General features: G+C 69.1%; 18 protein-coding genes (2 of these 18 cut by a window edge). 9 read left to right on the forward strand and 9 right to left on the reverse strand.

Annotated elements, in window-relative coordinates; all coding sequences use genetic code 11:
* The 4 genes in view from AB0M24_RS10135 to AB0M24_RS10150 are tightly spaced (at most 44 nt apart) and all read left to right on the forward strand, a layout consistent with a single transcriptional unit that may run on beyond the window.
* On the forward strand, positions 1-14021 hold the 3' portion of the coding sequence (locus AB0M24_RS10135) for an SDR family NAD(P)-dependent oxidoreductase (protein WP_363763704.1). Its footprint begins 6067 nt before the window's first position; the window shows 14021 of its 20088 coding nt (coding positions 6068-20088); its start codon lies off the left edge, out of view; the stop codon is at positions 14019-14021.
* 30 nt (positions 14022-14051) lie between these two features.
* A complete protein-coding gene (locus AB0M24_RS10140) occupies positions 14052-19226 on the forward strand; it encodes a type I polyketide synthase (protein WP_363763707.1) in 5175 nt (1724 codons plus the stop codon).
* On the forward strand, positions 19223-20407 hold the full coding sequence (locus tag AB0M24_RS10145) for a cytochrome P450 (protein ID WP_363763710.1): 1185 nt from the start codon (positions 19223-19225) through the stop codon (positions 20405-20407). The genes AB0M24_RS10140 and AB0M24_RS10145 overlap by 4 nt, the downstream gene beginning before the upstream one ends.
* 44 nt (positions 20408-20451) lie before the next feature.
* Entirely contained in the window at positions 20452-20880 is a 429-nt protein-coding gene (locus tag AB0M24_RS10150; protein WP_363763713.1) for a hypothetical protein, read from the forward strand.
* Here the strand turns inward: AB0M24_RS10150 and AB0M24_RS10155 are convergent.
* Entirely contained in the window at positions 20877-21236 is a 360-nt protein-coding gene (locus tag AB0M24_RS10155) for a DUF5997 family protein (RefSeq protein ID WP_363764308.1), read from the reverse strand. The genes AB0M24_RS10150 and AB0M24_RS10155 overlap by 4 nt on opposite strands.
* A 56-nt stretch (positions 21237-21292) precedes the next feature.
* Here AB0M24_RS10155 and AB0M24_RS10160 point away from each other — a divergent pair, with 56 nt between their 5' ends.
* Positions 21293-21997 carry a LysR family transcriptional regulator substrate-binding protein gene (locus AB0M24_RS10160; protein ID WP_363763715.1) on the forward strand — a complete coding sequence of 235 codons (705 nt, stop codon included), beginning with the start codon at positions 21293-21295 and terminating at the stop codon, positions 21995-21997.
* On the opposite strand, the gene AB0M24_RS10165 is transcribed toward AB0M24_RS10160, so the two are convergent.
* Genes AB0M24_RS10165 through AB0M24_RS10180 form a run of 4 tightly spaced genes read right to left on the reverse strand, consistent with a single transcriptional unit; the run spans position 21994 to position 25821 of the window.
* Positions 21994-22188 (reverse strand): ferredoxin, encoded by a 195-nt coding sequence (locus AB0M24_RS10165; RefSeq protein ID WP_363763718.1) that lies wholly within the window; start codon positions 22186-22188, stop codon positions 21994-21996. The genes AB0M24_RS10160 and AB0M24_RS10165 overlap by 4 nt on opposite strands.
* A gap of 13 nt (positions 22189-22201) precedes the next feature.
* Positions 22202-23383 (reverse strand): cytochrome P450, encoded by a 1182-nt coding sequence (locus AB0M24_RS10170; protein ID WP_363763721.1) that lies wholly within the window; start codon positions 23381-23383, stop codon positions 22202-22204.
* 1 nt (position 23384) lies between these two features.
* Positions 23385-24440, reverse strand: a complete 1056-nt coding sequence (locus tag AB0M24_RS10175; protein WP_363763724.1) for a DegT/DnrJ/EryC1/StrS family aminotransferase — start codon at positions 24438-24440, stop codon at positions 23385-23387.
* Between the two features lie 7 nt (positions 24441-24447).
* Entirely contained in the window at positions 24448-25821 is a 1374-nt protein-coding gene (locus AB0M24_RS10180; RefSeq protein ID WP_363763727.1) for a glycosyltransferase, read from the reverse strand.
* Between the two features lie 183 nt (positions 25822-26004).
* Between AB0M24_RS10180 and AB0M24_RS10185 the strand changes: the two genes are divergently transcribed.
* Positions 26005-28746: an AAA family ATPase gene (locus AB0M24_RS10185; RefSeq protein WP_363763730.1), complete on the forward strand. Its 2742-nt coding sequence runs from the start codon at positions 26005-26007 to the stop codon at positions 28744-28746.
* On the opposite strand, the gene AB0M24_RS10190 is transcribed toward AB0M24_RS10185, so the two are convergent.
* On the reverse strand, positions 28738-29298 hold the full coding sequence (locus AB0M24_RS10190; protein ID WP_363763733.1) for a TetR/AcrR family transcriptional regulator: 561 nt from the start codon (positions 29296-29298) through the stop codon (positions 28738-28740). The two genes, AB0M24_RS10185 and AB0M24_RS10190, sit on opposite strands and share 9 nt — an antisense overlap.
* A gap of 69 nt (positions 29299-29367) precedes the next feature.
* Here AB0M24_RS10190 and AB0M24_RS10195 point away from each other — a divergent pair, with 69 nt between their 5' ends.
* Positions 29368-30306, forward strand: coding sequence for a 2-dehydropantoate 2-reductase N-terminal domain-containing protein (locus AB0M24_RS10195; RefSeq protein ID WP_363763736.1), 939 nt, complete (start codon positions 29368-29370; stop codon positions 30304-30306).
* Here the strand turns inward: AB0M24_RS10195 and AB0M24_RS10200 are convergent.
* The 3 genes from AB0M24_RS10200 to AB0M24_RS10210 are packed head-to-tail and all read right to left on the reverse strand — an operon-like array spanning position 30272 to position 34163.
* Positions 30272-31873 (reverse strand): bifunctional 3-(3-hydroxy-phenyl)propionate/3-hydroxycinnamic acid hydroxylase, encoded by a 1602-nt coding sequence (locus AB0M24_RS10200; protein ID WP_363763739.1) that lies wholly within the window; start codon positions 31871-31873, stop codon positions 30272-30274. The two genes, AB0M24_RS10195 and AB0M24_RS10200, sit on opposite strands and share 35 nt — an antisense overlap.
* 23 nt (positions 31874-31896) lie before the next feature.
* On the reverse strand, positions 31897-33105 hold the full coding sequence (locus AB0M24_RS10205; RefSeq protein ID WP_363763742.1) for a 3-deoxy-7-phosphoheptulonate synthase: 1209 nt from the start codon (positions 33103-33105) through the stop codon (positions 31897-31899).
* A 35-nt stretch (positions 33106-33140) separates the two neighbouring features.
* On the reverse strand, positions 33141-34163 hold the full coding sequence (locus tag AB0M24_RS10210; RefSeq protein ID WP_363763745.1) for an FkbO/Hyg5 family chorismatase: 1023 nt from the start codon (positions 34161-34163) through the stop codon (positions 33141-33143).
* A gap of 268 nt (positions 34164-34431) precedes the next feature.
* On the opposite strand from AB0M24_RS10210, the gene AB0M24_RS10215 reads away from it, so the two are divergent.
* Both AB0M24_RS10215 and AB0M24_RS10220 read left to right on the forward strand, forming a co-directional pair.
* Positions 34432-42249, forward strand: coding sequence for a type I polyketide synthase (locus AB0M24_RS10215; protein ID WP_363763748.1), 7818 nt, complete (start codon positions 34432-34434; stop codon positions 42247-42249).
* Positions 42250-42286: 37 nt separating this feature from the next.
* On the forward strand, positions 42287-57671 hold the 5' portion of the coding sequence (locus AB0M24_RS10220) for a type I polyketide synthase (RefSeq protein ID WP_363763751.1). 12290 nt of this gene lie beyond the right edge of the window; the window shows 15385 of its 27675 coding nt (coding positions 1-15385); the start codon lies at positions 42287-42289; its stop codon lies off the right edge, out of view.

Here is a 57671-nt window from a genome sequence, read left to right on the forward strand (position 1 = left end):
CGAACACCCCGTGGCCCAGTGTCGACCGCCCCGCCCGTGCAGGCGTCTCGTCGTTCGGGCTCTCGGGCACAAACGCGCACGTCATCCTTGAGGCTCCGGAATTGTCGGACCTGCCTGAGATGATTGGGATGGGGGGTGGCTCCCCCCAGGGGGCCGGCCAACCCGTATCGATCCAGGCGGGCCGTGCAGGTGAGGCGGGCCGTGCGGGCGAGGCGGGCCGTGCGGGCGAGGCTGGTCGTGCGGGCGAGGCTGGTCGTGCGGGCGAGGCTGGTCGTGCAGGCGAGGCTGGTCGTGCGGGCGAAGCTGGCCGTGCGGGCGAAGCTGGCCGTGCGCTGCCGTGGTTGGTGTCGGCGAAGTCCGCGGCGGCCCTCGAAGCCCAGATCGAGCGCGTTCGAGGCGTTGAGGCGGACCCGCGGGACATCGGGTACTCGCTGCTGCATCGGCGCACGTTGTTCGAGCACCGGGCCGTGTTGTTGGGTGCCGATGTACTGGCCAGTGGGGAGGCATCGGGCAAGACGCTCGCCATGCTGTTCTCCGGGCAAGGGGCGCAGCGGCTGGGCATGGGGCGTGAGCTGTACGAGGCGTTCCCGGTGTTCGCCCGCGCGTTGGACGAGGTGTTGGAGCACCTCCAAGTGCGTGACGTCATGTGGGGTGACGACGCCGAGGCGCTGAACCAGACGGGGAACACGCAGCCGGCGTTGTTCGCGTTCCAAACTGCGCTGTACCGGCTGGCGGAGTCGTTCGGCATCGTCCCGCGCCTGCTCGCCGGGCATTCGATCGGCGAGATCGCGGCCGCGCACGTCGCGGGAGTGCTGAGCCTCGAAGACGCGGCGAAGCTCGTCAAGGCACGCGCCGCGCTCATGCAAGACCTGCCCGCAGGCGTGATGATCGCGCTGCAGGCCACGGAAGGAGAGGTCGCCCCGCACCTCACGAGCGGCGTGTCGATCGCGGCGATCAACGCGGCAGACTCGCTGGTCATCGCGGGCACGGAAGACGAAGTGCGCGCCGTGGCGAGCCAGTTCGCGGGCCGCAAGAGCAAGCAGCTCGCAGTCAGCCACGCGTTCCACTCGCCGTTGATGGAGCCGATGCTCGATGACTTCCGGCAGGCGATCGCGGGGATCACCTTCAACGAACCGAGCATCCCGATCGCGACGACGGGCGACGTCACGGATCCCGAGTACTGGGTGAGCCACGTTCGGGACACGGTCCGGTTCACCGACAACGTCGCGCGGCTGCGGGAACAGGGCGCGAGCGCGTTCCTGGAGATCGGACCGGACGGCGTGCTCTCGGCGCTGGTCGATGGAGCGGTTCCCACGCAGCGCAAGGACAGGGGCGAGCACAAGGCGTTCCTGCAGGCGCTCGCGAGGCTGCACGTCAGCGGTGTGCACGTCGAGTGGTCGAGCTTCTACCGGGGCGGGCGTGGCGTCGACCTGCCGTCGTATCCGTTCCAGCACGAGCGGTTCTGGCCCGAGGCGGCAACCGCGGCAATCCCCGCGGACCCGGCCGACGCGGCGTTCTGGACCGCCGTTGAGCAGGACGACGTCGCGTCCCTCGCCGCCACGCTCGACCTCGACAGCGAGACGCTCGCGGGTGTGCTGCCGGCGTTGTCGGCGTGGCGGGGCAAGCGCAAGGCTCAGTCCACTGTGGACTCCTGGCTGCACAGGGAGAACTGGCAGCCGGTCGCCGGACTCACCGCGCAGCCGGGCAAGTGGCTCGTCGTCGTGCCGACCGAGGTGGCCGACAGCGCGTGGATCCGGACGCTGGTCGACGCGCTCGGGGACGTCACGGAGCTCGGCGTCGCGTGGGCCGACCGCGAGCACCTCGCGGGGCAGCTCGTGGAGTTCGCGCAAGCGCCGTTCACCGGTGTGGTGTCGTTGCTGGCGTTGGACGATCTCGGCGAGATCGCGCCGATCACCAGCACCACCGCGTTGATCCAGGCGCTCGGCGACGCCGGTGTCATGGCGCCGCTGTGGGTGGTGACGCGCGGCGCGGTGTCGACCGGGCGTGCGGACGCGGTCAGCAACCCCTGGCAGGCAGGCGTGTGGGGACTCGGACGGGTCGCCGCGCTGGAGCACCCGAACCGCTGGGGCGGCCTCGTCGACCTCACCACCGAGCTGGACGAGCGTGCGGCGCAACGGTTCGTCGCGGTGCTGACGAGCGACGAGGATCAGGTCGCGGTCAGGGCGTCCGGGGTGTTCGGGCGGCGGATTCTCGTTGCGCCACGGGCATCTCAGGAGTGGCAACCGACCGGAACTGTCGTGATCACCGGTGGCACGGGCGCGCTGGGCAAGCATGTGGCGCGTGACCTGGTCGCACGTGGCGCGGAGAAGGTCGTGCTGCTGAGCCGTCGCGGCATGGACGCACCCGGCGCGGCGGACATCGTCGCGGAACTCGGCGTTGAGGTCGTGCGATGCGACGTCGCGAACCGCGACGAGCTGGCCGCGGTGCTGACGAGCGACGTCAAGGCCGTTGTGCACGCTGCTGGTGTGCTGGACGACGGAGTGCTCGACGGGCTCACGCCGGAGCGGTTCACCGACGTGTTCCAGGCGAAGGTCACGTCGGCGTTCCTGCTCGACGAGCTGACGCGCGACCTCGACCTCGACGCGTTCATCCTGTTCTCGTCGGTCGCGGGCGCGATCGGCAACCCCGGCCAGGCCAACTACGCCGCCGCCAACGCCGTTCTCGACGCCATCGCCGTGCAGCGTCGTGAGCAGGGCTTGGCTGCGACGTCGATCGCTTGGGGCGCGTGGACCGGCGACGGCATGGCGGGCGAGGAACGCGTCGCCCAATCGATCAAGTCCGTCGGCGCGTCCACTTTGGACCCGGAACTCGCGGTCGCGGCGATGCGCAGCGTGGTCGCGGAGGCCGCGCCGACCGCCGTGATTGCGGACATCCACCATCCGCAGCTGCTCAGCGCGTTGCTGAGTCTGCGCCCGTCCGCTGTGCTGGCCGAACTGCCCGGCGCTCGCGAAGTGCTCGACGAACTGGCCGCCGCGCGTCGAGACAGCGAGTCCGCCGCCGCGGAACTGCGTCGCAGCCTGCGTGATCTGCCTGCCGCGGAACGGATCGAGCCCGTCTTGGAGCTGGTCCGCACGCGGGCCGCCCAGGTGCTCGGCCACTCCGGCAAGGAAGCGGTGGCGTCCGACAAAGCGTTCCGCGACATCGGGTTCGACTCGCTGACCGCCGTCGAGCTGCGCAACCACCTCACCGAGATCACCGGTCTCGCGCTGCCCGCCGGGCTCGTGTTCGACTACCCGTCACCGCGCGTGCTCGCCGAACACCTGCTGGCGGAGCTGCTCGGCGAAGGCGGCGACCTCGACGACGTCTCGGTCGCGGTCTCCACCGACGACATCGCGATCGTCGGTATGGCCTGCCACTTCCCCGACGGCATCGACTCGCCGGAAGACCTGTGGCAGCGCCTCGTCGCGGGTGAGGACGCGATGTCGGACTTCCCGGCCGACCGCGGCTGGGACCTGGCCTCCTTGCAGAGCTCGACGTTGCGTGGCGGTTTTCTGCGCGGTGTCGCCGACTTCGACCCCGCGTTCTTCGGCATCTCGCCACGAGAAGCCCTCGCGATGGACCCGCAGCAACGTTTGCTGCTCGAGACCTCGTGGGAGGCCGTCGAACGCGCGGGCGTCGACCCGTCGTCGTTGCGCGGATCGCGGACCGGCGTCTTCGTCGGCACGAACGGGCAGGACTACCAGCACGTCGTCATGGCCTCCAACGAAGACCTCGAAGGCCACGCCGGCACCGGGCTCGCGGCTTCGGTGATCTCCGGCCGCATCTCGTACGCACTAGGGCTGGAAGGTCCGGCGGTCACGATCGACACGGCATGCTCGTCCGCGTTGGTGGCGCTGCACCTGGCCGCGCAAGCGTTGCGGGGTGGCGAGTGTTCGCTGGCGTTGGCCGGTGGTGTCACGGTGATGGCGACGCCGACGTCGTTCTCCGGTTTCTCGCGGCAGGGCGGGCTCGCGCCGGACGGCCTGTGCAAGGCGTTCTCCGAGTCCGCTGACGGCACGGGCTGGTCCGAAGGTGTCGGCATCCTCGTGGTGGAGCGGCTTTCCGACGCTGTCGCCGCTGGTCATCCCGTGCTCGCGGTCGTGCGGGGCTCGGCGTTCAACCAGGATGGCGCTTCCAACGGACTGACGGCGCCCAATGGTCCTTCGCAGCAACGCGTCATCCGCCAAGCGCTTGCGTCGGGCGGGTTGTCTCCGTCCGATGTGGACGTTGTCGAGGCGCACGGCACCGGAACCGTGCTGGGCGACCCGATCGAGGCGCAGGCGCTGCTCACCGTGTACGGGCAGGACCGCGTCGACCCGCTGTGGCTGGGTTCGGTGAAGTCGAACCTCGGCCACACGCAGGCGGCGGCGGGTGCGGCGGGCGTGATCAAGATGGTGCTCGCGTTCCAGCACGGCCTGCTCCCGCGGACTCTGCACGTCACCGAGCCCTCCTCGCACATCGACTGGTCGGCGGGCGCGGTGTCGCTGTTGACCGAGAACACCCCGTGGCCCACTGTCGAACGGCCGTGGCGCGCGGGCGTCTCGTCGTTCGGCATCTCGGGCACCAACGCCCACGTGATTCTCGAGGCCGCAACCCCTTCCACGAAATCTGTGGACAGTTCCCCGCCTGTGGACAACGCGCCTGTTGTCGATCTTGCCGAGCCGGAATCGTCAGACCGCCGTGGGACGCTTGGAGTGGGGACCTCGTTCTCCCCCCGGGGCCCCCAGGCGGGATCGATTCCGTTGGTGGTGTCGGCGAAGTCGGCCGGCGCGCTGCAGGCTCAGGTCGAGCGGATCCGGGACGTCGCGGCAGCCGAGGTCGACGTCGCGTACTCGCTGGTCAGGTCGCGGGCGCTGTTCGAGCGCCGGGCCGTGCTGGTCGACGGGGCCGAAGTCGCGAGCGGGGTGGCGGGGGAGCACGTCCTGGCGGTGCTGTTCTCCGGGCAGGGGTCGCAGCGGCTCGGCATGGGCAAGGAGCTGTACGCGCGGTTCCCGGAGTTCGCGGACGCGTTCGACGACGTGCTCGCGCATCTCGATCCCGAGCTGCAGAGCGTCATCTGGGGTGAGGACGAGGAGAACCTCAACCAGACGGGCTACACGCAGCCGGCCTTGTTCGCGTTCCAAACAGCGCTCTACCGGTTGTTGCAGGCGTTCGGGATCAAGCCCGCACACCTCGCGGGTCACTCGATCGGTGAAATCGCGGCGGCGCACGTCGCGGGCGTGCTCAGCCTCGAGGACGCCGCGAAGCTGGTCACCGAACGCGCGAGGCTCATGCAGGCGCTTCCTCAGAACGGCGCCATGGTGGCCGTGCAGGCGACCGAAGAAGAAGTCACCCCGCACCTCACGAGCAAGGTCTCGATCGCGGCCATCAACGGACCGCGCTCCATCGTCATCGCGGGTGACGAAACGGAAGTCGAGGCGATTGCGGGACGGTTCGAGAAGACCAAGCGGCTCAAGGTCAGCCACGCGTTCCACTCGCCGTTGATGGAGCCGATGCTCGACGACTTCCGGGCGGCGATCCGCGAGCTCACCTTCGCCGAGCCGAAGATCCCGATCAGCACGACCGGCGACGTCACCGACCCCGAGTACTGGGTGAGCCACGTTCGCGACGCGGTGCGGTTCACCGACAACGTGGCGAAGATCCCGGCCACCAGGTTCCTCGAGGTCGGGCCGGACGGGGTGCTGTCGGCGCTCGTCGATCACGCCGTTCCCGCGCAGCGCAAGAACAGGACCGAGGAAGCCGCGCTGGCTCAGGCCCTGGCGCAGCTGCACGTCGACGGCATCACCGTCGACTGGGCGCCGTGGCTGACGGGCGGCAAGCTGATCAGCCTGCCGACCTACCCGTTCGACCACGAGCGGTTCTGGCCCAAGGCGACCGTCGGCGGCCGCGCGGGCGATCCCGCGGCGTACGGGCTGCGGTCCGGCGGGCATCCGTTGCTGGGCGCGGCGATCGCGGTCGCGGGCACCGACGAGTTCGTCCTCAGTGGACGCCTCAGCCTCGCCACGCACCCGTGGATCGCGGACCACGTCGTCGGTGGCGCGGTGTTGTTCCCCGGCACCGGGTTCCTCGACTTCGCGATTCGCGCCGGCGACATGGTGGGCTGCGACCGCGTCGACGGGCTCACGATCGTCGTGCCGCTGGTCCTCCCTGAAAGGGACGCCGTCGCGGTGCAGGTTCGTGTCGGGGCGCCGGACGATCACGGGCGCCGGCCGGTCAGCGTGCACTCGCAGGTGCCGGACTCCGACGAGTGGATCCAGCACGCGAGCGGCACGCTCGCCGAGGGGCCGCATCAGGTCGAGTTCGACACTGCCGAATGGCCGCCCGCGGACGCGCAAACGCTTGACCTCGAAGGCTTCTACGAGACGCTCGCGGAAGGCGGCCTGGCTTACGGGCCGATCTTCCAGGGCTTGCGGCAGGCGTGGCGTCACGGTGACGAGGTGCTGGTCGAGGTCGCGTTGCCGGACAGCGTGGACGACGCCGCCACGTTCGGCGTCCACCCGGCGCTGCTCGACTCCGCGCTGCACGCCATCACGTTCGTCGACGGCGCCGGGCAGGGGTTGCCGTTCGAGTGGAACGGCGTGTCGCTGCACGCCATCGGGCCGTCGCGGCTGCGGGTCCGGTTGAAGCACACGGGAGGTGACGCCGTCGAGGTCACCGCCGTCGACGTCGAAGGCGCACCGGTGCTGTCGGTGAAGTCGCTGGTGGTCAGGACGCCGTCCACGGCCGCTCCCGCGAACCCCGTGGCCGAGTCGCTGTTCCGCGTCGACTGGGTGCCGGTGCAGATCGGCGAGGCGACCGAGTTCGACGCTCGGGTCGTGGAACTGACGGGCGGCCCCGACGCGGCTGCTGTGCACGAGACCACGAAGCGCGTGCTGGAGATCCTGCAGACCGCCGAGGAACGCGTGGCGTTCGTGACGCGTGGCGCGGCGGCGATCGGCGACGAACCGATCACCGATCTGGGCGCGGCAGCTGTGTGGGGACTCGTGCGGTCGGCGCAGGCCGAAAACCCCGGCAAGTTCCTGCTCGTCGACCTGGACGACCACGGCGAACTGACGCCCGGCATGCTGGTCACCGAGGAACAGCAGCTGATCGTGCGTGACGGCACTGTCCACGCTGGACGGTTGGCGCGGCTGCAGACCGGGCCGACGCTGGTGCCGCCGGCCGGAACGTGGCGGCTGGACACCACCGCGAAAGGCAGCCTGGACAACCTCGTGCTGGCGCCGTGGCAGCCGGAGCCGTTGCGGGGCAAGCAGGTCAGGATCGCGATCAGGGCGGCGGGCCTCAACTTCCGCGACGTGCTCAACGCGCTCGGCATGTATCCGGGCGAGGCGGGCTCGTTCGGCGCGGAGGCCGCGGGTGTCGTCACCGAGCTCGGGCCCGAGTGCACCGAGCTGAACGTCGGCGACCCGGTGTTCGGCATGCTGTTCGGTGGCATGGGACCGGTCGGCGTCATCGAGGAGCCTTACCTGACCAGGCTTCCGGACGGATGGACGTTCGAGCAGGGCGCGTCGGTGCCGCTGGTGTTCCTCACCGCCTACTACGCGCTGATCGAGCTCGGCAACGTCCAGCCGGGGGAGAAGGTCCTCGTCCACGCCGGCGCCGGTGGTGTTGGCATGGCGGCGATCCAGGTCGCGCAGCACCTCGGTGCCGAGGTGTTCGCGACCGCCAGCGAGGGCAAGTGGGACGTGCTGCGCGGCCTCGGCCTCGACGACGCCCACATCGGCAACTCGCGCGACATCAGCTTTGCACAGAAGTTCCCGCGGGTCGACGTCGTGCTGAACGCGTTGACGGGCGAGTTCATCGATGCCTCGCTGCGGCTGCTCGGCGAGGGCGGACGGTTCCTGGAGATGGGCAAGACCGATCTGCGCGAGGACGTGCCGGGCATCTTCTACCGGCCGTTCGACCTCGGTGAGGCGCATCCCGACCACGTCCAGCGCATGCTCGTCGCGCTCGTGGAGCTGTTCGAGCGGGATGTGCTGGCGCCGCTGCCGATCGCCGCGTGGGACGTGCGACGGGCGCGTGACGCGTTCCGGTTCATGAGTCGTGCCAAGCACATCGGCAAGATCGTGATCACCGTGCCGTCCGGCTGGGACACTGATGGCACCGTGGTGATCACAGGCGGCACCGGTGGTCTTGGCGCGGAGCTGGCGCGGCATCTCGTCGCGAGGGGCGCGCGGAAGCTGTTGCTGCTCAGCCGTCGCGGGCTGGACTCGCCGGGTGCGGCGGAGCTGGCGGAGCTCGACGGTGTGACGATCGCGGCTTGCGATGTGACGGACCGGGACGCGTTGGCAGCTGTCCTCAATGGACATGATGTGACCGCTGTCGTGCACACGGCTGGCGTGCTGGACGACGGTGTGATCGCGTCGATGACGCCGGAACGGCTGGAGAAGGTGCTGCGGCCCAAGGTGGACGCGGCCTGGAACCTGCATTCGTTGGTGCCGGACGCGCATTTCGTCCTGTACTCGTCGGTGTCCGGCGTGCTCGGCACGGCCGGTCAGGGAAACTACGCTGCGGGCAACGCGTTCCTCGACGCACTGGCTGCTTTCCGCCGTTCCGCTGGGCTTCCCGCGGTGTCGTTGGCCTGGGGCGCTTGGACGTCCGAGGTCGGCATGACCAAGACGATGGACGCGGCCGCGTTGGAGCGGCTCGAGAAGTCGTCGATGCCGCCGATCTCTCTGGAGCACGGGCTGGCGCTGTTCGACGCGGCAATCGGTGTCGATGAACCGCTCGTGGTGCCCGCGCGGATCATCACCGGCGCCAGCACGACGATGGTGCCGCCACTGCTGCGCAATCTGCTGCGCGGTGGGCGCCGGACCGCGGCTCGGACGCAGGGAACCGTTGCGTTGCAGGGCTTGCAGGACGTTCGCCCGGCTGAGCGTCTGCGGACGCTGGTGGACCTGGTGCGAGGTGAGGCCGCGGCGGTGCTCGGGCACTCGTCGGCCGACGCGATCGACGCGGACCGCGAGTTCCGGCAGCTGGGCTTCGACTCGCTGACGTCGGTCGAGCTGCGCAACCGGCTCGGCACGGCGACGGGGCTGACGTTGCCCGCGACGCTGGTGTTCGACTACCCGACGCCGGAAGCGCTGGCGTCGCATCTGGTCAGCGAACTGTTCGGTGGTTCCGCTGAGGTCGAGGACTCCGTGAGGGTCAGCGACGAGGCCATCGCGATCGTCGGTATCGCGTGCAAGTTCCCCGGTGGCGTGTCGTCGCCGGAGGAACTGTGGGAGCTGGTGCTGGGTGGGCGGGACGCGATCGGCGGGTTCCCGTCGGACCGCGGCTGGGACGAGAACCTCGTCGGCGACGGCGCCGGCCAGTCGGTGACCGGGCAGGGCGGGTTCATCGAGGGCATCGCGTCGTTCGACCCGGCGTTCTTCGGGATCTCGCCGCGCGAGGCCGTGTCGATGGACCCGCACCAGCGACTCGTGCTGGAGACGTCCTGGGAAGCGTTGGAGCGCACGGGAATCGACCCCTTGGCGTTGCGCGGGTCGCGGACCGGTGTCTACGTCGGCGCGTCCGGGCAGGACTACGCGCACCTGATGCTCGCGTCGGAGCAGGCGCTGGAGGGGTATTCCGGCACAGGTACGTCGCCGAGCGTGATCGCGGGACGGCTTTCCTACGCTCTGGGGCTCGAAGGCCCGTCGATGACGATCGACACGGCGTGCTCGTCGGCTCTGGTCGCGTTGCACTTGGCGGTGCAGGCGCTGCGGAACGGCGAGTGTTCGCTGGCGCTGGCCGGCGGTGTGCAGGTGATGTCGGCGCCGGGTGCGTTCATGGAGTTCTCGCTGCAGGACGGCCTCGCGCGTGACGGTCGCTGCAAGCCGTTCTCGGATTCTGCCGACGGCACCGCATGGTCTGAGGGCATCGGTGTGCTCGTGGTGGAGCGTCTGTCCGATGCCGTCGCCGCTGGGCATGACGTTCTTGCTGTCGTGCGCGGTTCCGCGGTCAACCAGGACGGTGCATCCAACGGGCTGACCGCGCCCAACGGGCCTTCTCAGCAGCGCGTGATCCGGCAGGCTCTGGCTTCGGCGGGTCTTCGGTTCGCCGACGTCGACGCTGTCGAGGCGCACGGCACGGGTACTACTTTGGGTGACCCGATCGAGGCTCAGGCTCTGTTGGCCACGTACGGGCAGGATCGTGCGGAGCCCTTGCTGCTCGGGTCGATCAAGTCGAACATCGGCCACACGCAGGCCGCCGCCGGTGCCGCTGGTGTGATCAAGATGGTGATGGCGCTGCGGCACGGGTTGCTGCCGCGCACGATCAACGTCACCACGCCTTCGTCGCACGTCGACTGGACCGCGGGTTCGATCTCGCTGCTCACCTCGAACACACCGTGGCCGTCAACGGACCGCGCGCGCAGGGCAGGCGTCTCGTCGTTCGGCATCTCCGGCACGAACGCGCACGTCATCCTGGAGGCCGCGCCGACCGCTCCAGAATTGTCAGACTCGGCTGAGATGATTGGAGTGGGGACCTCGCGTCCCCCCAAGGGGGCCCCGCTCGTTGTTTCGGCGAAGTCCTCCGCTTCGCTGCGCGCTCAGGTCGAGCGGGTGCGGGCGGTTGAGGCGGACGCGTTCGACGTCGGGTTCTCACTGCTGAAGCGGTCGCGGTTCGAGCACCGGGCCGTGGTGCTGGACGGTGCGGAGGTCGCGCTCGGGCAGGCGAGCAGGCGCAAGCTCGCGGTGCTGTTCTCCGGGCAGGGGTCGCAGCGGCTGGGCATGGGACGTGAGCTGTACGAGCGGTTCCCCGTGTTCGCGAAGGCGCTCGACGCCGTGCTGGAGCACGTGGACGTCCGCGACGTCATGTGGGGCGAGGACGCGGAAGCGCTCAACCAGACCGGGAACACGCAGCGGGCGTTGTTCGCGGTCGAGGTCGCGCTGTTCCGGCTCGCGGAGGCGTTCGGCATCGAGCCGGACTACGTCGGCGGGCACTCGGTCGGCGAGATCGCGGCCACGCACGTCGCCGGGGTGCTCACGCTCGAAGACGCGGCGAAGCTGGTGAACGCGCGGGCGGCGTTGATGCAGGCGCTTCCGGCCGGCGGCGCCATGGTCGCGATCGAAGCGCAGGAGCACGAGGTGGAAGCCACGGACGTGGTGTCCATCGCGGCGATCAACGGGCGCCGTGCGCTCGTGATCGCGGGTGAGGAGAAGGCGGTCGAACAGATCGCTGACGGGTTCGCGAAGCAGGGGCGCAAGACTAAGCGTTTGCCGGTCAGCCATGCGTTTCACTCGCCGTTGATGGAGCCGATGCTGGAGGACTTCCGCGCCGTCGTGACGGCGCTGGAGTTCGCCACGCCCCGCATTCCCCTGGTCTCCAACGTGACCGGGCGTATTGCCGGCACCGAGCTGACCGAGCCGGAGTACTGGGTGCGGCACGTCCGGGAAGCCGTGCGGTTCGCGGATGGCATCAACGCGCTTGAAGACGCCGGCGTCAACGCGTTCCTGGAAATCGGGCCGGACGGGGTGCTGTCCGCGCTCGTCGACGGCTCGGTTCCCGCGCTGCGCAAGGATCGCGACGAGACGACGGCCTGGCTCACCGCGCTCGCGAGGCTCCACGTCCAGGGCACCACCGTCGACTGGGCGGAGGCGTTCGCGGGCACCGGGGCGAAGCGCGTCGACATCCCGACCTACGCGTTCGACCACGACCACTACTGGCCGACGCCGATGGCCCAGGCGGCCGACGCGTCCGGGCTCGGCCTCGGGCCCGCTGACCACCCGCTGCTCGGTGCTGCGATGACCGTCGCGCAGGAAGACGCTGTGGTGTTCACGAACCGGCTCGCGGTGGCGTTCCCGGAGACGGCGTTCGCGGAGATCGCGTTCCGGGCGGCAGACCAGGTCGGGTACGGCACGGTCGAGGAGCTCGCGATCTCCGCGCCGCTCACGCCTGGTGTGCTGCAGGTGTGGATCGGGGCGCCGGACAACGGGAAGCGCGCTCTCACCGTCTACACGCGACCGAACGACGAGCAGCCGTTCGTCCAGATCGCGACAGGGATGCTCACTGAGGGCGAGTACCGGGCGGACTTCACGGTCAGCGAGTGGCCGCCGAAGGGTGCGACGGCGATCGGCGAGCAGATCTGGCAGGCCGGTGACGCGATCTACGCGGAGGTCACGCTGCCCGAAGGCACCTCGGACGCCCAGTTCTACGGCGTCCACCCGGCACTGCTCGACTGCGCCACCAGGATCACCGAGGACAGCCAGGTTCCGGTCCACTGGCAGAACGTCAGCCTCCACGCGGTCGGCGCCGACACGTTGCGGGTGCGGCTGCGCGACGGTGAGTTCGCCGCCACGGACACCAGTGGCGCGCCGGTCGTCTCAGCTCAGGCCCTCGTGTTCGGTGCACCGCTCGCCGCGCAGCAGCACCAGGATTCGTTGTTCCGCGTCGAATGGGTGCCCGCGCCGGAAGCCCAGCCGGCTACCGATGTTCGCGAGGTCCAGTTCAGCGGTGACACCGTTGAACAGGCGCACGAACTGGCCGCGCGGGCGTTGGAACTGTTGCAGTCCGAGGAAAAGCTCGCCTTCGTGACGAGCGGCCTGGCGAGCGCGACCGTCGAAGGCCTGGTGCGCACGGCACAGTCGGAGAACCCCGGACGCTTCCTGCTCGTCGACACCGACGGCAGCGCCCCGCTTCCGACCGGCCTGATCGACGCGGGGGAGACCCAGGTCCGCGTTCGCGACGGACAGGTGCGGGTCGCTCGCCTCGCCCGCGTCACCGACACCGTCGAGACGGCGGAGTGGGACCCGGAAGGCACGGTGCTGATCACCGGCGGCACCGGCGGTCTAGGCGCCGAACTGGCCCGCCACCTCGTCGCCGAACGCAACGTGAAGCGCCTGCTGCTGGTGTCGAGGCGCGGCGGCGACGCGCCGGATGCTGTTGCGCTGCAGGCAGAACTCACCGCGCACGGAGCCGACGTCACGATCGCCGCCTGCGACACCGCGGACCTCAAGGCGGTCAAGAAGGTCGTCAAGGGCGTGAAGCTGACGGCCGTCATCCACACGGCCGGTGTGCTCGACGACGGCATCATCTCCTCGCTCACGGCCGAGCGGATCAGCGCTGTGCTGAAGCCGAAGGTCGACGGCGCCTGGAACCTCCACGAGGCCACGAAGAAGCAGAAGCTCAAGGCGTTCGTGCTCTACTCGTCCGTGTCGGGTGTGCTCGGCAGCGCGGGTCAGGGCAACTACGCCGCGGCCAACGCATTCCTCGACGCACTCGCGGAACACCGTCGGGCACAAGGGCTCGTTGCCACGTCGCTGGCCTGGGGACCGTGGGCGCAAACCGGTGGCATGACAGCACATCTGCAGGACGGCGCGATGGACCGCATCGGCCGCACCGGCATGCCGCCACTGACCGTCCGCCAAGGCATGCAGCTGTTCGACGACGCCACCTCGCGCGAGGACGCGGTGCTCGTCCCCGCCCGCATCACCACAGGTCGCACCAACGGTCCGGTCGCGGCGATCCTGCGCGGCCTCGTCAAGGGCGGCAAGCGTGCGGCAGGCAGCGGGGAAGCATCCACTGTGGACTTCCCGGCGACGTTGAACGCGCTGCCGGTGGAGGAACGCGGCAAGTACCTCGTCGACCTCGTGCGCGGCCATGCGGCCGGTGTGCTCGGACACGCGACTCCCGCGGCGATCGACGACGACAAGCAGTTCCGTGACCTCGGCTTCGACTCGCTGACCGCGGTGGAGCTGCGCAACAGCCTCGCGTCCGCGACGGGCCTGAAACTGCCCGCCGGCCTGGTGTTCGACTATCCGACGCCGGACGAGCTCGCCGCCTACCTCGCGGGCGAGCTGCTCGGTGGTGACGCCGGACCGTCGATCACCGGCGAGCTCGACCGGTTGGAAGCCGCGCTGGCCACGACGTCGCCGGAAGACCTGGCACGGGACGGTGTCGCCGCCCGGCTGCGCAACCTGCTCGCCCAGTACGGCAGCGCCAAGAACGAAGAGGCCGTGAGCGATCGCATCAGCTCGGCGAGCGTGGACGACGTGTTCGCCTTCATCGACAACGAACTCGGCCGACGCACCGAGCGCTGACCCCATCTCGCAGACGGAAGGTTTCCGGCGATGCCGAACGAAGAGAAGCTCGTTGAGTACCTGAAGTGGGTCACCGCTGATCTCGCCCAGACCCGCCAGCGCCTGGAGGAGGCCGAGTCCGGCAAGCACGAGCCGGTCGCGATCGTCGGCATCGCCTGCCGCTTCCCCGGCGAGGTCCGCTCGTCGGAAGACCTCTGGGAGCTGGTGGCGGAAGGGCGGGACGCCATCACCGGGTTCCCGACCGACCGCGGCTGGGACCTCGGCACGCTCGCCGGCGGCACCAGCGCGACGCTGCAGGGCGGGTTCCTCTACGACGCGGCCGACTTCGACCCCGGTTTCTTCGGCATCTCGCCTCGCGAAGCCCTCGCGATGGACCCGCAGCAACGACTCCTGCTGCAGACCACGTGGGAAGCCGTCGAGCGCGCGGGTATCGATCCGACGTCGTTGCGCGGCTCCCGCACCGGTGTGTTTGTGGGCACCAACGGCCAGGACTACGGCCACGTCCTGATCGCCTCCCAGGAGGACGTCGAGGGCCACGCGGGTATGGGCACCGCCGCCAGCGTCATCTCCGGACGCATCTCCTACACGTTCGGCTTCGAGGGTCCCGCCGTCACCGTCGACACCGCGTGTTCTTCGTCGTTGGTGGCACTGCACCTGGCCTCGCAGGCCCTGCGCAACGGCGAGTGCTCCCTCGCCCTGGCCGGCGGCGTCACGGTCATGGCGACTTCCTCGAACTTCGCCGGATTCACCCGGCAGGGTGGCCTCGCGACCTCGGGCCGTTGCAAAGCGTTCTCGGACGACGCCGATGGGACCGGTTGGTCCGAGGGCATCGGCGTGCTGCTCGTCGAGAAGCTCTCCGACGCCCAGCGCAACGGCCACCCGGTGCTCGCCGTCGTCGCGGGCAGCGCGATCAACCAGGACGGCGCCTCCAACGGCCTGTCCGCCCCGAACGGCCCAGCCCAGCGCGAGGTGATCAAGGCGGCGCTGGCGTCGGCGGGCCTGTCCGCGTCCGATGTGGACGCTGTCGAGGCCCACGGAACCGGCACCGTGCTGGGGGATCCGATCGAGGCCGAGGCGCTGCTCGCCACCTACGGCCAGGACCGCGCCACACCTCTGCGGCTCGGCGCGATCAAGTCCAACATCGGCCACACCCAGGCCGCGGCCGGCGTCGCGGGGGTCATCAAGATCGTCGAGGCGCTGCGCCACGACACTCTGCCGCCGACCCTCCACGTCACCGAGCCGTCGTCGCACGTCGACTGGTCCGCGGGCAATGTCAGCCTGCTGACGGAGACGACCGCGTGGCCGCGCAACGGCAAACCCCGCCGAGCCGGCATTTCGTCCTTCGGGGTGAGCGGCACCAACGCCCACGTGATCATCCAGGAGGCTCCGGACGCGCCTGAACGGTCCGTTGACGCCACGACCGCCCCAGAACTGTCAGACCCCGATGAGACGATTGGAGTGGGGACCTCGGTCTCCCCCGGAGGGGCCCCAGGCGGGATCGATCCAGCGGGAGCAGTCCAGCCCGGTGTGGATGAGCGCGGGGAACTGGTGACGGACGCGGGTCTCGCGGGCAGGCATCCGTTCGTCGTGTCGGCGAAGTCGGCGACGGCGTTGAAGGCGCGCATCGAGCAGGTCAAGGCGATCGAGGGCGACGTCGAGGACATCGCGTTCTCGTTGCTGACGACCAGGCCGACGACGTTCGATCACCGCGCGGTGGTGCTCGACCGCGAGGTGATCGCGACCGGGACGGTGCAGCGCAAGCCTGTTGCCGCGCTGTTCTCCGGGCAGGGCGCGCAGCGCGTTGGTATGGGCAAGGAGCTGTACGAGGCGTTCCCGCGGTTCAAGGAGGCGCTCGACGAAGCGCTGAAGTACCTGCCCGCCGACCTCAAGCAGGTCATGTGGGAGGACGAGGCCAAGCTCGACCAGACCGGGTACACCCAGCCGGCGTTGTTCGCGTTCCAAACAGCCCTGTACCGGCTGCTGGAGAGCTACGGGTTCAAGGCGGACAAGGTCGCGGGTCACTCCATCGGCGAGATCGCGGCCGCGCACATCGCCGGGGTGCTCAGCTTGCAGGACGCCGCGAAGCTCGTCAGTGCACGCGCCCGGCTCATGCAGGCGTTGCCGCGTGGTGGCGTGATGATCGCGATCCAGGCGACCGAGGCGGAAGTGACGCCACACCTGACCAGTGGCGTGTCGTTGGCGGCCATCAACGCTGAGGACTCCGTTGTCATCGCGGGTGTTGAACAAGAGGCACGTAGGATTGTTGAACGATTCGACGGTCGCAAGTCCAAGCAGCTTCAGGTCAGCCACGCGTTCCACTCGCCGCTGATGGAGCCCATGCTCGACGAGTTCCGCAAGGCCATCGCCGGGATTTCGTTCAACAATCCGACGATCCCGTTGGTCACTCGTGGGAATGTTGAACAATCCGACTACTGGGTCGGCCATGTCCGCGACACCGTCCGGTTCACCGACAACGTGAACGAGATCGGCGACGCCACGTTCGTCGAGATCGGCCCCAGCGCCGTGCTGGCCGCGCTCGTCGACAAAGCCATCCCGACGATGCGCAAGGACAAGGACGAGGTCGCCGCGTTCATCACCGCGCTCGCCAAGCTCTACACCACCGGCACCAAGGTCAGCTGGCCGAAGCAGGGCAAGAAAACGGACCTGCCCACCTACCCGTTCGACACCGAGCGCTTCTGGCCGCGGAGCACCATGGCGCCGGGCACCCAGCCGAACGCCAGCCGCCCCGCCCTGTACGAGGTGAACTGGGTCAAGTCCACTGTGGACGCACCGGCGATCACGGGTGCGAGGTGGGCCATCATCGGCGGCGACGAGTTCGACCTCGCCCACGTTCTGTACGCGGCGGGCCAGTCCGTCAGCGGCTACGGCGAAACCCTGAAAGAAGCCGCCCAGCACGCCACGCCGGACGTGTTCGTCGTCGCAGTGACGGGCGAGAACACGCCGGAGAGCGTCCACCACCAAACCCGGCGAGCGCTGAGCATCCTGCAGGAAGCGCTCAACTACGAGAACTCACGGGTCGTCTTCGTCAGCCGTGGTGCCGCACAAGGAGAAGATCTTGCCGCGGCGGCGGTGTGGGGCCTCGTCCGCACCGCGCAGGCGGAGAACCCGGGACGGTTCCTGCTGGTCGACAGCGACGGCCTCGACGTCTCCGGCGCCCTGCTCACCGAGCTCGTCAACGGCGACGAGCCGCAGGTGATCGTGCGCGAGGGCAAGGTCAAGGTCGCCAGGCTGCACGAGCTCCCCGAGACTCCCGAAGCCAAGCACGAGTGGACCGAGGACGACACGGTCCTGATCACCGGCGGCACCGGCGGCCTCGGGGCGCAGCTCGCCCAGCATCTGGTGACCAGGCACGGGGTCAAGCACCTGCTGCTCGCCAGCCGCCGCGGCGAAGAGGCACCCGGCGCGCTGAACCTCAAGCAGGAACTGGAGAACAAGGGCGCGAAGGTCACGATCGCGGCTGCCGACATCGCCAACGCGAACGACGTGCAGACCCTGTTCGCCGCCACGGAACGCCCGCTCACCACCGTGATCCACACGGCAGGCGTCCTCGACGACGCCCTCGTCGACGCGCTGAATCCCGACCGTCTCACCAATGTCCTGAGGCCCAAGGTCGACGCGGCGCACCTGCTCGCCCAGCACGACCTCAAGCTGCTCGTCCTCTACAGCTCCGTCGCCAACGTCCTGGGCGCGGCGGGCCAGGGCAACTACGCGGCCGCCAACGCCTACCTCGACGCACTCGCGAAGAACCGTCCCAACACCATCAGCCTCGCCTGGGGCCCGTGGGCGCAGGACGGCGGCATGACCGCGGGGCTCAGCGACGCCGCGATGGACCGCATCCAACGCTCCGGCATGCCACCACTGGCAGCGGAACAAGGCCTCGCGCTGTTCGACGCCGCGCTGAACGAACGCAAGCCGGTCGTCGTCCCCATGCACGTCAACCGCAACCAGCAGCGCGTCGCCCCGTTGATGCGCGAGATCGTCGACGAGCAGTCCCTTCCGCAGCAGAGCCAGATGGCCGCCGTCACCGTCCTCGACAAGCTCCGCACCCTCGACGAGGACGAACGAGCCGGCCAGGTCCGCGATCTCGTCCTGGGCACCAGCGCCGCCCTGCTCGGCCACGACGACGCGTCCAAAGTGGACGTGGACAGGAACTTCCTGGAACTCGGCTTCGACTCGCTCATCGCCGTCGAGCTGCGCAACCAGATCAACGACATGCTCAACCTCAAGCTCCCCGGCAGTGCCGTGTTCGACAGCGGCACACCGCAAGCGTTCGCGGAGAAGGTCGACGCCGAGCTCGGCACCATCGCGGGCCCGAACAAGAGCGGCACGGCCAACGCGCAGGACACGGTCTTCGGCCTGTTCATGGAAAGCGTCACCACCGGCAAGGTCGTCGAAGGCCTCAGGATGCTCAAGGCCGTCGCCAACCTGCGCCCGATGTTCGACAGCCCCGCCGAACTGGAGGACCTCCCGGTTCCGGTCACGCTCGCCGACGGCCCCAAGCTCCCGAAGCTCGTCTGCGTCAGCGCCCCCGGAGCCACGGCCGGCGTGCACATGTACGCGAGGCTCGCCGCCCACCTGCGCGGAAAGCGACACGTCTCAGCGTTGCCGCTCATCGGTTTCGGCGACGGCGAAGCACTCCCACGCACCACCGAGGCCGCCGCCAGGTACGTCGCGGAAAGCATCCTCAACGGCACCGACGGCGACCCGTTCGTCCTGGTTGGACACTCGTCCGGCGGCACCCTCGCCTACTTCGCCGCGGCTGTGCTGGAAGAGACCTGGGGCATCACGCCGGAAGCGGTGATCATGCTCGACACGCTGAGCATGAACTACAACTCCAGCGAGGGCATGGACTTCGACGCCGTCACCACGAACTACTTCAACACCATGGACTCACCCGCGGTGAACATGAACAGCACGCGCCTGTCCGCGATGGCGCACTGGTTCCCGCTGATCATCGACACCGGCCTCCACACGACGGTTCCGAAGCTGCTGATCCGTTGTGCCAACGAAGTCAAGGGCACCGACCTCGTCACCACGGACCAGGACGTCGACGTGCCCACCGATGAGATCCGCGTCGTCGCCACCGACCACATGGCGATGGTCAAGGAGGACGCGGGCGTTGTCGCCGAGGTCATGGAGGAGTGGCTCGGCACCCGTATCGAGAAACTGGAAGGCGCCCGATGACCACGTCCCAGGAACTGCCCCTGATCGGGGTCGAACTGCCGTCGATCCTGACGTTCAGCGAACTCCGGCTCCGGTTGCAGGAGCAGGCCCCGGTGTGCCGCATCCGGACGCCTGCGGGCGACGAGGGCTGGCTCGTCACCCGCCACGCCGAGGTGAAGTCGCTGCTGCAGAACAACAAGCTCGGCCGCAGCCACAAAGACCCCGCCACCGCGCCGAGGTTCATGCGCAACCCCATGCTCGACATGCTCGTCACCAGCGACGACATCGAGGTCGAGAAGGAGCGCCACGAGAAGAAGCGCGTCCTCTACACCAAGAGCTTCGCCGCCCGCCGCGTCATCGAACGCAAGGTCCGGGTCGAGGCCATCGCGAACGCCAAGCTCGACGCCATCATCGCCGCCGGCCCGCCCGTCGACCTGCACGACGCCTACTCGATGGACTACTCGCAGCAGGCGTTGTGCGACATGGTCGGCATCCCGGAAGAAGACCGGGCCAAGCTCCTGGAGATGATGGACACCGTCGGCGCCTCCGACCAGCAGCACGCCGAGGCCGGCATGGACCCGCTGTTCTCCTTCGCCGCGGAGATCGGCGAACGCCGCCGCGCGGAACTCGGCGACGACGTCATCTCGCGGTTCATCGAAACCGGCCTGACGAACGAGGAAATCGGCCTGCACGTCGTCACGCTGCTGTTCACCGGCCTCGCGGGCCTCGCCAGCCACCTCGACTTCGGCGTGCTGCTGTTCCTGCGCAACCCCGAGCAGCGCGACAAGGCCCTGGCCGACCCGGCGATCATGGCCCAGGCCGTCGACGAGGTCATGCGCGCCACGATCAGCTCGCCCGTCCTGCCCCGTTACGCCAGCGAGGACATCGAGGTCGGCGGCGTCACGATCAAGGAAGGCGACCTGGTGATGCTGGACTTCAGCCTCGCCAACTTCGACCCGCGCGCCTTCGACGACCCGCACAAGTTCGACGTCACCCGCACGCCCAACCACCACTTCACGTTCGGCCACGGCATGCGGCACTGCACCGGCGCGCCGCTCGTGCGGATCATCCTCGCCGTGGCGTTCACCACGCTGTTCGAACGCCTGCCCGGCCTCAGGCTCGCCGTGCCGGAGTCCGAGCTCGAGTCGCACCCCGGTGGCCGCCTCGCCGGTGGACTGGAGAAGTTCCCGCTCACCTGGTGACGACGTGTCAGCACCGTGTCAGCGCCCGCTGACACGGTGCACCCATGGCAACGAAGTTGAAGAGCGTCGTGCTCACGGTCGGCCTGGCCGCGGGCATCGCGCTGCTGGGCGGCACCCCGGCGACCGCGGAGAACGCACCCGGCTGCTCACGCGTGACGCAGATCGGCGCGACGAAGATCCTCAAGGGCGGCGGCGAGACCATCGCCTCGATCAAGCAGTTCGTCGGCTGCAACAAGAACTACGGCTACACGTTCGTGTGGGAGTCGTGGGCGAGCACCCACCGCGGCTTCGACGCCGGCGCCGGCCTGTGGGTCAAGGGAACCGGTGACCTGCAGGGCTACAACGTCGACCCGAAGAACGACCGCGAGGTGTGGTCCGACGGCCTGCGCACGGTCGACAAGTGCACCAAGGCCTACGGCGCGGTCGGCCGCGGCGAGACGGTCTACGCGGCCGACACCGAAGAACGCTGCTAGGCCTCTTCTTCGAGGCGCGCCTTCTCCGCGAGGCGCGCCTCCTCGGCCTTGAACTCCTTGTAGGTGTCGCGCTCGCGGACCAGCCAGTCCGGGTTCTCGTCCTTGATCGCGTTGATCTGCTCGGTGGTGAGCGCCTCGGTGATGCCGGCGCGCACCAGGCCCGACGTCGAGATGCCGAGCTTCTGCGCGATGAGCTGCTTGGGGTGCGGGCCGTTGCGGCGCAGGTCGGCGAGCCACTGCGGCGGGTTGGCCTGCAGTTCGTTGAGCTCGTCGCGCGACACGACACCCGCCTGGAACTCCTCGGGCGTCGCCTCGAGGTACACGCCCAGCTTCTTGGCGGCGGTGGCGGGCTTCATGGTCTGCTGCGACTTCATGCACAAAGAGTAACTGCTGCGTCGGGTAGCCTCAGCACGTGACCGGATCGTTCACGCTCGCGTTCGTCCCAGGTGTGACGCCGGGCAAGTGGGCGGGGGTGTGGCAGGAACGCCTGCCCGAGACCCCGCTGACCCTCGTACAGGTGACCGCAGCCGAAGCCGCGCGGAAGGTGCGCGACGCGGAGGCCGACGCGGCGCTGCTCAGGCTGCCCGGCGACCGCGAGGACCTGCACGCGATCCCGCTCTACACCGAGACCACTGTGGTCGTGTTCCCGAAGGACCACGAGTTCGCGGCGGCCGACGAACTGTCCCTTGAGGACCTGAAGCCGCACGTCCTCTGGCAGCCGCTCGACGACACGCTGGAGTGGTCCGAACAGCCCGGCCAGCCACCTGTCGAACGGCCGGAGACCACCGCGGACGCCATCCAGATCGTCGCGGCGGGCGTCGGGATGCTGGTGGTGCCGCAGTCGCTCGCACGGCTGCACCACCGCAAGGACCTCAAGTACGTGCCGGTGCACGACGCCCCGCAGTCACGGGTCGCGCTCGCGTTCCCGATCCGCGACGAGAACCCCGAGCTGGTCGAGCACCTGATCGGCATCGTCCGCGGCCGCACGGTCAACAGCACCCGCGGCCCCGCGCCCGAACCGGCCAAGAAGCAGCAGCATCGACGGAGCCCCGCGCGTCAGCAACAGCCGCAGAAGAAGCAGCCCGCCAAGCGCGCGAAGCCCCGCCGCGGCCGCTAGTCGTGGACGGTGATCGCCTGCGCTGGGCAGATGCCCCGGGCCGTGCGCGCGGTCGCCTCCGCCTCACCCGACGGCTCGGCGTCGAGCACGGTGACGAACCCGTCGTCGTCCTGGTCGAACACGTCCGGCGCGGCCAGCACGCACTGAGCCGAGCCGATGCACTTGCCGGTGTCCACACTGATCCGAGCCATTGGTGTCCTCCAATTACCAGCGCACAGGTAGCGCGTGGAGTCCGAAAAGGACTCCGTCGTACTTGAACTGCAACTCCGAAAGCGGAACAGCGACCTCCAGAGAAGGAATCCGCCGGAACAGGCCGCGATAGGCGACGTCCATCTCCAGCCGCACCAGGTTCTGGCCGAGACACTGGTGCACGCCGTACCCGAACGCCACGTGCCCGGTTGCCGACCGGGACGGGTCGAACTCGTGCGGCCTTTCGAACATCTCCGGGTCGTGGTTCGCGCCGGCCACGAGTGGCACGATCCCCTCGCCGGCACGGACCAGCTGCCCGCCGATCTCGACGTCCTCGATCGCCACGCGCAACGCCACCAGGTCGGCGACGGAGTGGTAGCGCAGCAGTTCCTCGATCATGCGGTCGTCGTCGATCCACTGCTTCTGCTGCAGCAACGTGACGACACCGAGCGAGATGTTGTTCGCCGTCGTCTCGTGGCCCGCGATGAGCAGCAGCATCGAGACACCGGAAAGCTCTTGGGGCGTCAGCAGACCGCCCTGGAGAAGCCTGCTGATCAGATCGTCGCCAGGGCGCTTGGACTTGATCGTGATCAGCCTGTTGATGTAGCGCAGCAGATGTTCCGACGCCTTGTCCCGTTCCTCGTCGGTCGACGTCAGAGTCACGAGGACCTTCGTCTTCTCCTCGAAGAAGTCGCGGTCCACTTTGGGCACTCCCAGCAGGGAGGAGATCACGAGCGACGGTACCGTCAACGAAAAATCCTCGACGAGCTCAGCGGTGTTGCCGTGAGCCAGCATCTGGTCGATTGCACGGTCGACGATTTCCTCGACCGCCGGGCGCAGTGACCGGATGCGGCGCACCGTGAACTCGGGGATCAGCGCCTTGCGGAACTTGTTGTGGTCGGGCGGGTCCAGCGACACGAACCAGCCGGGCACGTCGTCCGCGGACGGCGCGCCCACGGTGCGCGACGGCCGCGGAAAGCCTTCGTGGTTCGGGTTGGAGCTGATGCGCGGGTCGGTGAGCACCGCGCGCACCTCCTCGTGACGAGTGACCAGCCAGACCGTCTCACCGGACGGCAGTGCGGCCTTCACCAGGCCGGACTTGGTGCGGAACCCCTCGTACTCGGGCGGTGGGAACGACGCGCCGGGGCGGCGCATCATGAACGGGACTAGGTCGGCGGCGGAGTCGGTACTGGTCATGTCATACCTCGTAGAACTGGCGGACTTGCCCCACGATGTAGTCCTGGTCGTCTTCGGTCAGCTCGGCATGGGTGGGGAGGTAGAGCCCGTCCTCGGCGAACCGGTTCGCGTTCAGCGTCGGCCACACCGGGTCGAGATAGCCGGGCTGCCTGCTCATCGGCTTGAAGAAGAGCCGGGTCTCGACTCCCTTCTCGGCGAGGAACCTCATGAGCTCCTCACGGCGTTCCGCGCGCAGGTCGTACATCCACAACACGTCACGCGGGGGCATCAACGTGATGCCGTCGATGCCCCGGAGGCCCTCGTCGTACCGCTTCTCGATCCGGGCGCGTGTCGCGATGATCTCGTCGAGGCGTTCGGTCTGCGCGAGCGCGACCGCCGCCTGCAGGTTCGTCATGCGGAAGTTGTAGGCGAGCTTCTTGTGAAGGAAGCTGTGGTCGCGGGTGAACGCCATGCCTCTCAGGTGCGCCATCTGCCTCGCCAGGTGCGGGTCGTTCGTCACGCAGATCCCGCCCTCGCCGGACGTGATGATCTTGTTCGCGAACAGCGAGAACGCCGCGATGTCCCCGGTCGGCTTGACGCCGTGCGCCTCCGCCGAGTCCTCGACGACTCTGAGGTTGTACTCGTACGCGAGCTCGAGGATCGGCGGCATGTCGCACTGCCGGCCGTAGATGTGCACCGGCATGATCACCTTGGTACGAGGGGTGATCTTCTCCTCGATCTTGGTGACGTCGATGTTGAGGTCGTCCGCGCAGTCCACGAACACCGGCGTCGCACCGGTGTAGGTGACGGCCCACGCCGACGCGATCATCGTGAACTCGGGGACGATCACCTCGTCGCCGGGGCCGACTCCCAAGGCGCGCAACGCGAGTGTCAGTGCTGTCGTGCCGGACGAACAGGCGACGCCGTGCTGGACTCCGTTGTAGGCGGCGAAAGCCTCCTCGAACTGCGGCACGTACGGGCCCTGCGAGGAGATCCAGCCGTCTGTCACGGCCTTCGTCGTGTACTCGAGCTCGTTGCCGCGCAACGAAGGCATCGAAACCGGGTAGCGGTAGCTCATCGTCAACTCACTTCGAGGACAGCGCGGGAAGGGAAAGGACGAGATCCGCGGCGGTCTTGCGGCCACCGGCGGCGTGCTGCAGAGCGGCGAGACGTTCGGCGTTCTCGCGGAACGACGGGTCGTCCAGAACGCGGGTGAGCTTGTCGACGACGTCACGCGGGTCGACGGTGTGCGGCTTGTCCAGCGTCAGCCCGACACCGAAGCTGGCGGCGCGCACGGCCTGGTCGTAGCAGTCCACCCACAGTGGACGGGACACCATCGGCTTGCCGAAGTAAATGCTTTCGGTGTAGGCGTTTCCGCCCGCGTGCGTGAAGAACAGCTTGACGTTCGGATGCGCCAGCACGTCGAGCTGCGACGGCACCCACGTCTCGATGCGCAGGTTGCCGGGAAGCTTCGAAGGCAGGAACTTCTGCTGGTCGCGCGGCAGCTTCCACAGGATCGAGTGCTTGCCGTCGAGCGTGTAGGCGACCTGCACGAACGCCTCGACCTGGTCGCGGGTCAGGCGCGTGATCGTGCCGAAACCCATGTAGACGACGGACTTCTGCGCGTCGAGCCACTCACCGAGCTCGCCGGGCGAGGCCTGGGGGAGTGGTGGCACCAGCGCGCCGACCGTGCGGATCTTCTCCGGGATGTCGAACTCGTAGTCCATCTCCGGGATCGAGTAGCACAGCACCAGCTCGGACTTCTCGACCCGCGCGAACTGGCCGCGCGCCTCGGGTGAGATGCCGAGCTCCTCGACGACCTGGGCGTTCTCGGCGTTGCGTTGCTTGTTCTGCTGGGAGAACGCCATCGCGAGCGTGCGCAGGCCGAACAGCTTGTTGGCCCAGCGTTGCGTGAACGACATGTCCGCGGGCAGACCTGTGTGGGGCCGCGGGAAGTCCTTCGGCGTGTACGACGGGCCGATCGGCACCGCGGACGTCACGAGGTTCGACGGCACGAACGGGTTGCTGATCACGTAAGGGATTCCCTTGGTGATCGCGACCTCGTAGCCGAACATGCACATCGACTCGACGATCATCAACGCCGGCTGGATCTCGTCGACGAGCTCGGCGAGCGCCCGATATTTGGGAATCCGCAGCAACGGCCGATGCGTCTGCTCGATGACCGCTTTGCGGGCCTTGAACCTCGACCGCTGCGTCACCTTCGCGTAGATGTCGTCGGGCCACGTCACCGACGACATCTCCGGAATCACCTCGCCGAGCGAGTGGAACCGGATCGGCGAGCCGACCGCGGCCGCCTCGACCTCCTCACGGCCCTTGTCGTCGGTGGCGAACCACAGGTTCTCCACGCCACGGCGGGAAAGTTCCTCCGCTAGCACGAGCATCGGGTTCAGCAGGCCGCTTTCCGGCAGACTGACGAACAGGATCGGCCGCTGGCTCATGGACTTCACCCTTCTGCATGCCTGGTGAAGGCGAGCCTGCCGGACGGCGCACCAGAAGAAGCCCTAGTGTTGGGACGCGCCCAGGTTGAGGAGAACACCTAGAACTGGCACGTATCGATTTCATGAGGATGTGTCCGCCTGCGACGCTCGACGCCGACTCGTCGTGGCGAGAGGTACATCATCATGACCAGGACGTCCGACAACAGCATGACCAAGGCACGGCTCGCGGGACTCATCGAGCGCGACGACCAGTGGGCCGGCCTGGAAACACTGTTGACGGACTCCCTGTCAGGATCCGGAAGGGTCGCTCTGCTCACGGGTCCGGTGGCGAGCGGGAAGACCGAGCTGCTGCACGCGTTCGGCGAGGCCTCCGGCGTGAACTTCGTGAAGGCGACGTGCAGCGCGTTCGAGCGCGACCTGCCTTTCGGTGTGGTGGGCCAGATCTTCCACCCGCTGGACGCGCCGGCCGAGGTCGGTGAGCTGCTCGACGCGGCCGCGCGCTCCGCCGACGGGCCGACCGCGCGGCAGCTGCACGCGTTGTGCATCGCGTTGATGGACCTGACGGCATCAACGCCTTTGGTCATCGGCATCGACGACGTGCAGCACGCCGACTCGTCCTCGTTGCACTGGCTGCTCTACCTGATCCGGCGGCTCGGGCAGGTCAAGGTGCTGCTGATGCTTTCAGAGACTGCCTCGCCGCGCGCTGCTCACACCGCCCTGCACACCGAACTCCTGCGGCACCCGCACTGTCGTGATGTCGCTTTGGCGCCACTGAGTTCTGTCGGCGACCTGTTCGAGACTCCGGTGCACGCTGAAGACGCGATGATGTTGTCCGGCGGAAATCCTTTGCTCATCCGGTCTTTGCTCGACGACCAACGACTGTGCAAGCCGCGCGACGACGGCGGTCTGGTGATCGGGCCGAGCTATCGGCGTGCCCTGGTCAGCTGTCTGCACCGGTCCGATCACCACGTGCTGCCCGTTGCGCGCGCGTTGGCGGTGACGGGGGATGGCTCGACGCGGGAGTCGTTGGGGCGCCTGGCTCGTGTCGACGTCGAGACGGTGGATTCCGCGCTGGACGTCATGAACGAGGCCGGCCTGCTGTGCGACGGCTGGTTCCGCGACCCGGCCGCGCGGGGTGCCGTGCTGGACGACCTGCCGGCGCAGGACCGCAAGGAGATGTACCTCGGGGCGGCTTTACTGCTGCACGACGAAGGCGCGCCCGCGACCGAAGTGGCGCCGTACCTGGTGATGGCGGACCACTCCGAGAACCCGTGGATGGTGCCGGTCTTCGAGGAGGCCGCCGAGCACGCGTTGCGGGACGAGCAGATCGACACGGCGTTGCGCTACCTGGAACTCGCTCATCGTGCCTGCGTCGAGGTGCACGGACGGGCGGCGATCGCGGCCAAGCTGGTGCGGGTCGAGTGGCGGGTCAACCCGTCCGCGGCCGGGCGCCGGCTGGCCACGGTCGTGCCGGCGATGCGGGCCGGTCAGCTGTCGGACCGCGACGTCAACTCCCTGGTGCAGCCGATGCTGTGGAACTGCCAGGTCGACGAAGCCACCGAGGCCTTGGAACGGGTGCGGCGCGCGGCGACGTCGTCCAGCGGCTTGCGCGCGATGGAGCTGTGGCTGGCGTGCTCGCACCCGACTCTGGCCCGGCGTCCGTCCTCGGAACCCGTCAAGACCCGCACGGTGAGCCTGACGTCCGGTCCGATGCTGAAGGCTGTCACCGCTTTGGCGAACGTGCTGACGTACGGGCCCAACGACGCTTCCGCCACCGACGCCGAGCACGTCCTGCAGGCCGCTCGGCCGTCGGACAGCGGATCGTGGGGGCCGGAGTCGGCGATGCTGGCGTTGCAGGCCTTGGTGTACGCGGACCGGCTCGACGTGGCGGCGCAGTGGTGCGACCGGCTGCTGGAAGAGACTCGGGTGCGCAACCTCGGGGTCGCGCGGGCGTTCTTCTCGTGCGTGCGGGCCGAGGTGTCGTTGCGGCGCGGCGACCTGACCACGGCTTTCGAGCACGCGCAGAACGCGTTGGACTTCATGCCCGCCGGTGGGTGGGGTGTGGCGTTGGGTATGCCGCTGGGGATCCTGATCAACGCGGCCACGAAGATGGGGCGCCACGAGGACGCGGCTTCGTTCCTGGAACAACCGGTGCCCGAGGCGATGTTCCAGTCGCGGTACGGGTTGCACTACCTGTACGCGCGCGGGCACCACTACCTGGCCACCTCACGGCACTACGCGGCTCTGGCGGACTTCCTGTCGTGCGGTGAGTTGATGACGTCCTGGGGCGTGGATCAGCCTGGTGTGCTGCCGTGGCGGACCTCGGCTGCGGAGGCCTGGTTGCTGCACGGGGCGAACCGGGACGAGGCGAAGCGGCTGATCAACGAGCAGTTGGCGCGGCTGGGTCCGGAAGGGTCGCGGACTCGCGGGGTGGCGCTCAGGTTGCTGGCGGCCACGAACCAGCCGCACAACCGGCCACAGCTGTTGCAGGACGCGGTTGTCGTTCTGGAGGAGTACGGCGACCAGTACGAGCTCGCGCGGGCGTTGGCCGACCTTTCCAAGGCGCATCAGGCTTTGCGGGAACATCGCAGGGCCTGGACGGTGGCGCGCAGGGCCTGGCACGTCGCGAACGTGTGTGACGCGGCCGAGCTGTGCGAGGAGTTGTTGCCCTCGCGCGGAAAGACCGACGAGGACGCGCCGGCCGAGGAAAAGCCCGTCGATCCGATCGCCACCTTGACGGACGCCGAACGCCGGGTGGCCGCGTTGGCGGCAGTGGGGTACACGAACCGGGAGATCGCGTCGAAGCTCTTCATCACGCCGTCGACGATCGAACAGCACCTCACGCGGGTGTACCGGAAGCTGAACGTGAAGTACCGCAAGGACCTGCCGGCGGATCTGCACTCGTACCTGCCGAGCTCAGCGTGAGCGCAGCCCGTCCAGCACGAGCGTGATGACACCGTCGGCCTCGGCCCGCCAGTCGGGACGCTCATGGGCCGCGCCGATGCCGTGCAACGCCATCAGGACCGCACCGGCCCCCACGTCGTCGCGGAGAGCACCGGTCCGCACGCCGGCTGCCAGGAGTTCGGTGACCGCCTGCTCCAGCGCCCGGCTGCCCTCGGCCAGCGCGCCCGTCTGTCCGGCCATGAGCGTGGCGAGCGTCCGCGCGAGGCCCCGATGCGTGTCCATGTGGTCGACCATGCCCCGCAGGAAGGTTGCCAGCGCCTCGTCCGCGGGCAGGGTGGCCTGCAGGTGGCGGGCGCGGTCGCACAGCGCGGCGACCTCCCCGTGGTAGACCGCCTCGGCCAGCGCCTCCCTGGTGGGGAAGTGGCGGTACAGCGTGCCCGTGCCCACCCCGGCCAGGCGGGCGAAGTCGTCGAACCGCAGCGTGAAGAACTCGCCGGCGTCGAAGATCTCCCTGGCCTTGGCGACCAGTGCGTCGCGGTTGCGCCGGGCGTCGGCGCGCAGTGGCTTTGACAAACGGAGATCGCCTCCATATGTTGAAAGTGGAGATTGTCTCCAGTTCGAGGATACCGCACGAGGTGCGCCGTGAAGATCCTGATGTTCGGGCGAGGCGTCATCGCCACCATCTACGGCTGGGCCCTGGAACGGGCCGGGCACGACGTCGAGTTCTACGTCCGGCCGGGCCGCGCGGCGGTGTACGGGGACGTGGTGGACCTCGACCTGCTCGGGCGCGCCGCTGAGAAGTGGCCGGTGCGCTACCGCGAGACGCTGGAGCCGGACCACGACTTCGACCTGATCGTGCTCAGCGTGGGGCACCACCGCCTCACGGAGGCCGCGGCTTTCCTGTCGCCGCGTCTGGGCAGCGCCACGGTGCTGGTCTTCGGCAACATCTGGACCGAGCCGCTCGACGCCATCGGCGCACTCCCGCCCGACCAGGTCGCCTGGGGCTTTCCGCAGGCCGGCGGCGGTTTCGGCGCGGACGGCGTGCTCCGCGGTGCGCTGATGTCCTCGGTCATCTTCGGCACGCTCGGCGAGCCCCCGACGGACCGGGAGCTGGCTGTGCGCCAGGTGTTCCGCGAGGCCGGGCTCCGCGTGAGGGAGCAGCCTGACTTCCGCGGCTGGCTGTGGGTCCACTTCGTGTCGGACGCCGGCCTGTACTCGCAGGGCCTGCGGCTGGGGTCGCTGTCCCGGCTGGCCGGGGCGAAAGACGACCTGCGCGAGGCGTTGCTGGCCGGCCGCGAACTGCTGCCGCTCCTGCGGGAACGTGGCGTCGACCTGCGCCGGCACCGGGGCGGGCTGCTGCTGTTCCAGGCGCCTGTCTGGCTGACCGCCCGAGTGCTCGCCTGGCTGACCACGCACGTCCCGCTGGCGCGCCGATCTCTCTTGGCACACGACGATCCCAGCGCACAGGAGCCGCGCGAGATCTGCCGCGACACCCTGGCCGAGGCACACCGGCTGGGTGTCGCGGCACCGCGGCTGGAAGCGGCGGTCAACGCAGCGGCAGCTGGTCCTTCAGCTCCTTGACCAGCTCCGGCAGATCCGCGCGGTCCTTCGCGAACCCGAACACGTAGTAGTCCGGCCGCACCAGCGCCGCCACCTTCTTGTGCCCTGCCAACCAGGGCAGGTAGAGCCGTTCCACGTCCACGACCTCGTGCGCGCGAGCGATCTTCGGCGGAATTCCGGCGGGCATGACGCGGACCAGCTGCGCACCAAGGGTTTTGAGGAACTCCAGCTCGTCCTCGCCCAGCGCCTCATAGGGATCCAACGTGGTGATCAGCTGCCACCCACGCCCGACAACCTCGTCGAACCGATCTCTGTCGATCCCGCGCGCCACCACACCCTGCGGCGACAGCTCGCCGTCGGGCAACGTGATGTCCGGGGTCCTTCGCACGATGCCGTCTTCCAGCGCGTAGGCCGAAGGTGCGAGGTCGACGCCTTCCGGCTTGGCCTGCATGGCGATCAGGAACGCGTCCCGGCGGGCAGCGGCGACCGGGTCGAGCTCCGACACGATCTTGCCCACCTCGATGGACATCTCGATCGTGTGCCGCACCTGCAACGCCCGCTCGGCCGGATACGCGTCGAGCAGCTCGTCGGACGCCAGGTCCCGCAACACCAGATCGAGCTTCCACGCCAGGTTCGTGGCGTCGCGGATGCCGGAACACATGCCCTGCCCGGCGAACGGCGGCATCAGGTGCGCCGAGTCGCCCGCGAGCAGAAGCCGCCCGTTGCGCCACTTGTCCGCCATCGCCGCCTGGAACGTGTAGACGATGTTGCGCGTCAGGTCGGCGTTCGCGGGCGTCACGTCGTAGGGCTTGAGCAGCTCCCACATGCGTTCCACAGTGGACAGCTCTTCGATCGACTCGCCGGGCAGCCGCATGAACTCCCACCGCCGGTGCCCGCGACCGGACGCGACGATGGTGGTGGGGCGGGCCGGGTCGCACACCTGCACGTCGTTGGGGCGGAAGGCGCGCTTCTCGTGGAAGACGACGTCGACCAGCAGCCAGTCGTGCTTGAAGTTGAGGTCGAGCATCTTGGAGCCCATGACGTCGCGCACGAAGCTGTTCGCGCCGTCGCACCCGATGACCCACGACGCCGTGACCGGGCCGTCGAAGTCCGGTCCGGGAGCGGTGATCGACACGTGCTCGCCGGTGTCCTCGATCGCCTCCACCTTGTGCCCGAACAAGGTCCGGATGTTCGGCAGCGTCGTGACGTGCTCGCGCAGCGCTCGTTCGAACGTCGGCTGGTGCATCACCGTCGCGATCGGCCAGCCGTCCCGGCCCGGCTCGTACGGCGCCTCGAACGAGAACAGCTCACGACCGTCGGCGTTCTGGAACATGTACTGCCCCAGGGGTTCGCCGAGCTCCATCAGGTCGGCGCCGATGCCGGCCGAGGCGAACGAGCGCGCGGTCTCGCCGTCGAACGCGACGACGCGCGGGAACGGGTACTGGCCGCGGTACTTCTCCAGGATGACGACCCGCCATCCCTTGTGCGCGAGGAGGATGGACAGGACGAGACCGACCGGACCGCAGCCCACGACCGCCACGTCAGCGGTCAGAGCTCCGGCCCGGCCGGCCTGGGTAGGAGACGCCATCGGTGTTCCCTGTCTGCGAGAGATCAGAAGAACGAGTCGATCACTCCGAGCGCCTGTTCGGGGTTCAGCCGCGGGTCGCAGAGGGTCTCGTAGCGCTCGGAGAGAGCCTTCTCGTCGGGGACAGGCCCGCCGACGCACTCCGTCACGTCAGTCGCGGCCGCTTCCAGGTGCAGGCCCGCCGCGTGTGCGCCCTCGGTCTCGAGGATGTGCCGGAACGCTGTGGCCTCCTCGATGATATGGCTGACAAGTCGAGTCTTTCGCCCAGTTGCGGTGCTCACCGTGTTGCCGTGCATGGGATCCGAGATCCAGACGACGGGGTGGCCGGCGCGCCGCACGGCCCGCACGATCGGCGCCAGCGCGACGTGGACGTCCTCGCGGCCCATGCGGATGATCAGCGTCAGGCGGCCCGGCGTGCGGTGCGGGTCGAGCAGCTGGCACAGCCGCACGACGGTCTCGGGGTCGGCGGTCGGGCCGACCTTCACGCCGATCGGGTTGGAGATCGCGGCGAACATGCTGACGTGCGCGTGGTCGAGCTGCCGGGTGCGCTCGCCGATCCACGGGAAGTGCGTCGAGGTGAGGAACTGCTCGCCGGTGCGCTCGTCCGTGCGAATGAGCGCGTTCTCGTAATCCAGCACCAATGCCTCGTGGGCTACCCACGGGCCACCGGACAGTTCCTCGGCACTTCCCGCCCAATGGGCGCGCACTTCTCGGACAACGGACGAAGAAGCGTCATAAGCCTGAAGCATTCGCTCCGGGTCGTGCCGGCGTGCGTGATTTTCGGCCTCGAACGAATTGACCAGCTCGCCGCGGAAAGACGGCAGGTCGATCCCGTCCACTGTTTCGAAGTTGCTCGAACGGGGCTTCGCGTACTGGCCCGCCATCCGTCCGAAACGTGCCACCTGCTGACCCGACCGTTCCGCCATCCGGGCGGCGATCTTCTGGATGTTGCGCACCTTTCGGGAAGTTGTCAGCGGGTCGGCGTCGGAAAAGGACTCCGCGCAGTCGCCGAGCTGCAGCACGCGCGCTTCGCCGAGCGCGGCGAGACCGAGTGCGCGCTTCGCCTCGCGAATTTCGGAATGAGCGACCAGGGGGAGTGCGCCGGACAGTTCCGCCTCGATGAGGTCGTACTCGGGGTGGTGGTGCCAGTGGGGCTGCTGCGTCGCGGGCAACGTCATCCACGGGGCCGCGGTCCGCGTGTACGTGAACTCCGTCAGCTTCACCGTCTGAGGCATTGTTCTCGCTCCTGTTGCTGGTTCCGCTGGACGTTTCAGGCGACGATGCCCTCGATCTCCACGAGGAGATCGGCGCGGCACACGTCGACGTTCAGGTACTGGACGCGGGCGTTCGGGGAGAAACGCTCCTCGCACATCGCGCGCACGGCCGGGATGTCGGAACGGTGACGGACGTAGACCTTGATGTTGTCGAGGTCCAGCAAGGTGTTGCCCTGCGTGATCTCGTAGTCCGCCAGGTTCTCGTCGGAAATGAGGTGCTCGATGTTGTCGAGTGACAACTTCACCTGCGCCGCGATGTCGCCGTCGTGCAGGGTCTCGTGCCCGCGGATGCTCGCCGTGCCGGCCACGTAGACCTGCCCTGACCTGCGGTCGGTGTGCGTGGCGGCGAGGTAGGTGGCCCGCGCGAACTTGGGGGGACGCGGGCCGTACTGCCTCGGGTAGTGGTAGGCGGCCATCTGCTTGGAGTTCTCCACCGACGTCAGCGCGGCGGAGCGGGAGGCGAGGAAGTAGAACGCGATCCCGCCGCCCTGCGACCCGATTCCGGTCGCGCTCGGCACCTCCTTGTCACCGAAGTGGAAGAGCTCGAACGCCTCCGCGCGGCCCTTGCAGAAGTCCCGGTAGATCTCGAGGCCCTCGGTGTTGTCGGCGTTGATGTCGTTGATGAAGTTCCACATGCGGAAGCAGTTCTTGTAACCGAGGGTGTCCATCAGGTCGAGCGCCGCGACGTAGGCGGCGCGGGTGTCCTCGGTGTAGCGGCCGGTCGGGGCGATGCGGCCGGCGACGAGCAGGTACTCGCCGTCGTGGGCGTAAACGACGCCGTGGTGCTCGCCGGTCTCGACCGGGCGGGCGGTCGTCCACACCTCCGCGAATGCCTCGGCGTCGGTGGCGGCCATGTGCAGGTTCAGCGTGAGGAGGCCATTCTCGACACGCGGGTCGGTGCACTCGGTGGTGTAGTTGATGACTCCGAGAACGTTTCCGGTCGCCGCGACGTCGCTGACTTCGGTCAGGCCGGTGAACACCGAGCTGGGGAGCTTCACCGTCTGCTGCGCCTGAGTCATTGGAATGCCCCTCCGAGGAGTAGGTAAAGCATTTTGCGGAGTAAAGCCGGGGTTTTGTTTCGTGCATCTCTTCCGGGCCGGTGATCAAAGATTAGCCACCGGGGACGCTCCGCAAAACTGCTCCGCCGGGGAAAGCACTTTCGGGCGGGATGATAGGGGGGTCCTAGGGGGGTGCTAGGGGATTTCCTACTTACCGTGCTGGTGAGGCCGAGGCTAGCATCGCTCGAGGTGCAAGCCACGTCGCCAGTAAATAGGGAGCGCCGTCGGGATGTTTCGAACCGAACTGATCCGGCCGTTGTCCGACCTGCTGCGATACCACGCGGCGAACGCCCCGGAGAAGGTTGCGTTCGCGGACTCGCGGCGCGCGGTCACGTACGCGGAACTGGAGAAGCGGACGGGGCGGCTCGGCGGGCACCTCGCCGACCTGCGGCTGCAACCGGGTGACCGGGCGCTGATCTTCCTGGGCAACAGCGTCGACATCGTCGAGAGCTATCTCGGGGTCACGCGCGCGAACGCGGTCGCGGTGCCGTTCAACCCGCACTCCGCCGACGCGGAGCTCGCCTATGTGCTGGACGACAGCGGCGCTCGCGTCGTGATCACCGACTTCGCGCACCTCGACCAGGTGCGCAAGCTGCTCTCCGGCCGTCCTTATCTCCGCGTCGTCGTCAGTGGCGACGAGCCGCTGCCCCGGTCAGACTCCGTTGTCTCGTACCAGGATCTGATGTCGCGCGACCCGTCCGTGCCCGCGCGCGACGACCAGAGCCTCGACGACGTGGCGTTCATGCTCTACACCTCCGGCACCACCGGCAAACCGAAGGGCGTGCTGTCGTCCCAGCGGGCCTGCCTGTGGTCGGTCGCCGCCTGCTACGCCCCGGTGATCGGGCTGAACCACGACGACAAGGTGTTGTGGCCCTTGCCGTTGCACCACTCGCTCGCGCATGTCCTTTGTGTCGTCGGCGTTACCGCGGTCGGAGCGTTCGCGCGCATCCTCGACGGGTTCGCGGCCGACGAGGTGCTGACCGCGCTGGAAGGCGACGACTACACGTTCATGTGCGGTGTTCCCGCCATGTACCACCATCTTCTGGAAGTCGCGCGCACGCGTCAGGTGCCGTCGAGCGCGCTGACCCGGTGTCTCACCGCGGGTTCGGCGTGCCCGCCGGCGTTGCGCGTGGAGTTCGAGGCGCTGTTCGGCGTCGCTCTGCTCGACGGCTACGGCAGCACCGAGACGTGCGGCCTGATCGCGGTGAACTGGGCGCACGGCACCAGGGTTCCGGGTTCGTGCGGCCTGCCGGTGCCGGGTCTCGCGGTGCGGCTGGTCGATCCGGACACCGGCGTCGACGTCGACGCGGAGGCCGAGGGCGAGGTGTGGGTGCGCGGCCCGAGCCTCATGACCGGCTACCACAACCAGCCGGAGGCGACGGCGCAGGCGATGCCGCACGGCTGGTACCGCACCGGTGACCTGGCCCGTCGTGATCTCTACGGGTACGTGACGATCACCGGCCGCGTGAAGGAACTGATCATTCGCGGCGGCGAGAACATCCACCCCGGCGAGGTGGAGGAGGTGCTGCTGCGCGTTCCCGGTGTTGCCGACGCCGCGGTGGTCGGCAAGCCGCACGACATCCTCGGCGAGGTGCCGATCGCGTTCGTCGTGCCCGGCAAGCAGGGGCTCGATCCCGTGCGCCTGTACGACGCCTGCCGCGAGCAGCTGTCGAACTTCAAGGTGCCGGAAGAGCTGTACGAGATCGACCACATCCCGCGCACGACGTCCGGCAAGATCACGCGGCACGTGCTGCTCGACCGCCCGGCCCGGTTGAGGGCCGCGAGCGGCGGGCAGCACGAGTCGTTGCTGCGCATGGACTGGGCGCCGATGCCATCCGTCCGCACGACCTCGTTGGAGCTGGCGAACCGCTGGGCGGTCGTCGGCCCGGACATGTTCGGCCTGACTGCTTCCCTTGCGTCCGCTGGTGTGCACGTGGCCACCTATGTCGATGCCGCCGCGTTGCACGTGTCCGTTGTGGAGGGTGAGCCCGCGCCGGACGTGGCGGTCCTGTGCTGCCCGGACGACATGGACACCGGCGGCAAGCTCACGACGGCGGCGCAGGAGGCGTTACGGCGCGTTGGCGGTGTCCTGCGGACGTGGGTGAACGACGACTGGTTCGCGCACTCGCGTCTCGTCGTGCTTACTAGAGGTGCGGTCGCCGCTGGTGTCGAGGACGTGCGCGACCTCGTGCACGCGCCGGTGTGGGGTTTGCTGCGGTCGTTGCAGGTGGAGTTCCCGAACCGGTTCACGTTGATCGACATCGACGACTTCCCCTCTTCCACGGGTGTTCTGCCGTTGGCCGTCGCCGCCGACGAACCGCAGCTCGCGATCCGGTCGGGCATCGCGTTGATGCCCCGGCTGAAGCGCGTGTCGGCGTCGGTCGACAGCGACGAGGTGTTGCGCATCGACCCCAAGCGCACGGTCGTCGTGACCGGTGCGGACGGCACGATGGGCGCCGCGCTGACGAGGCATCTCGTTGCTGCCTATGGGGCTCGGCATCTGCTGCTGATCAGTCCGCGCGGCCGGGCCGACGAGGCGACCGCGCAGCTGGAGTCGGAGCTGTCCGAGCTGGGTGCGCGCGTGGCCGTGGCGGCGTGCGACGTGGCGGATCGTGCCGCGCTGGCCGAGGTGCTGGGCAAGCTGAAGCGGCCGATCACGGCCGTGATCCACAGCGAGGGCGAGCACCCGGCCAAACCGACCGCGCCGCGCCCCGACGTGTTCCGGTCCGTTGTGGACGGTGCCGTGAACCTGCACCAGCTCACGAAGAGCGGCGACGTCACGGCGTTCGTCATGCTCTGCACCGTCGCGGGTGCGCTCGGCCTGGTCGGGTCGGGGGAGCAGGCGGCGGCGAACTCGTTCCTGGACGCGCTGGCCCGGTACCGCCGCAAGCGCGAGCTGTCCGCGACGTTCCTCGCGGTCGGCTCGACGGACGCGCCGACGACGGCCTCGCGCGTGGGTGAGCTGTCGACGCACGAGTTCGCGGCGATGTTCGACGTCGCTTTCTCCGCGGGACTGGCGCAGGCCGTGATCATGCGGATCAACAGCGCGGCGTTGCGGGAACAGACGTCGTCGACCGAGGTGCCCGCGTTGCTGCGCGGGCTGATCGACGTGTCCGCGCGGCTCGCGACGCCGGACGAGCGCGACCTCTCGGCTTTACGCCAGCGTCTGGTGGCGATGTCGCCGGAGGAGCAGGACATCTTCCTGCTCAACCTGGTGCGCACCGAGGTCGCGGGCGTGCTCGGGCTGACCGGTACCGAGCGGGCGGAGTCGAAGAAGACGTTCCGCGAGCTCGGTCTGACCTCGGTGACCGCTGTCGACCTGCGCAACCGGCTGACCGCCGCGACGGGCTTGCACCTGTCGGCGCCGGTCGCGTTCGACTACCCGACGCCGGTGGTGCTGGCCCGGCACTTAAGGGCCGAACTGCTGGGTGAGCGTGCTGTTGTTTCCTCGGAGATCGTGCGTGCGTTGCCGGACGAGCCGATCGCGATCGTCGGCATGGCCTGCCGTTATCCCGGCGGCGTCGCGTCGCCGGAGGACCTGTGGCGGCTCGTGATGTCGGGTGCGGACGTCATGTCGCCGTTCCCGACGGACCGCAACTGGGATCTGGAGAAGCTGTTCGACGGCGCCTCGCACACGCGCTCGGGCGGCTTCCTGCACGACGCCGCGGACTTCGACGCGGAGTTCTTCGGGATCTCGCCGCGGGAGGCGCTCGCGATGGACCCGCAGCAGCGCTTGCTGCTGGAGGTGTCGTGGGAGGCTCTGGAACGGGCGGGCATCGATCCGGCGTCGTTGCGCGGCACCAACGGCGGCGTGTTCGCGGGCGTGATGTACCACGACTACGGTGCCGGGCTGCTGGACGCGCCCGCCGGCACCGAGGGGTACTGGACGACCGGCACGGCGGGCAGCGTGGTGTCGGGCCGCGTCGCCTACACGCTGGGTCTGCAGGGCCCGGCCGTCACGGTCGACACCGCCTGTTCTTCTTCTTTGGTCGCACTGCACTGGGCCGCGCAGTCGTTGCGGTCGGGCGAGTCGTCGCTGGCCCTGGCCGGTGGCGTGACGATCATGTCGACGCCGCAGACGTTCGTGGAGTTCTCGCGCCAGGGCGGGCTTTCCGCTGATGGCCGCTGCAAGGCTTTCTCCGATTCCGCCGATGGCACCGGTTGGTCCGAAGGCGCCGGCCTGGTGGTACTGGAGCGGTTGTCGGACGCTCGCCGCAACGGTCACACCGTGCTGGCCGTGCTGCGCGGTTCGGCGATCAACCAGGACGGCGCGTCGAACGGACTGACCGCGCCGAACGGTCCGTCGCAGCAGCGCGTGATCCGGCAAGCGCTTGCGTCCGCTGGTTTGTCCACTTCGGACGTTGATGTGGTGGAAGCGCACGGCACCGGCACGACGTTGGGCGACCCGATCGAGGCGCAGGCGTTGCTCGCGACCTACGGTCAGGACCGGTCCGTGCCGCTGTGGCTGGGGTCGGTGAAGTCGAACCTCGGGCACACACAGGCCGCGGCGGGTGTTGCAGGCGTGATCAAGATGGTGATGGCGTTGCGGCACGGTGTGCTGCCGCGCACGTTGCACGTCACCTCGCCGTCTTCGCACGTCGAGTGGGGGACCGGCCGGGTCGAGCTGCTGACGTCGGACCAGCCCTGGCCGGAGGTGTCGCGGGAGCGGCGGGCGGCCGTGTCCGGGTTCGGTGTCTCGGGTACGAACGCGCACGTCATTCTCGAGGCGCCGGAATTGTCAGACCTGCCTGAGATGATTGGGATGGGGGGTGGATCCCCCCAGGGGGCCCGCCAACCCGTATCGATCCAGGCGAGCGGCCGGGGCGAGGCAGGCCGCGCGGTGCCGTGGGTGGTGTCGGCGAAGTCGGCGACGGCGTTGGAAGCGCAGATCGCGCGGATCCGGGCCGTCGAAGCTCCGGCTCTGGACATCGCCGCGTCGCTGGTGTCGACACGGGCGCGGCTGGACCACCGCGCGGTGCTCCTCGACGGTGCCGAGGTCGCGCGCGGGGTTGCGTCGGAGCGGCCGCTCGCCGTGCTGTTCAGCGGGCAGGGTTCGCAGCGGCTCGGCATGGGACGTGAGCTGTACGAGCGGTTCCCGGTGTTCGCCAATGCTTTCGACGCGGTGCTGGAGCACCTCGACGTCTCGCTGCGGGACGTCATGTGGGGCCACGACGTCGAGGCGCTGAACGCGACCCGCTACACGCAGCCGGCGTTGTTCGCGATCGAAACCGCCCTGTACCGGCTGGCCGAGTCGTTCGGTGTCCGGCCGGACTTCGTGGGTGGGCACTCGATCGGCGAGATCGTCGCCGCGCACGTGGCCGGAGTGCTTTCGGTGCAGGACGCGTGCCGGTTGGTGGACGCGCGCTCGCGGCTGATGCAGGCGTTGCCGTCGGGCGGCGCGATGGTGGCGGTGCAGGCCACCGAGGAGGAAGTGCTGCCGCACCTCAGCGACGAGGTCTCGATCGCGGCGGTGAACGGGCCGCGCTCGGTCGTGGTCGCGGGAACCACGCAAGCCGTCGAGGCGGTCGTGGAGCGGTTCGCGGACCGGAAGACTAAGCGTCTCACGGTGAGCCATGCGTTTCACTCGCCCTTGATGAACCCGATGCTGGACGAGTTCCGCGCGGTCGTCGAGGGCCTGTCGTTCTCCGAGCCGCAGATCCCGGTCGTGTCGAACGTGACCGGGCAGCTCGCCGTGCGCGAACAGCTGACCTCGCCGGAGTACTGGGTGCGGCACGTGCGTGAGGCCGTGCGGTTCTCCGACGGCGTGCGGGCGTTGGGGCGTCAGGGAGTCTCCGCGTTCCTGGAGCTCGGCCCTGACGGCGTGCTGTCGGCGTTGGTCGCGGAGATGACCGAGACCGGCGCTGTTCCGCTGGACACCGCTGTCGTGCCGGTGCTGCGTCGCGAACGGCCCGAGGAGGCTTCGTTCGTGTCCGGGTTGGCGCGCCTGCACGTTGTTGGTGTGCCGGTCGACTGGTCCCGGCTCTTCGAGGGCACGGGTGCGGCGCGGGTCGACCTGCCGACGTACGCGTTCCAGCGGTCGCGGTTCTGGCCGGAGCCCGAGGTCGCGGTCGGCAAGGCCGATCCGCTCGACGCGGCGTTCTGGCAGCTGGTGGAGAACGACGAGCTGGCGTCCGTGCTCGACCTCGACCCCGAGGTGGCCGCGGCCGTGGTGCCGGCTCTGTCGTCCTGGCGGACCCGGCAGCGTTCGCAGTCCATTGTGGATTCGTGGCGGTTCCGGGAGTCGTGGCACCGGCTGTCGTTGTCGGGCGCGTTCTCCGGTTCCTGGCTGGTCGTCGTGCCGCCGGGGGAGCAGGACACCTGGACTCGCGACGTCGTGGAGATCCTCGGCGGGGTCGCGGTGCCGCTGGACAAGGTCGCTTCACTGGCAGGCCGCGAGTTCACGGGCGTCGTGTCGCTGCTCGGTGTTGCCGACTCCGCGTTGTTCGACACGTTGTCGCTGTTGCAGACGGCGATCGACGCTCCGTTGTGGACGGTGACGCGGGGTGCTGTGTCGACCGGGCACGGCGACATCGTGACGTCGCCGGTGCAGACCGCGTTGTGGGGCATGGGCCGGGTGGCCGCTTTGGAGCTGCCACGTCGCTGGGGTGGGCTGATCGACCTGCCGGGCAGCGTGGACACCCAGATCGCCCAGGGTCTGCAGGCTGCGTTGACGAACTCATTGGGTGAGGACCAGATCGCGGTGCGCGGCAACGGCGTGTTCGCTCGCCGCTTGGTGCCCGCGCCGCGTGGCGAGCACGGAGAGGACTGGGCTCCGTCCGGCACCGTGCTGATCACGGGCGGAACCGGTGCGCTGGGCGGTTTCGTGGCACGTGCCGTCGCTGCCCGGGGTGCGTCGCACATCGTCCTGACCTCGCGCCGAGGTCCGCTGACTCCTGGTGTGGAGCATCTGACGGCGCAGCTGGAGGGCTTCGGTGCCGAGGTGTCGGTCGAGGCCTGCGACGTGGCCGATCGTGCGGCTCTCGAAGAGCTTTTGAGCCGTCACCCCGATCTGACGGCCGTCGTGCACTGCGCGGGCATCGACTCCGGCGACGCTCCGTTGCTGGAACTGACCGCTGACCAGCTCGAAGAGTTGTTGCGCGCCAAGATGGTCTCCGCCCGCCATCTGCACGAGCTGACCGGGAACCTCGACGCGTTCGTGCTGTTCTCGTCGGGTGCGGCGGCGTGGGGCAGTGGCGGCCAGCCCGCGTACTCGGCCGCGAACGCCTACCTGGACGGCTTGGCGCAGTTCCGTCGTGGCCAGGGGCTGGTGGCGACGTCGCTGCAGTGGGGCGCGTGGGCCGAGGCGGGCATGGCGACCGATCCCGAGGCCTACGACCAGCTGCGCCGTCACGGCGTGCTGCCCATGGACCCCGAGCTGGCTCTGACCGCACTGGTGCAGGCGGTCTCCGACGGCGAAACGGTTCTGACCGTCACGAACACCGACTGGGCTCGCTTCGCGCCGGGCTTCACCGCGTCCCGCCCGTCCCCGCTGTTCTCGTCGATTCCCGAGGTCGTCGAGGCGTTGTCGGCGGACGCGGACGTCGCCGGTGCCGAGGTGGCGTTGCAGGAGAAGCTCGCCGGCCTGTCCGAGGCCGACCGGTCGCGCGTGCTGCTGGATCTCGTTCGCTCCGAGGCCGCCGCGGTGCTGGGGCACACGGGCGTCGAGTCGATCAACGCCGAGAAAGCGTTCCGCGACCAGGGTTTCGACTCGCTGACCGCCGTGGAGATGCGCGACCGCCTGAAGGCCGCGACGGGCCTGCCGGTGCCGTCGGCGCTGGTGTTCGACTACCCGACGCCGCGCCTGGTCGCCGAGCACCTGCTGTCCGGTCTTTCTTCTTCCGTCGACGGCTCCGCCTTGGCCGAGTTGACCCGCTTCGAGGCTGCGCTGGCGTCGTCTTCTGACGACCGCGACGTGATCCGCGAGCGCCTGGAGAAGCTGCTGGCGCGGTTGAAGAAGCCTGTGTCCACTTCGGACGACGACATCCGCTCCGTCTCCGTCGAGGACCTCCTGAACATCATCGACGACGAGTTGCTCGACCTCTCGTAGTTCGCAGTGTTTGCCCGCACGAAATGAGGACGGACCAGTGCAGGAAGAGCAGCAGGACAAGGTTGCCGACTACCTGAGGCGAGTCACGGTCGAGTTGCGCCGGGCTCGTGAACGCGTCCTCGAGCTGGAGCAGAAGCACAGCGAGCCCATCGCGATCGTGGGCATGTCGTGCCGCTTCCCGGGCGGGGTGGTCACTCCCGAACAGCTGTGGGAGGTGGTGGCCGGCGAGCGGGACGTGGTCTCCCCGTTCCCCACCGACCGCGGCTGGGACCTCTCTTCGTTGCGCACGAGCTCCTTGGCGCAGGAGGGCGGGTTCCTGAGTGATCTCGCCGCTTTCGACGCCGACTTCTTCGGCATCTCGCCGCGCGAGGCCCTCGGCATGGACCCGCAGCAGCGCATGATGCTGGAGCTCACCTGGGAAGCCCTGGAGCGGGCGGGTTTCGATCCTTCGGCGTTGCGCGGGTCCGCCACCGGCGTCTTCGTGGGAACGAACGGACAGGACTACGCCGATCTGGTCTCGGTGGACGGCGACGGGCACGCCTCCACCGGCCTCATCGCGTCCGTCCTGTCCGGCCGCCTGTCCTACACCTTCGGCTTCGAGGGTCCCGCGGTCTCCGTCGACACGGCTTGCTCCTCGTCTTCCGTCGCGATGCACCTGGCCATGCAGGCTCTGCGTTCCGGCGAGTGCTCGCTGGCGCTGGCGGGTGGCGTGACGATCATGGCCACCCCGAACTCGTTCATCGAGTTCACGCTGCAGCGCGGTCTGGCTTCCGACGGCCGCTGCAAGGCCTTCTCCGACTCGGCCGACGGCGTGGGCTGGTCCGAGGGCGCGGGCATGCTCGTGCTGGCGAAGTTGTCCGACGCTCTTGCCTCCGGCTACCCGGTTCTCGGCCTGCTGCGCGGCTCGGCCGTCAACCAGGACGGCGCCTCGAACGGCCTGACCGCCCCGAACGGCCCCTCCCAGCAACGCGTGATCCGCGCGGCCCTGGCCTCCGCCGGTCTGTCCTTCGCCGACGTCGATGCGGTGGAAGCACACGGCACCGGCACCACCCTGGGCGACCCGATCGAGGCCGCCGCCCTGATCGCCACCTACGGTCAGGACCGCTCCGTCCCGCTCTACATCGGCTCGATCAAGTCCAACATCGGCCACACCCAGGCAGCGGCGGGCGTCGCCTCGGTGATCAAGGCCGTGCAGGCGATGCACCACGGCGTCCTGCCCCGCACCCTCCACATCACCTCACCGTCGTCGCACGTCGACTGGTCCGCCGGCGCCGTGTCGCTGTTGACCTCCGCGACCCCGTGGCCCGCCGCCGACCGTCCGCGCCGCATCGGCATCTCGTCGTTCGGTGTCTCGGGCACCAACTCGCACCTGATCGTCGAGGCGCCGCCCGTGCCCGACGGCCAGGAATTGTCAGACCCGACTGAGATGATTGGGATGGGGGGTAGCTCCCCCCAGGGGGCCCGCCAACCCGTATCGATCCAGGCGAGCGGCGCGGGCCACGCGGGTCAGGCGGGCGGCGCGGGTCAGGCGAGCGGCCCGGTGCCGTGGCTCGTCTCGGCCAAGACGGATGCCGCGCTCACCGGCCAGATCACGCAGTTCGCGGACGTGGCAGCGGACGCGAAGGACGTCGCCCATTCGCTGGCCGCGCGCGCGTTGTTCGATCACCGCGCGGTGCTCCTCGACGGCACGGAGATCGCGCGCGGCACCGTGTCCGAGAAGCAGCTCGCCATGCTGTTCACCGGCCAGGGCTCGCAGCGGCTCGGCATGGGCAAGGAGCTGTACGAGGCGTTCCCGGTGTTCCGCGCGGCGTTCGACGAGGTCGCCCGGCACCTCGACGTGCAAGCGGTGATGTGGGGCGACGACGCCGAAGCCCTGAACCAGACCGGCAACGCACAGCCCGCGCTCTTCGCGCTCCAGGTGGCGCTCTACCGCCTGGTCGAGTCGTTCGGTGTCACGCCGGACCACCTCGCCGGCCACTCCATCGGCGAGATCGCCGCCGCGCACATCGCGGGTGTGTTCAGCCTCGAAGACGCCTGCACTCTCGTCGAAGCGCGCGCCCGGCTCATGCAGGCGCTGCCACCAGGTGGCGTGATGATCGCGCTGCAGGCCACCGAAACCGAAGTCACGCCGCACCTCACGCACGGCGTCTCGATCGCGGCGATCAACGGACCGTCGGCGCTCGTCCTCGCGGGCGTTGAACAAGAGGTTCGTGGGATCGTTGAACGATTCCACGATCGCAAGACGAAGCAGCTCCAGGTCAGCCACGCGTTCCACTCGCCGCTGATGGACCCGATGCTCGACGACTTCCGCGCCGCCATCAGCACCCTGACCTTCCACGCCCCGACCATCCCCGGCCTCGAAGACGCCGCGAACGCCGAGTACTGGGTTCGCCACGTCCGCGACACGGTCCGCTTCCACGACGCCGTGACGAGCCTGGGCGACAAGAGGTTCCTGGAGATCGGCCCGGACGGAGTGCTGTCGGCGCTGGTCCAAGGCGGCGTCCCGACGTTGCGCAAAGACCGCCCCGAAGCCCACGCGCTCATCACCGCGCTCGCCCGCCTGCACGTCGAAGGCACCGAGGTCGACTGGACGCCGTTCCACGAGGGCGGGAACAGGGTCGACCTGCCGACGTACGCGTTCCAGCGGCAGCGTTTCTGGCCGTCGACCACCAAGAACGCCGACGCGTCCAGCCTCGGCCTCACCGCGGTCGGCCACCCGCTGCTCGGCGCGGCGGTCGAGCTCGCCGACGGACAGGGCGTGCTGTTCACCAGCAGGATCGGGACGCAGCCCTGGCTCGCGGACCACGTCGTCGGCGGCCGGATCCTGTTGCCCGGAACGGCTTTCGTCGAACTCGCATTGCGCGCGGGCGACGAGCTCGGCCTCGACCGCCTCGACGAGCTGACGCTGTCGGCACCGCTGGTCCTCAACGACCCCGTGCAGATTCAGGTCGCCGTCGGAGTACTCGAGGGGAACCGGCGTTCCATCGCGGTCTACTCGCGCCTCGACCAGGACACACCGTGGCTGGAGCACTGCACCGGTTTGCTCGCGTCCGGCACAACGCAGACGTTCGACACCACTGTCTGGCCTCCTGCCGGTGCGGAAGCGATTGCGCTGGAAGGGTTCTACGAGCGGTTCGCGGACAAAGGCTTCGCGTACGGGCCGTCGTTCCAGGGCCTGCGCGCGGCGTGGAGGCTCGGCGACGACGTCTACGCCGAGGTCGCCATCGACGACCCGGACCGTTATGGCCTGCACCCCGCGCTGCTCGACGCCGCTCTGCACGCCGCCGACCTCACCACGTCCGAGGGCGGCATGCCCTTCGCGTGGGAGGGAGTGTCCCTCCACGCGACCGGTGCTTCCGCGCTGCGGGTGCGAATCCGCCCCCAGGGCGAGTCTTTCGCCGTCGTGGCAACGGATCCCGACGGCACACCCGTCGTGTCGGTCGACTCCCTCGTCACTCGTCCACTCGCCGCGGACTCCGGAATCGCGCGCGAGGCGTTGTTCCACGTCGACTGGACGCCCGTCGCGCTGCCCACCGAGACCGCCGAGGTCGAAGTCGAGCTTGTGGTGTCCGACGGTGGCCCACTGGAATCCGCGCACTCACTCACCGCATGGGTCCTCGCCCGCCTGCAGCAGTGGATCGCGGACGAGCGCCAGGACCGCCTCGCGTTCGTCACGCGTCCTGGTGACCTGGGCGCGGCCGCGGTGTGGGGACTGGTGCGGTCGGCGCAGACCGAGCACCCAGGCCGTTTCGTCCTGGTCGAGTCGGATGGCGACGTTCCGGCGCACGTGTTCGCGCTGGACGAGCCCCAGATTCGTTGGCGTGACGGCGAAGCATCGGTACCCCGGCTGGCCCGATCGGCTCCCACCGACGGATTCTCCTGGCAGGGCAAGGTTCTCATCACCGGTGGCACCGGCGGTCTTGGCCTGGTGATCGCCCGCCACCTCGTCACCACACACGGCGTCCGCGACCTGCTGCTCGTGTCGCGGCGAGGTGAGGCCGACGTCGCGGACCTGGAAGCGTTGGGCGCTCAGGTGACCGTCGAGGCGTGCGACGTCTCTGATCGGGCCGCTGTTGCCGACCTGTTGGCGCGCCATGAAGTTCGCGCCGTCGTGCACACCGCCGGTGTTCTCGACGACGGCATCGTGGAGTCGCTGACGCCCGACCGCGTCGACACCGTGTTGCGCCCCAAGGTCGACGCGGCCTGGCACCTGCACGAACTCACCTCGGACCTCGACGCTTTCGTGGTGTTCTCGTCCGTGGCGGGCACCATCGGCACCGCGGGCCAGGGCAACTACGCCGCTGCCAACGCGTTCCTCGACGCGCTCATGGAACACCGTCGCGCCCACGGTTTGCCCGGCACGTCGCTCGCGTGGGGCCCTTGGATCGCGGGCATGCTGTCCGGTGCCGACGCGGAACGCATGGCGCGCACCGGAATCCCCGGCCTCACCGTCGAGCAGGGCCTCGAACTGTTCGACGCCGCAGGCAGCGGCAACGCGGTTCCGGTCCGCCTCGACCTGCCGGTGCTGCGCGGCCGCGGTGACGTCCCGCCGATGCTGCGCGGCCTGATCAAGACCCGCACGCGCCGTGTGGTCGCCGGTTCGTCGTCCGCCGCCTCGCTGGCCGGCCGCCTCGCCGGACTGGACGAGTACGGCCGCCTGGAAGCGTTGCTGGACCTCGTGCGCGGCCAGGTCGCCGCGGTCCTCGGCCACGCGGGCACCGACGAGATCGACCCCGGCCGCGCGTTCCAGTCACTCGGCTTCGACTCGCTGACCGCCGTCGAGCTCCGCAACCAGCTCACGTCCGTCACCGGCCTGCGCCTGCCCGCCACGCTGATCTTCGACTACCCGAACGCGGGCGTGCTGGCCTCCTACCTGCGCGACGAACTCTTCGGCTCCGACACGGCCGTGCCCGTCGAGGCGCGCTCCGAGGTCTCCGACGACCCGATTGTCATCGTCGGCATGGCCTGCCGCTACCCCGGAGGCGTGTCGTCGCCGGAAGACCTGTGGCGCCTCGTGGTCGACGGCGTCGACGCCGTGACGGACTTCCCGTCCAACCGCGGCTGGGACGTCGACTCCCTCTACCACCCCGATCCCGACCACATCGGCACCTCGTACACGCGTTCCGGCGGGTTCCTGCACGACGCCCCGTTGTTCGACCCGGCGTTCTTCGGCATGTCCCCGCGTGAGGCTCTGGCCACCGACTCCCAGCAACGCCTTCTGCTGGAAACCGCCTGGGAGTCGCTGGAACGCGCGGGCATCGACCCGGTTTCCCTGCGCGGCAGCGCGACGGGAGTGTTCGCCGGCGTCATGTACACCGACTACTCGGTCGTGATCAGCGGCAGCGAGTTCGAGGGCTACCAGAGCATGGGCAGCGCCGGCACGTTCGCGTCCGGTCGCGTCTCCTACAACTTCGGCTTCGAGGGCCCGGCGGTCACGGTCGACACAGCCTGCTCCTCTTCTTTGGTCGCACTGCACCTGGCGTCTCAAGCCCTCCGCAACGGCGAGTGCTCCCTTGCCCTGGCCGGCGGCGTGACCGTGATGTCCACGCCGTCCACGTTCGTCGAGTTCTCGCGCCAGCGCGGTCTCTCCGCCGACGGCCGCTGCAAGTCGTTCTCCGACACGGCCGACGGCGTGGGCTGGTCCGAGGGCGTCGGCCTCCTCGTGCTGGAGCGCCGGTCCGACGCTCTCCGCAACGGCCACACGATCTTGGCGGTCGTCCGCGGCTCCGCGATCAACCAGGACGGCGCCTCGAACGGCCTCACCGCCCCGAACGGCCCCTCCCAGCAACGCGTGATCCGCTCCGCCCTGGCCTCCGCGGGCCTGTCGGCGTCCGATGTGGACGTTGTGGAAGCCCACGGCACCGGCACCACTCTGGGCGACCCGATCGAGGCGCAGGCTTTGCTGGCGACCTACGGACAAGACCGTCCGTCGCCGCTGCTGCTGGGCTCCATCAAGTCCAACATCGGCCACTCCCAGGCCGCCGCGGGCGTCGCGGGTGTGATCAAGATGGTCCACGCGATGCACCACGGCCTTGTCCCGGCCACGCTCCACGTCGACGAGCCCTCCACCCACGTGGACTGGGAGGCCGGCGACATCACCCTGGTCACCTCGGCCACCTCGTGGCCCTTGGTCTCCCGCCCGCGCCGCGCCGGTGTCTCGTCGTTCGGCGTCTCGGGCACCAACGCCCACGTGATCCTCGAAGCCGCAACCCCACTTCCCGAACCTGTGGACAACTCGGCGCCTCTCCAGTCGGGATCGCTTCCGACGCCTTGGGTGGTGTCAGCGAAGTCGGCGACCTCGCTGGACGCCCAGGTCGAGCGCGTGCTGCGGTTGGAGGGCGATCCTTGCGACATCGGGTACTCGCTCGCGTTGAAGACCGAGTTCGACCAGCGGGCTGTGGTGCTCGGCGGGCAGGTTGTGGCCAAGGGGGCGGTGAGCGGGAGGCCGCTCGCGTACGTCTTCTCCGGGCAGGGGTCGCAGCGGCTCGGCATGGGGCGGGACCTGTACGAGGCGTTCCCGGTGTTCGCGAGCGCGTTGGACGAGGTGTTGGAGCACCTCCAAGGCGTGCGCGAGGTCATGTGGGGCGACGATGCCGACGCGCTGAACCAGACCGGGACCACGCAGCCTGCGATCTTCGCGGTCCAGGTCGCGCTGTACCGGTTGCTGGAGTCGTTCGGTGTGAAGCCCGCGCAGGTGGCCGGGCACTCGATCGGCGAGATCGCGGCCGCGCACGTCGCTGGGGTGTTGAGCCTCGAAGACGCCTGCCGGCTCGTGAGGACGCGTGCGTCGCTGATGCAGGCGTTGCCGACCGGCGGCGCGATGGTGTCGGTCATTGCTTCCGAAGAAGAGGTGCGCGCGCACCTGACTGATGGCGTGTCCATTGCCGCGGTCAACGGGCCTCGGTCCGTGGTGATCGCGGGCGTTGAAGAAGACGTGCTCGCCATCGCGGAGCGGTGGAAGAACAAGCGGCTGAAGGTCAGCCACGCGTTCCACTCGCCGTTGATGGAGCCGATGCTCGACGACTTCCGCGAGGCGATCAGCGGCCTGACGTTCCACGAGCCGCTTGTCCGCATGTCAACATCCGGACAAGTGAACAACGTCGACTACTGGGTCAACCACGTGCGTGACGTGGTCCGATTCCACGACAACGTCACTCGGCTGGGTGACGTGACGGTGGTCGAGGTCGGGCCTGATGCGCAGTTGACGGCGATGGTTGACGGGTTGATTCCGACGTTGACGCGCAACATGTCCGATGTTGAATCAATGTTGACTGCACTCAGTCAAGTACACGTTGACGGAATCAATGTTGATTGGGCGCAGCTGTATACAGGCGGTCGACGGGTTGACGTACCCACGTATGCGTTCGACCACCAGTCGTTCTGGCCGGAGACGACGGCCAGGTCGGATGTCCGGTCGGCGGGTCTGGGTGCGGTGGAGCACCCGTTGCTCGGGGCGGCCGTCGAGCTCGCCGGGGGAGCGGGCTACCTGTTCACGGCGCGGCTGTCCCGGCGGTCGTGGCTGGCCGACCACACGGTGCACGGCGCGGTGCTCGTGCCGGGCGCGGCGCTCGTCGAGCTGGCGGTGCGGGCGGCGGACGAGGTCGGTCTTGATCGCGTCGAAGAGCTGACGCTCGCGGCGCCGTTGGTGCTGCCGGAGACAGGTGGTGTCCAGGTTCAGCTGATCGTGGGAGTGCCGGAGGACGATTCGGCGAACGGCAGCCGGTCGATCACCATCTACTCCCGGCAGGAGTCGGCGGTCGACGAACCGTGGACCGAGCACGCCACCGGTGTGCTGGGGTCCGGTGCTGTGATCGCCGAGGTCGGCGAGTGGCCGCCGCGTGCGGAGGCGATCGACGTCGCGGACGCCTACGAGCGGTTCGCTGAGAACAGGTTCGAGTACGGGCCCGCGTTCCAGGGGCTGCGGGCGGCGTGGCGGGACGGTGACACGGTGTTCGCCGAGGTCGCGCTGCCCGAGGGGGCGGCGGCCGGCGGGTTCGGCCTGCACCCGGCGTTGCTCGACTCGGCACTGCACGCCGCGCTGCTCGTCGACGATGGCGCTGGGCTGCCGTTCTCGTGGGAAGGCGTGTCGCTGCACGCGACCGGTGCGACGGCGTTGCGCGTGAAGCTGACCCGAAACGCCAGCAGCATCGCGATCGCGCTGGCCGACACCGCCGGCGCGCCCGTGGCGTCGGTGGACGCTCTGGTGGTGCGGGCGGTGTCCGCCGAGCAGCTGACCACTGTGGACCGCGACTCGTTGTTCGAGCTCGGCTGGGTCGAGGTCGAGCTGCCCGCCGAGCCCGCGGCCGACGTGGTGGTGGAGCACGTTGTCGCGGAGGGAGAGGTCGTCGAGGCGACGCACACCCTTGTCGCACAGGCGTTGGCGCGGTTGCAGGAGTGGATCGCCCAGGAGCGGCCGGAGAAGCTGGTGTTCGTCACCGGCATGGACTGCTTGGCGGGCGCGGCCGTGCGGGGTCTGGTGCGGACGGCGCAGACCGAGCATCCCGGCCGGTTCGGCATCATCGACACCGACTCCGGCGAGCTCGTGCCGCGAGCGCTGGGCATCGACGAACCCGAGCTGATCATCCGAGACGGGGTCGTGAAGGCAGCCCGACTGGCACGGGCGACGGCGGCGCGGCGCGAGGTGACGTGGCAGGGGCCCGTGCTGATCACCGGCGGCACCGGTGGCCTGGGCGGTGTCATCGCGAAACACCTTGTCGCGCAAGGTGTTGACGAGCTGGTGCTGGTCAGCAGGCGCGGTGAGAAGCCTCAGTGGGTTGATGAGCTCGATGCTCGGGTCACCGTCGCGAAATGCGACGTCAGCGACCGCAAGGCGCTGCAGAAGCTTGTGAAGAAGCATCCGGTCAAGGCGGTCGTGCATGCCGCGGGTGTGCTGGATGACGGCGTGATCGAGTCGTTGACGCCTGAGCGGGTGTCGGACGTCCTGCGGCCCAAGGTCGACGCGGCCTGGAACCTGCACGAGTTGTTGCCCGAGGCGAGGTTCGTGCTGTTCTCGTCGGTGGCCGGCACGCTCGGCAGCGCGGGTCAGGGCAACTACGCGGCGGCCAACGCGTTCCTCGACGCCCTCGCCTCGCAGCGGCCGAACGCCGTCTCGCTCGCCTGGGGTGCCTGGGAAGGAGGCATGGCCGGGCATCTGTCCGAAGTGGACTTCGAACGAATGCGCCGCGCAGGCATGCCGCCGATCTCGGTGGAGCAGGGCGTCGAACTGTTCGACATGGCAGTCGCACACGGTGGCGCAGCGCTGGCGCCGTTCCGTCTCGACCTCGCGGTGCTGCGGGCCAAGGGCGAGGTGGCGCCGGTGTTGCGCGGCCTGGTCCGGACGCGCTCGAAGCGTTCCGTCGCGGGTTCCGACACCGCTGTCACGCTCGTCTCGCGGCTCTCGGCGTTGTCCGAGGCCGACCGGCTGGAAGCGCTGCTCGACGTTGTTCGCGTCGAGGTGGCCGGAGTTCTCGGGCATGGTGGTGCGCAGGCGGTCGACGCGGCGCAGCAGTTCCGCGACCTCGGTTTCGACTCGCTGACGGCGGTCGAGCTGCGCAACCGGCTGACCGCTGCCACAGGTATCCGCCTGCCTGCGACGTTGATCTTCGACTACCCGACGTCGAGTGCGTTGGCCTCCTACCTGCGCGACGAGCTGCTCGGAGCGGTGTCGCCAGCGCTGCCCGTGGTGCCGGGGGTGTCCACTTCGGACGATCCGATCGTGATCGTCGGCATGGCCTGCCGTTACCCCGGCGGCGTGACCACGCCGGAAGAGCTGTGGCAGCTGGTGATCGACGAGGTCGACGCCGTCACCGGCTTCCCGTCCGACCGCGGCTGGGACCTCGAAGGCCTCTACCACCCGGATCCCGACCACATCGGCACCTCCTACACGCGCTCGGGTGGCTTCCTGCACGACGCGGCCGAGTTCGATCCGTCGTTCTTCGGCATGTCGCCGCGGGAGGCGCTCGCGACGGACACGCAGCAGCGCCTTCTGCTGGAAACCGCCTGGGAGGCCTTGGAACGGGCGGGTATCGACCCGACCTCGTTGCGGGGCAGCGCGACCGGCGTGTTCACCGGCTTGATGTACAACGACTACCAGTCCGTCGTCGGTGGCGGCGACATGGAAGGCCACCAGGGACAGGGCAGCGCGGGCAGCGTCGCTTCCGGCCGCGTGTCCTACGTGTTCGGCTTCGAGGGCCCGGCGGTCACCGTCGACACGGCCTGCTCGTCGTCGCTCGTCGCGATGCACTGGGCGATCCAGTCGCTGCGGTCGGGGGAGTGCTCGCTCGCTCTGGCCGGTGGTGTGACGGTGATGTCCACGCCGTCGACGTTCATCGAGTTCTCCCGGCAGCGCGGTGTTTCCGAGGACGGCCGTTCGAAGGCGTTCTCGGACTCTGCTGACGGCGTGGGCTGGGCCGAGGGCATCGGCCAGGTCGTGCTGGAACGCCAGTCGGACGCCCTGCGCAACGGGCACCGGATCCTCGCGGTCGTGCGCGGCTCCGCGGTCAACCAGGACGGCGCGTCGAACGGCCTCACCGCACCCAACGGCCCGTCGCAGCAACGCGTCATCCGCGCGGCGCTGGCCTCGGCAGGCTTGTCGGTCGCCGATGTCGACGCGGTGGAAGCGCACGGCACCGGCACTCCGCTGGGAGACCCGATCGAGGCGCAGGCTCTGCTCGCGACCTACGGCCAGGACCGCGCTGAGCCTCTGCTGCTGGGTTCCATCAAGTCGAACATCGGCCACTCGCAGGCCGCGGCCGGTGTCGCGTCCGTGATCAAGATGGTGCAGGCGCTGCACCACGGCGTGCTGCCGCGCACTCTGCACGTCACGGAGCCGTCGTCGCACGTCGACTGGGAGGCAGGCGACGTCGAGCTGCTGACGTCGTCTCGCCCGTGGCCCGCGGTCTCTCGTCCGCGTCGTGCTGGTGTCTCGTCGTTCGGCGTCTCGGGCACGAACGCGCACGTCATCCTGGAAGCCCCGGAATTGTCAGACCTGCCTGAGATGATTGGGATGGGGGGTGGATCCCCCCAGGGGGTCGGCCAACCCGTATCGATCCAGGCGGACGCGGCGGGCCAGGCCGACGTTGCGGACCAGGCGGGTTCTGCGGGCGACGCGGGTTCGGGGCGCCAGGCGGGTTCGGCGAGCGACGCCGGTTCAGCGCATGAGGCGGGTTCTGCGGGCGACGCGGGTCCAGCGCATCAGGCGGGCTCCGCGCGCGACGCGGGATCAGGGCACCCGGCAGGTTCTGCGGGCGACGCGGGTTCAGGACACCAGTCGGATCATGCAGGCGGCACTGTGCCGTGGCTGGTGTCGGCGAAGTCGGCGGACGCGCTCGAGGCCCAGATCGAGCGGGTCAAGGCAGTGGACGCGGACGCGATCGACGTCGGGTTCACGCTGGCCGCGCGGGCGAGCTTCGACCACCGCGCGGTGATCATCGGCGACGACGTGGTCACCGGGCACGTAGGGACCACGGGCAAGGCCGTCTTCGTGTTCCCCGGCCAAGGTTCGCAATGGGTCGGCATGGGGCGCGACCTGCTGGCGACCAACGAGGTGTTCGCGCAAAAGATCACCGAGTGCGACGAGGCTCTGAGGCCGTTCGTCAGCTGGTCGCTCACCGAGGTGCTCAGGGACGAGCTGGAGCTGGACCAGGTCGACGTCGTGCAGCCCGTGCTGTGGGCGGTCATGGTGTCGCTGGCCGAGGTGTGGCGCTCATACGGCGTCGAGCCGCAGGCGGTGGTCGGGCATTCGCAGGGTGAGATCGCGGCGGCGGCGGTCGCGGGGGCGTTGAGCCTGCGGGACGCGGCGTGCGTGGTGGCGCTCAGGTCGCAGGCGGTGGACGAGGCGTTGTCGCGGCGTGGTGGCATGTTGTCGGTGTCGCTGCCCGTCGACGAGGTGCGGCCGCTGATCGCGCGTTACGGCGAGCGGGTGGCTGTGGCGGCGGTCAACGGGCCGCGGTCGACCGTTGTCGCGGGCGAGGTCGAGGCGCTGGCGGAGATCGTGGCCGAGTGCGTCGAGAAGGAAGTCCGGGCGCGGATGATCGCGGTGGACTACGCGTCGCACACGCCGCAGGTCGAGGCGATCCGCGAGCGGGTGCTCAGCGATCTCGCCAACATCGAGCCCCGCACGAGCACGATCCCCTTGTACTCCACGGTGACCGGCGAGCCGATCGACACCGCGATCATGGACGCCGGCTACTGGTACACCAACCTGCGGCAGACCGTCGAGTTCCAGAACGCCACGAACGCCTTGCTGCGCGACGGTTTCCGGTTCTTCGTCGAGCCGAGCGCGCACCCGGTGCTGACGATCGGCGTCGAGCAGACCGCCGCGGACACCGACGCGGTCGTGCTGGGAACGTTGAGGCGCAACGAAGGTGACCACAAGCAGCTGCTGACGGCGCTCGCGCAGGCACACGTCAGCGGTCTCGACGTCAGGTGGGACTTCCCCGGCGGCAAGCTGATCGACCTGCCCACGTACGCGTTCCAGCGGCAACGGTTCTGGCCCGCCGGGCAACTCCGGTCGGGCGACCCGTCCGGGCTCGGGCTCAGCGCGGTCGAGCATCCGCTGCTCGGCGCGGCGGTCAGCGTCGCGGGCAGCGAGGACGTGCTGTTCACGTCGAGGCTGTCGGCGCGCTCGCACCCGTGGCTGCGGGATCACGCGGTCAGCGGCACGATCCTGTTCCCCGGCACGGCGTTCGTGGAACTGGCGGTCCGGGCCGGCGACGAGGTCGGCTGCGAGAAGCTCGACGAGCTCACGATCTCCGCGCCGCTCGTGCTCGACGGATCGGTGCAGCTGCAGGTCGCGGTGCGGGGAGCGGAAAGCAGCCGGTCGGTCACGATCTACTCCCGCACTGAGGACGACGCGCCGTGGATCGAGCACGCCTCCGGCACGCTGTCGACCGGTAGCGCGGCCAGTGACTTCGACGCGACGACGTGGCCGCCTGACGCGGAAAGCGTTGACGTTGAAGGAGCTTACGAGCGGTTCGCGGACATGGGCTTCGAGTACGGGCCCGCGTTCCAGGGACTGCGCGCGGTGTGGCGGGACGGCGACGACGTCTACGCCGAAGTGACGACCTCCCAGGACACCGCGGGATTCGGTCTGCACCCGGCTTTGCTCGATTCCGCACTGCACGCCGCGTTGCTCGCGAAGGACGGCGCCGGGTTGCCGTTCTCGTGGGAAGGCGTGTCGCTGCACGCCACCGGCGCCACGGAGCTGCGAGCGAGGTTGCGCTCCAACGGTGACACGATGGAGATCGCGCTCGCCGACACCACCGGACAGCCTGTCGCCACGGTCGAGTCACTCGTCGTGCGGCCAGTCGCGTTGCCGCAGAACGAGGTTGAACGTGACTCGTTGTTCCGCATCGAGTGGAGCCCGGTCGCGTTGCCTGAGGACGCGGCCGAGAACGTGGTCGTGGAGCATGTCGTCGGCGACGGCGACGTCATCGAGTCGACGCGGGCGCTGACGGCGCGGGTGCTCGCCAAGCTGCAGGAGTGGATCACGACGGAGAGGGCCGAGCGGCTCGCTTTCGTGACGCGCGAGGGAGATCTGGCCGGGCAGGCGGTGTGGGGGCTGGTGCGATCGGCGCAGACCGAGCACCCCGGCCGGTTCGTGCTGGCCGACATCGACGACGATGCCGTTCTGCCGCAAGCGCTTGCTGCGGACGAACCGCAGTTGCGGATCAGGCAGGGCCAGCTGCAGGCACCGCGCCTGGCACGTGCGGCGGCGGCACAGCAGACGACTTGGGAAAGCCCGGTGCTGATCACCGGTGGTGGCGGGCTCGGTGGTGTGATCGCACAGCACCTCGTCGCCGAGCACGGCGTCACGGAACTGATCCTCGCCAGCCGCAGCGGCAAGAAGCCGGACTGGGAGGTTGACGCGACCGTCAAGGTCGTCAAGTGCGATGTCAGTGACCGCAAGGCCTTGCAGAGGTTGCTGAAGAAGCACCCGGTCAAGTCGGTCGTGCACACCGCCGGCGTGCTGGACGACGGCGTGATCGAGTCGTTGACGCCGGAGCAGCTCGACATCGTGCTGCGGCCCAAGGTCGACGCCGCGTGGCACCTGCACGAGTTGTTGCCCGAGGCCAGGATCGTGCTGTTCTCGTCCGCCGCGGGCATTCTCGGCGGTGCGGGACAGGGCAACTACGCCGCGGCCAACGCGTTCCTCGACGCGCTCGCCCAGCACCGGCCGAACACCGTGTCGCTGGCCTGGGGCACCTGGGAAGCGACCGTCGGCCTCACCGGCTCGTTGACCGAGGCCGACCGGGAACGCCTGGTGCGCGCGGGAATGCCGCCGATCACCCCGTCCCAGGGCACCGCGCTGTTCGACGCGGCCGTCGCGAGCGGCGAAGCGGTGCTGCTGCCCGCACGCCTCGACCTGGCGACGTTGCGGGCGCAGGGCGACGTTCCCTCGTTGCTGCGCGGCCTGATCCGCACTCGCGCACGCCGCACCGTCGCCGGTTCGGACACGGCGACGGGCTTGGCCGCGAAGCTGCGGCCGTTGGGCTCGCAGGAACGCCTCGACGCGCTGCTCGACCTGATCCGTGCGCAGGTCAGCGCGGTGCTGGCGCTGGAGAGCTTCGATGCCGGGCGGGCGTTCCGCGACCTCGGCTTCGACTCGCTCACCGCCGTCGACCTGCGCAACCGGCTCACCGCGGTCACCGGGCTGCGGCTCCCCGCGACTCTGGTGTTCGACTACCCGACCGCCCACGTGCTGGCTTCCTTCCTGCGCGACGAGCTGTTCGGCAGCGACGACGTCGTTGTTGCCGCGAAACGAGTTCTGGACGACGACCCGATCGTCGTCGTCGGGATGGCGTGCCGGTTCCCCGGCGGTGTTTCGACGCCGGAGGACCTGTGGCAGCTGGTGCTCGACGGCACGGACGCGATCTCCGAGTTCCCGTCCGACCGCGGCTGGGACCTCGACTCGCTGTTCTCCGGCAACGACATCGGCACCTCTGCGACGCGGCTCGGCGGCTTCCTGCACGACGCGGGGGAGTTCGACCCGGCGTTCTTCGGCATGTCGCCACGGGAAGCCCTGGCCACCGACTCCCAGCAGCGCCTGCTGCTGGAAACCGCCTGGGAGGCCTTCGAACGCGCCGGGATCGACCCGGTTTCGTTGCGGGGCAGCGACACCGGTGTGTTCGCCGGTGTCATGTACAACGACTACGCGCAGCTGCTCGGCGGTGAGTTCGAGGGCCACCACGGCACCGGGTCGTCGCCGTCGGTCGCGTCCGGACGAGTGTCCTATGTGCTCGGTCTGGAAGGTCCTGCCGTCACGATCGACACCGCTTGTTCGTCGTCTCTGGTCGCGATGCACCTCGCCGTGCAGTCGCTGCGGACGGGGGAGTCGTCGCTGGCTCTTGCCGGTGGTGTCGCGGTGATGTCGACGCCCGCGACGTTCATCGAGATCTCCCGGCAGCGCGGCGTCTCGTCGG

The organism is Lentzea sp. NPDC051838 (assembly GCF_040681245.1).
GTDB lineage: Bacteria > Actinomycetota > Actinomycetes > Mycobacteriales > Pseudonocardiaceae > Lentzea.

Excerpts from the sequence above, each read along its gene's own strand:
- AB0M24_RS10165 (WP_363763718.1), bottom strand. The coding sequence starts at position 22,188 with ATGGCTCGGATCAGTGTGGACACCGGCAAGTGCATCGGCTCGGCTCAG.
- AB0M24_RS10155 (WP_363764308.1), bottom strand. The coding sequence starts at position 21,236 with ATGAAGCCCGCCACCGCCGCCAAGAAGCTGGGCGTGTACCTCGAGGCG.
- AB0M24_RS10205 (WP_363763742.1), bottom strand. The coding sequence starts at position 33,105 with ATGCCTCAGACGGTGAAGCTGACGGAGTTCACGTACACGCGGACCGCG.
- AB0M24_RS10210 (WP_363763745.1), bottom strand. The coding sequence starts at position 34,163 with ATGACTCAGGCGCAGCAGACGGTGAAGCTCCCCAGCTCGGTGTTCACC.
- AB0M24_RS10185 (WP_363763730.1), top strand. The coding sequence starts at position 26,005 with ATGACCAGGACGTCCGACAACAGCATGACCAAGGCACGGCTCGCGGGA.
- AB0M24_RS10175 (WP_363763724.1), bottom strand. The coding sequence starts at position 24,440 with ATGAGCTACCGCTACCCGGTTTCGATGCCTTCGTTGCGCGGCAACGAG.
- AB0M24_RS10140 (WP_363763707.1), top strand. The coding sequence starts at position 14,052 with ATGCCGAACGAAGAGAAGCTCGTTGAGTACCTGAAGTGGGTCACCGCT.
- AB0M24_RS10150 (WP_363763713.1), top strand. The coding sequence starts at position 20,452 with ATGGCAACGAAGTTGAAGAGCGTCGTGCTCACGGTCGGCCTGGCCGCG.
- AB0M24_RS10145 (WP_363763710.1), top strand. The coding sequence starts at position 19,223 with ATGACCACGTCCCAGGAACTGCCCCTGATCGGGGTCGAACTGCCGTCG.
- AB0M24_RS10200 (WP_363763739.1), bottom strand. The coding sequence starts at position 31,873 with ATGGCGTCTCCTACCCAGGCCGGCCGGGCCGGAGCTCTGACCGCTGAC.
- AB0M24_RS10170 (WP_363763721.1), bottom strand. The coding sequence starts at position 23,383 with ATGACCAGTACCGACTCCGCCGCCGACCTAGTCCCGTTCATGATGCGC.
- AB0M24_RS10180 (WP_363763727.1), bottom strand. The coding sequence starts at position 25,821 with ATGAGCCAGCGGCCGATCCTGTTCGTCAGTCTGCCGGAAAGCGGCCTG.
- AB0M24_RS10215 (WP_363763748.1), top strand. The coding sequence starts at position 34,432 with ATGTTTCGAACCGAACTGATCCGGCCGTTGTCCGACCTGCTGCGATAC.